At 55.4% G+C, this 57,671-nt stretch carries 51 protein-coding genes and 1 riboswitch (2 of these 52 cut by a window edge); of the genes, 32 read left to right on the plus strand and 19 right to left on the minus strand.

Translation table 11 applies throughout. The annotated features are described in order from the left end of the window. The 6 genes from fixX to folA form a co-directional block, all read left to right on the plus strand. A protein-coding gene (gene fixX, locus HMPREF0201_RS02355; RefSeq protein ID WP_016534850.1) for a ferredoxin-like protein FixX crosses the window boundary here: on the plus strand, positions 1-74 show its 3' portion. It extends 214 nt beyond the left edge of the window; the window shows 74 of its 288 coding nt (coding positions 215-288); its start codon lies off the left edge, out of view; the stop codon is at positions 72-74. Positions 75-146: 72 nt separating this feature from the next. Next, positions 147-1,478, plus strand: coding sequence for an MFS transporter (locus tag HMPREF0201_RS02360; protein ID WP_016534851.1), 1,332 nt, complete (start codon positions 147-149; stop codon positions 1,476-1,478). Positions 1,479-1,579: 101 nt separating this feature from the next. Beyond that, positions 1,580-1,813, plus strand: coding sequence for a YgdI/YgdR family lipoprotein (locus HMPREF0201_RS02365; protein ID WP_016534852.1), 234 nt, complete (start codon positions 1,580-1,582; stop codon positions 1,811-1,813). Positions 1,814-1,886: 73 nt separating this feature from the next. Beyond that, the gene (gene kefF, locus HMPREF0201_RS02370) at positions 1,887-2,447 is read left to right on the plus strand and encodes a glutathione-regulated potassium-efflux system oxidoreductase KefF (RefSeq protein ID WP_342341888.1); all 561 of its coding nucleotides are present in this window, start codon (positions 1,887-1,889) and stop codon (positions 2,445-2,447) included. After that, positions 2,440-4,302 (plus strand): glutathione-regulated potassium-efflux system protein KefC, encoded by a 1,863-nt coding sequence (kefC, locus tag HMPREF0201_RS02375; protein ID WP_039897897.1) that lies wholly within the window; start codon positions 2,440-2,442, stop codon positions 4,300-4,302. The genes kefF and kefC overlap by 8 nt, the downstream gene beginning before the upstream one ends. Positions 4,303-4,506: 204 nt before the next feature. Then, positions 4,507-4,986, plus strand: a complete 480-nt coding sequence (gene folA, locus HMPREF0201_RS02380; RefSeq protein ID WP_016534856.1) for a type 3 dihydrofolate reductase — start codon at positions 4,507-4,509, stop codon at positions 4,984-4,986. A gap of 35 nt (positions 4,987-5,021) precedes the next feature. On the opposite strand, the gene apaH is transcribed toward folA, so the two are convergent. Genes apaH through lptD form a run of 6 tightly spaced genes read right to left on the minus strand, consistent with a single transcriptional unit; the run spans position 5,022 to position 11,827 of the window. Beyond that, positions 5,022-5,873, minus strand: coding sequence for a bis(5'-nucleosyl)-tetraphosphatase (symmetrical) ApaH (apaH, locus tag HMPREF0201_RS02385; protein ID WP_016534857.1), 852 nt, complete (start codon positions 5,871-5,873; stop codon positions 5,022-5,024). Positions 5,874-5,877: 4 nt separating this feature from the next. Beyond that, a complete protein-coding gene (gene apaG / locus HMPREF0201_RS02390; protein ID WP_016534858.1) occupies positions 5,878-6,255 on the minus strand; it encodes a Co2+/Mg2+ efflux protein ApaG in 378 nt (125 codons plus the stop codon). Positions 6,256-6,258: 3 nt separating this feature from the next. After that, positions 6,259-7,083, minus strand: a complete 825-nt coding sequence (gene rsmA, locus HMPREF0201_RS02395; RefSeq protein ID WP_016534859.1) for a 16S rRNA (adenine(1518)-N(6)/adenine(1519)-N(6))-dimethyltransferase RsmA — start codon at positions 7,081-7,083, stop codon at positions 6,259-6,261. Then, positions 7,080-8,069, minus strand: a complete 990-nt coding sequence (gene pdxA, locus HMPREF0201_RS02400; RefSeq protein WP_016534860.1) for a 4-hydroxythreonine-4-phosphate dehydrogenase PdxA — start codon at positions 8,067-8,069, stop codon at positions 7,080-7,082. Before pdxA ends, rsmA begins: the two co-directional genes overlap by 4 nt. Then, entirely contained in the window at positions 8,062-9,354 is a 1,293-nt protein-coding gene (surA, locus tag HMPREF0201_RS02405; RefSeq protein WP_016534861.1) for a peptidylprolyl isomerase SurA, read from the minus strand. Before surA ends, pdxA begins: the two co-directional genes overlap by 8 nt. Positions 9,355-9,412: 58 nt before the next feature. Beyond that, on the minus strand, positions 9,413-11,827 hold the full coding sequence (lptD, locus tag HMPREF0201_RS02410) for an LPS assembly protein LptD (protein WP_039897899.1): 2,415 nt from the start codon (positions 11,825-11,827) through the stop codon (positions 9,413-9,415). 182 nt (positions 11,828-12,009) lie between these two features. Between lptD and djlA the strand changes: the two genes are divergently transcribed. Continuing rightward, positions 12,010-12,825 carry a co-chaperone DjlA gene (djlA, locus tag HMPREF0201_RS02415; RefSeq protein WP_016534863.1) on the plus strand — a complete coding sequence of 272 codons (816 nt, stop codon included), beginning with the start codon at positions 12,010-12,012 and terminating at the stop codon, positions 12,823-12,825. 28 nt (positions 12,826-12,853) lie between these two features. On the opposite strand, the gene rluA is transcribed toward djlA, so the two are convergent. The 3 genes from rluA to polB all read right to left on the minus strand — a co-directional run bounded on the left by rluA (position 12,854) and on the right by polB (position 19,079). Beyond that, the gene (rluA, locus tag HMPREF0201_RS02420; protein ID WP_016534864.1) at positions 12,854-13,513 is read right to left on the minus strand and encodes a bifunctional tRNA pseudouridine(32) synthase/23S rRNA pseudouridine(746) synthase RluA; all 660 of its coding nucleotides are present in this window, start codon (positions 13,511-13,513) and stop codon (positions 12,854-12,856) included. 136 nt (positions 13,514-13,649) lie between these two features. Next, positions 13,650-16,556, minus strand: coding sequence for an RNA polymerase-associated protein RapA (gene rapA / locus HMPREF0201_RS02425; RefSeq protein ID WP_016534866.1), 2,907 nt, complete (start codon positions 16,554-16,556; stop codon positions 13,650-13,652). Positions 16,557-16,718: 162 nt separating this feature from the next. Next, positions 16,719-19,079, minus strand: a complete 2,361-nt coding sequence (polB, locus tag HMPREF0201_RS02430; protein WP_039897900.1) for a DNA polymerase II — start codon at positions 19,077-19,079, stop codon at positions 16,719-16,721. 198 nt (positions 19,080-19,277) lie between these two features. Between polB and HMPREF0201_RS02435 the strand changes: the two genes are divergently transcribed. After that, a complete protein-coding gene (locus tag HMPREF0201_RS02435; protein WP_016534868.1) occupies positions 19,278-20,045 on the plus strand; it encodes a DedA family protein in 768 nt (255 codons plus the stop codon). Here the strand turns inward: HMPREF0201_RS02435 and thiQ are convergent. The 4 genes from thiQ to sgrR form a co-directional block, all read right to left on the minus strand. Continuing rightward, the gene (thiQ, locus tag HMPREF0201_RS02440; protein WP_016534869.1) at positions 20,042-20,740 is read right to left on the minus strand and encodes a thiamine ABC transporter ATP-binding protein ThiQ; all 699 of its coding nucleotides are present in this window, start codon (positions 20,738-20,740) and stop codon (positions 20,042-20,044) included. The genes HMPREF0201_RS02435 and thiQ overlap by 4 nt on opposite strands. After that, positions 20,724-22,334: a thiamine/thiamine pyrophosphate ABC transporter permease ThiP gene (thiP, locus tag HMPREF0201_RS02445; protein ID WP_016534870.1), complete on the minus strand. Its 1,611-nt coding sequence runs from the start codon at positions 22,332-22,334 to the stop codon at positions 20,724-20,726. Before thiP ends, thiQ begins: the two co-directional genes overlap by 17 nt. Further along, positions 22,310-23,293, minus strand: coding sequence for a thiamine ABC transporter substrate binding subunit (thiB, locus tag HMPREF0201_RS02450; RefSeq protein ID WP_016534871.1), 984 nt, complete (start codon positions 23,291-23,293; stop codon positions 22,310-22,312). The genes thiP and thiB overlap by 25 nt, the downstream gene beginning before the upstream one ends. Positions 23,294-23,325: 32 nt before the next feature. Further along, positions 23,326-23,427, minus strand: a riboswitch (TPP riboswitch). Positions 23,428-23,462: 35 nt separating this feature from the next. Beyond that, positions 23,463-25,121: an HTH-type transcriptional regulator SgrR gene (sgrR, locus tag HMPREF0201_RS02455; protein ID WP_039897902.1), complete on the minus strand. Its 1,659-nt coding sequence runs from the start codon at positions 25,119-25,121 to the stop codon at positions 23,463-23,465. Between the two features lie 90 nt (positions 25,122-25,211). On the opposite strand from sgrR, the gene sgrT reads away from it, so the two are divergent. After that, entirely contained in the window at positions 25,212-25,388 is a 177-nt protein-coding gene (sgrT, locus tag HMPREF0201_RS02460) for a glucose uptake inhibitor SgrT (RefSeq protein WP_392397294.1), read from the plus strand. A gap of 112 nt (positions 25,389-25,500) precedes the next feature. Beyond that, the gene (locus tag HMPREF0201_RS02465) at positions 25,501-26,679 is read left to right on the plus strand and encodes a sugar efflux transporter (RefSeq protein ID WP_016534873.1); all 1,179 of its coding nucleotides are present in this window, start codon (positions 25,501-25,503) and stop codon (positions 26,677-26,679) included. 39 nt (positions 26,680-26,718) lie between these two features. Here the strand turns inward: HMPREF0201_RS02465 and leuD are convergent, their stop codons facing one another. The 5 genes from leuD to leuL form a co-directional block, all read right to left on the minus strand. Then, positions 26,719-27,324: a 3-isopropylmalate dehydratase small subunit gene (gene leuD, locus HMPREF0201_RS02470; protein ID WP_016534874.1), complete on the minus strand. Its 606-nt coding sequence runs from the start codon at positions 27,322-27,324 to the stop codon at positions 26,719-26,721. Positions 27,325-27,335: 11 nt separating this feature from the next. After that, positions 27,336-28,736, minus strand: coding sequence for a 3-isopropylmalate dehydratase large subunit (gene leuC / locus HMPREF0201_RS02475; protein ID WP_016534875.1), 1,401 nt, complete (start codon positions 28,734-28,736; stop codon positions 27,336-27,338). 2 nt (positions 28,737-28,738) lie between these two features. After that, positions 28,739-29,830 carry a 3-isopropylmalate dehydrogenase gene (leuB, locus tag HMPREF0201_RS02480; RefSeq protein ID WP_016534876.1) on the minus strand — a complete coding sequence of 364 codons (1,092 nt, stop codon included), beginning with the start codon at positions 29,828-29,830 and terminating at the stop codon, positions 28,739-28,741. Next, positions 29,830-31,407, minus strand: a complete 1,578-nt coding sequence (leuA, locus tag HMPREF0201_RS02485) for a 2-isopropylmalate synthase (RefSeq protein WP_016534877.1) — start codon at positions 31,405-31,407, stop codon at positions 29,830-29,832. Before leuA ends, leuB begins: the two co-directional genes overlap by 1 nt. 91 nt (positions 31,408-31,498) lie before the next feature. Then, positions 31,499-31,582: a leu operon leader peptide gene (leuL, locus tag HMPREF0201_RS23500; protein WP_227318491.1), complete on the minus strand. Its 84-nt coding sequence runs from the start codon at positions 31,580-31,582 to the stop codon at positions 31,499-31,501. Between the two features lie 458 nt (positions 31,583-32,040). Here leuL and leuO point away from each other — a divergent pair, with 458 nt between their 5' ends. From leuO to lpxC, 20 genes are all read left to right on the plus strand, one after another. Continuing rightward, positions 32,041-32,985 carry a transcriptional regulator LeuO gene (gene leuO / locus HMPREF0201_RS02490; protein WP_016534879.1) on the plus strand — a complete coding sequence of 315 codons (945 nt, stop codon included), beginning with the start codon at positions 32,041-32,043 and terminating at the stop codon, positions 32,983-32,985. A 406-nt stretch (positions 32,986-33,391) separates the two neighbouring features. After that, the gene (gene ilvI, locus HMPREF0201_RS02495; protein WP_016534880.1) at positions 33,392-35,116 is read left to right on the plus strand and encodes an acetolactate synthase 3 large subunit; all 1,725 of its coding nucleotides are present in this window, start codon (positions 33,392-33,394) and stop codon (positions 35,114-35,116) included. A gap of 2 nt (positions 35,117-35,118) precedes the next feature. After that, positions 35,119-35,610, plus strand: a complete 492-nt coding sequence (gene ilvN / locus HMPREF0201_RS02500) for an acetolactate synthase small subunit (protein WP_016534881.1) — start codon at positions 35,119-35,121, stop codon at positions 35,608-35,610. Positions 35,611-35,786: 176 nt separating this feature from the next. Then, positions 35,787-36,791: a catabolite repressor/activator gene (cra, locus tag HMPREF0201_RS02505; protein WP_016534883.1), complete on the plus strand. Its 1,005-nt coding sequence runs from the start codon at positions 35,787-35,789 to the stop codon at positions 36,789-36,791. A 563-nt stretch (positions 36,792-37,354) separates the two neighbouring features. Further along, the gene (gene mraZ / locus HMPREF0201_RS02510; protein WP_016534886.1) at positions 37,355-37,813 is read left to right on the plus strand and encodes a division/cell wall cluster transcriptional repressor MraZ; all 459 of its coding nucleotides are present in this window, start codon (positions 37,355-37,357) and stop codon (positions 37,811-37,813) included. A gap of 3 nt (positions 37,814-37,816) precedes the next feature. Continuing rightward, positions 37,817-38,758 (plus strand): 16S rRNA (cytosine(1402)-N(4))-methyltransferase RsmH, encoded by a 942-nt coding sequence (gene rsmH / locus HMPREF0201_RS02515; RefSeq protein WP_016534887.1) that lies wholly within the window; start codon positions 37,817-37,819, stop codon positions 38,756-38,758. Then, complete coding sequence (ftsL, locus tag HMPREF0201_RS02520) at positions 38,755-39,117, plus strand: cell division protein FtsL (RefSeq protein WP_016534888.1); 363 nt, start codon at positions 38,755-38,757, stop codon at positions 39,115-39,117. Before rsmH ends, ftsL begins: the two co-directional genes overlap by 4 nt. A 15-nt stretch (positions 39,118-39,132) precedes the next feature. Next, positions 39,133-40,899: a peptidoglycan glycosyltransferase FtsI gene (locus HMPREF0201_RS02525; RefSeq protein WP_016534889.1), complete on the plus strand. Its 1,767-nt coding sequence runs from the start codon at positions 39,133-39,135 to the stop codon at positions 40,897-40,899. Then, positions 40,886-42,373, plus strand: a complete 1,488-nt coding sequence (gene murE, locus HMPREF0201_RS02530; protein ID WP_039897908.1) for a UDP-N-acetylmuramoyl-L-alanyl-D-glutamate--2,6-diaminopimelate ligase — start codon at positions 40,886-40,888, stop codon at positions 42,371-42,373. Before HMPREF0201_RS02525 ends, murE begins: the two co-directional genes overlap by 14 nt. Beyond that, entirely contained in the window at positions 42,370-43,728 is a 1,359-nt protein-coding gene (gene murF / locus HMPREF0201_RS02535; RefSeq protein ID WP_016534891.1) for a UDP-N-acetylmuramoyl-tripeptide--D-alanyl-D-alanine ligase, read from the plus strand. The genes murE and murF overlap by 4 nt, the downstream gene beginning before the upstream one ends. Then, positions 43,722-44,804, plus strand: a complete 1,083-nt coding sequence (gene mraY, locus HMPREF0201_RS02540; RefSeq protein WP_016534892.1) for a phospho-N-acetylmuramoyl-pentapeptide-transferase — start codon at positions 43,722-43,724, stop codon at positions 44,802-44,804. The genes murF and mraY overlap by 7 nt, the downstream gene beginning before the upstream one ends. A 2-nt stretch (positions 44,805-44,806) precedes the next feature. Beyond that, entirely contained in the window at positions 44,807-46,123 is a 1,317-nt protein-coding gene (murD, locus tag HMPREF0201_RS02545) for a UDP-N-acetylmuramoyl-L-alanine--D-glutamate ligase (protein WP_016534893.1), read from the plus strand. Continuing rightward, entirely contained in the window at positions 46,123-47,367 is a 1,245-nt protein-coding gene (ftsW, locus tag HMPREF0201_RS02550; RefSeq protein WP_016534894.1) for a cell division protein FtsW, read from the plus strand. Before murD ends, ftsW begins: the two co-directional genes overlap by 1 nt. After that, positions 47,364-48,431 carry an undecaprenyldiphospho-muramoylpentapeptide beta-N-acetylglucosaminyltransferase gene (murG, locus tag HMPREF0201_RS02555; protein ID WP_016534895.1) on the plus strand — a complete coding sequence of 356 codons (1,068 nt, stop codon included), beginning with the start codon at positions 47,364-47,366 and terminating at the stop codon, positions 48,429-48,431. Before ftsW ends, murG begins: the two co-directional genes overlap by 4 nt. 70 nt (positions 48,432-48,501) lie before the next feature. Further along, positions 48,502-49,977 carry a UDP-N-acetylmuramate--L-alanine ligase gene (gene murC / locus HMPREF0201_RS02560; RefSeq protein WP_016534896.1) on the plus strand — a complete coding sequence of 492 codons (1,476 nt, stop codon included), beginning with the start codon at positions 48,502-48,504 and terminating at the stop codon, positions 49,975-49,977. Then, a complete protein-coding gene (locus tag HMPREF0201_RS02565) occupies positions 49,970-50,890 on the plus strand; it encodes a D-alanine--D-alanine ligase (protein ID WP_016534897.1) in 921 nt (306 codons plus the stop codon). The genes murC and HMPREF0201_RS02565 overlap by 8 nt, the downstream gene beginning before the upstream one ends. Position 50,891: 1 nt before the next feature. After that, positions 50,892-51,728 (plus strand): cell division protein FtsQ, encoded by an 837-nt coding sequence (gene ftsQ, locus HMPREF0201_RS02570; RefSeq protein ID WP_016534898.1) that lies wholly within the window; start codon positions 50,892-50,894, stop codon positions 51,726-51,728. Beyond that, on the plus strand, positions 51,725-52,981 hold the full coding sequence (gene ftsA / locus HMPREF0201_RS02575; protein ID WP_016534899.1) for a cell division protein FtsA: 1,257 nt from the start codon (positions 51,725-51,727) through the stop codon (positions 52,979-52,981). The genes ftsQ and ftsA overlap by 4 nt, the downstream gene beginning before the upstream one ends. A gap of 63 nt (positions 52,982-53,044) precedes the next feature. Next, positions 53,045-54,196 carry a cell division protein FtsZ gene (gene ftsZ, locus HMPREF0201_RS02580; RefSeq protein ID WP_016534900.1) on the plus strand — a complete coding sequence of 384 codons (1,152 nt, stop codon included), beginning with the start codon at positions 53,045-53,047 and terminating at the stop codon, positions 54,194-54,196. A 101-nt stretch (positions 54,197-54,297) separates the two neighbouring features. Then, entirely contained in the window at positions 54,298-55,215 is a 918-nt protein-coding gene (lpxC, locus tag HMPREF0201_RS02585) for a UDP-3-O-acyl-N-acetylglucosamine deacetylase (protein WP_016534901.1), read from the plus strand. A gap of 8 nt (positions 55,216-55,223) precedes the next feature. On the opposite strand, the gene HMPREF0201_RS02590 is transcribed toward lpxC, so the two are convergent. Then, positions 55,224-55,739 (minus strand): DUF721 domain-containing protein, encoded by a 516-nt coding sequence (locus HMPREF0201_RS02590; protein ID WP_016534902.1) that lies wholly within the window; start codon positions 55,737-55,739, stop codon positions 55,224-55,226. A gap of 22 nt (positions 55,740-55,761) precedes the next feature. Here HMPREF0201_RS02590 and secM point away from each other — a divergent pair, with 22 nt between their 5' ends. Together secM and secA are read left to right on the plus strand one after the other, a co-directional pair. Further along, positions 55,762-56,268, plus strand: coding sequence for a secA translation cis-regulator SecM (gene secM, locus HMPREF0201_RS02595; protein ID WP_071704071.1), 507 nt, complete (start codon positions 55,762-55,764; stop codon positions 56,266-56,268). A 63-nt stretch (positions 56,269-56,331) separates the two neighbouring features. Next, positions 56,332-57,671 carry the beginning of a preprotein translocase subunit SecA gene (gene secA, locus HMPREF0201_RS02600; protein ID WP_016534904.1) on the plus strand. The gene runs 1,366 nt beyond the window's last position, so only the first 1,340 of its 2,706 coding nucleotides appear in the window; its start codon is at positions 56,332-56,334; the stop codon falls past the right edge of the window.

The raw sequence follows: 57,671 nt of genomic DNA on the forward strand, positions 1-57,671 counted from the left end.
TTGGGCTGGGCACGGTGCTGGATAAGTGGGAATACCCGCGCGGTACCTTTGGCGTGATGTTCCGTTATGGCTGACTATGCCGCGCTCTCACCGTTAGCTATCGAGAGTGCGGCACTCTGCCTTACCTGGGGAAACAGGAAACCGCCATGCAGCAGCCCAGAAACTTCGATGACATTAAATTTTCCTCCATCCACCGCCGCATTATGTTGTGGGGAAGCGGCGGGCCGTTTCTTGATGGCTATGTGCTGGTTATCATCGGCGTGGCGCTGCAGCAGTTGACGCCTTTGTTGCATCTTGATGCCGAATGGATTGGGCTGCTTGGCGCAGCAACCCTTGCCGGACTGTTTATTGGCACCACGCTGTTTGGCTATATTTCAGATAGGGTCGGGCGGCGCAAAATGTTCCTGATTGATATCGTCGCCATTGGGTTGATATCGATAGCAACAATGTTTGTCTCCACGCCGTTCGAGTTGTTAATTATGCGAGTACTTATTGGGATTGTTATTGGCGCGGATTACCCGATTGCGACCTCAATGATTGCCGAATTTTCCAACACTCGCCAGCGCGCGTTTTCGATCGGTTTCATCGCCGCCATGTGGTACGTAGGGGCAACCTGCGCCAATCTTGTGGGCTACTGCCTTTACGATATAGAGGGCGGCTGGCGCTGGATGCTCGGGAGCGCCTTCATTCCCTGCCTGATGATTTTGATAGGCCGTTTCGATCTGCCCGAGTCTCCGCGCTGGCTGCTGCGTAAAGGGCGAGTGGCAGAGTGCAACGAGATGATGATTAAACTGTTTGGTGAGCCGGTCTGCTTTGAGGCCGAGCCGCCGCAGCAGACTCGTTTTTTGCAGCTGTTTAATCGTCGCCACTTCCCTTTTGTGCTGTTTGTCGCGGCTATCTGGACCTGTCAGGTGATCCCAATGTTCGCTATTTATACTTTTGGCCCGCAAATTGTCGGGCTGCTCGGCTGGGAACAAGGGAGGAGTGCCGCACTCGGAAACGTGGCTATTAGCCTCTTTTTCATGCTGGGGTGTGTTCCGGCGATGTTCTGGCTAAACGGCATTGGCCGCCGCCCTTTGCTGATCGGCAGTTTTGCGATGATGACGATGGCGCTGGCGTTGCTCGGGCTGGCGCCAGGTTTGGGCATTGGCCTGGTGGTGGCGGCATTTGCTGTTTACGCTTTTTTCTCCGGCGGACCGGGGATATTGCAATGGCTTTACCCTAACGAACTGTTTCCCACCGATATTCGTGCTTCGGCGGTGGGGGTCATTATGTCGATTAGCCGCATCGGGACGATTGTCTCGACCTGGGCACTGCCGATTTTTATCATCCGCTATGGCATCAACAACGTCGTGTTAATGGGGGCCACTATTTCGTTTTTAGGACTGATGATCTCGATTGCGTTTGCCCCTGAAACCCGCGGCCTGACGCTGGTGCAGGCGGGTAAGATAACGATGAGACGTAAACCCGCTGAATGACCCCCGCTTCGGAGTGTTCTGTATTTGCTTTTAGAGTCAGCCAGTTAGTCTATAGTTAATTGGCACACAATTGAAAATGACTAACATGCTGGGAGAACACCATGCAAAAACATATGCTATTTGCCTCACTCTTTGCCGCCGCTACTCTGATGACCGTGGCCGGCTGTTCGTCCAATCAGTCGGTTAAAACCAGCGATGGCAAAACCATCGTTACCGACGGGAAACCGCAGGTAGATAAAGATACTGGCCTGGTCTCTTACAAAAACGCTGAAACCGGTAAAACCGAGCAGATCAACCGGGATCAGGTGAAAGAGATGAGCGAGCTGGACAATTAATTCAGAAATCTCCCGCTGAACGCTCAGCAATATTGACTGTTAGCCTGTCGATTATGTGACTAAACTCACTGTCATTAAATGCAGTAGTGAAGACAGGCTAACAATGATCCTTATTATTTATGCGCATCCCTATCCCCAGCATTCACACGCCAATCGGCAAATGATTGAGCGAGCGAAAACGCTGCCGGGGGTAGAGGTTCGCTCCCTCTACGACCTTTATCCCGATTTTAATATTGATATTGCCGCCGAACAGCAGGCGCTTAGCCGTGCCGAGTTGATTATCTGGCAGCATCCGATGCAGTGGTACAGCACGCCGCCGCTGATGAAATTGTGGATAGATAAAGTTCTGGCACATGGCTGGGCCTACGGCAAGGGTGGCAAAGCGCTACACGGTAAAGACGTGATGTGGGCCGTGACCACCGGCGGCAGCGAGAAGCATTTTGAGCTTGGGGATCACCCCGGTTTTGACGTGCTTGCTCAGCCACTACAGGCTACCGCGCTCTATTGCGGCATGAACTGGCTGCCAAATTTCGCTATTCACTTCACCTTTGTTTGCGATGAGTTCACCCTCGCTCGCCAGGCGGATGAATATAAGCAGCGCCTGATGGACTGGCAGGAGGCTCGCCGTGGATAGCCATAGCATGATTCAGGCGCTGATTTATCTGGGGTCAGCGGCGCTTATTGTTCCGATTGCGGTTCGCCTCGGTCTTGGCTCCGTGCTCGGGTATCTGATCGCCGGTTGTATTATCGGCCCCTGGGGATTACGGCTGGTAACGGATGCGGAAAGCATTCTGCATTTTGCCGAAATTGGCGTCGTGCTGATGCTGTTTGTCATTGGCCTGGAGCTGGATCCTCAACGATTGTGGACGCTACGTGCTTCGGTGTTTGGCGGCGGCTTTTTACAAATGGCGGCCTGCGGTCTGGCACTTGGCGCATTCTGTATAGTGATGGGGCTGGACTGGAAGATTGCGGTATTGATAGGCCTGACGCTTGCGCTCTCTTCCACCGCTATTGCCATGCAGGCGATGAACGAACGTAACCTGACCGTTACGCCGATGGGGCGTAGCGCGTTTGCGGTGCTGTTGTTCCAGGATATCGCCGCGATCCCGCTGGTAGCGATGATCCCGCTGCTGGCCAGCAGCGGCGGCACGATGACCTTCGCCGCTTTTTCTATTTCTGCCCTTAAGGTTGTGGCCGCGCTGGCGCTGGTGGTGCTTTTGGGCCGCTACGTCACTCGTCCGGCGCTGCGTTTTGTCGCTCGATCCGGGCTACGTGAAGTGTTCAGTGCCGTTGCGCTATTCCTGGTCTTCGGCTTCGGCCTGCTGCTTGAAGAAGCCGGGTTGTCGATGGCGATGGGGGCGTTTCTTGCGGGTGTCCTGCTGGCCAGCTCCGAATATCGTCACGCGCTTGAAAGCGATATCGAACCGTTTAAGGGTCTGCTGCTTGGGCTGTTCTTTATCGGCGTAGGGATGTCTATCGACTTCGGCACTTTGCTGGAAGATCCGTTGCGCATTCTGGCTCTGCTGGTCGGTTTCCTGGCGATTAAAATGCTGATGCTTTGGCTGGTGGCTAAGCCGCTGAAGGTTCCACGCAGGCAGCGCCGCTGGTTTGCCGTACTGCTCGGGCAGGGAAGTGAGTTCGCCTTTGTTATCTTCGGTGCGGCGCATATGGCGCAGGTGCTGGACGACAGCTGGGCGAAGTCGCTCACTCTTGCGGTTGCCCTGTCGATGGCGGCAACGCCTCTGCTGCTGGTTTTGCTGAACCGGCTTGAGAAGACGGGAAGCGAGCAGGCGGGAGAGGCCGACGAAATTGATGAAGAGCAGCCGAGGGTGATTATTGCCGGTTTCGGCCGCTTCGGGCAGATAGCCGGCCGTTTATTACTGACCAGTGGGGTTAATGTCGTCATCCTGGATCACGATCCCGACCACATTGAAACGCTGCGTAAATTTGGCACTAAAGTGTTTTATGGCGATGCCACTCGTGTTGATTTACTGGAGTCTGCCGGAGCGGCTGGAGCCGAGGTGCTGATTAACGCCATCGACGATCCTGAGGCGAATATGCAGCTTACCGAGTTGGCGAAGGAACATTTTCCACACCTGCAAATCCTTGCTCGTGCTCGCGACATTAATCACTACATCCGCCTGCGTCAGGCTGGCGTTGAGCAGCCGGAACGTGAAACGTTTGAAAGCTCTCTGAAGATTGGGCGACGCGCACTGGAAGGTTTAGGCGTAGGAAAGTACGAGGCAAGAGAAAGGGCCGATCACTTCCGTCGCTTCAACCTGCAAATGCTGGAAGAAATGGTGCCGACTGACGATATGTCGGCCGACAGGGCCGACGTGTTCAAACGCAATAGCGCCATGCTTACCGAGGTCATCAACGAAGATCGGGCGCATTTGAATGTGATCCAGCGCCACGGCTGGCAGGGGACGGAAGAGGGGCTGCATAGCGGCAAACTGGCGGATGAACCCCCGGCCAAACCGGCAGAGTAATATTGCTGAAAAATATTTACTTTCCCTGTAAAGAAAGGGGGTTCATGCTAACCCCTTGTTCCATATCCTGCTGTTGAAAACGACGGCGTGTCTGGCCCAGCAGAATAAAAAAAATTCTCGTTACCGGCCACGCCCCCTGTCGACGAAAGATTGCGCTTTCCGTATAGTGGCGGCAATTTTTTTGCTTACCCTTAGGTTATATAAATGATCAGTCTGATTGCTGCTTTAGCGGTAGATCGTGTTATCGGCATGGAAAACGCCATGCCCTGGGATTTACCTGCCGACCTGGCCTGGTTTAAACGCAATACGTTAAACAAGCCGGTTGTTATGGGGCGCCTGACCTGGGAGTCTATCGGTCGTCCACTTCCTGGCCGTAAAAACATTGTTATCAGCAGCAAGCCGGGTAACGATGAGCGCGTTGAGTGGGTGACTTCGATAGAAGAGGCGATTAAAGCCTGCGGTGACGCTGAAGAGATTATGGTGATTGGCGGCGGGCGCGTTTACGAACAATTCCTGCCAAAAGCACAGCGCCTGTATCTGACCCATATTGATGCAGAAGTTGAAGGCGATACTCACTTCCCGGACTACAGCCCGGACGAGTGGCAGTCTACCTTTAGCGAGTTCAACGATGCCGATGAAAATAACTCGCACGGCTACTGCTTCGAAATTCTGGAACGCCGCTAGAACTTAGCCCTCTCCCACTGGGGGAGGGCTGATTATTAAGAGGCGACGGCCGCCTGGCCTTCATCCCCTTCCTGCTGGCGGTTTGAAGGCTGCACGAACCAGGCTTTATCTTCCCAGCGCAGGCAGGTGAGATCCCCTCCCCAGCAGCAGCCCGTATCCAGGGCATAAATCCCTTCCGGTGTGCCTTTACCTTCCAGCGATGCCCAGTGGCCAAACGCAACGGAATATTCAGCCGTAACAGGACCCGGGATAGCAAACCAGGGTTTCAGCGGAGAAGGTGCTTTCTCCGGCGTATCTTTGCAGTACATATCCAACTGCCCGTTCGGGAAGCAGTAGCGCATGCGGGTGAGCGAGTTGGTGATAAAACGCAGACGAGCGAGACCGGTAAGTGAGTCGGACCAGTTATTTGGCATATCGCCATACATGGCGTCGAGGAACAGCGGATAGCTGTCGCTCGAGAGCACGGCCTCCACGTCGCGAGCACAGGCCAAAGCGGTGCTGATGTCCCATTGCGGCGTAATACCCGCGTGGGCCATCACCAGCTTTTTGTCTTCATCCACCTGGATTAGCGGCTGGCGACGCAGCCAGTTGAGCAGCTCGTCCGCATCCGGCGCTTCCAGTAACGGAGTCACGCGATCTTTGGGTTTATTACGGCTGATGCCGGCAAAAACCGCCAGCAGATGGAGATCGTGATTGCCCAGCACCAGGCGCACGCTGTCGCCGAGGCTGCGGACATAGCGCAGGACTTCCAGCGAGGCAGGGCCACGTGCGACCAGGTCCCCGGTCAGCCATAACGTATCTTCTTCAGGTTTGAAATTAACCTGCTGTAGCAATGCGACCAGTTCATCGTAGCAGCCGTGAACGTCGCCTATCAGATATGTAGACATTGTATCAGTGAATGAATGTTGGGATGGCTAAACGGAAAACGGGAATTTCGACCCGGAAGGCCTCACCCTGAGCATCAACCATTTCATAATGGCCCTGCATGGTGCCGAGCGGCGTTTCGATAACCGCTCCGCTGGTGTACTGGTAGTCATTGCCCGGCTCAATCAGCGGTTGCTCGCCGACCACGCCTTCGCCCTGTACTTCGGTTTCCCGACCGTTACCGTTGGTGATAAGCCAGTAACGGCCGAGTAGCTGAACCGGCGTTCGCCCCACATTACGAATAGTGACGGTATAGGCAAACACGAAACGCTCGTCTTCCGGAGAAGACTGCGACTCAATATAAATGCTTTGTACCTGAACACATACGCGGGGCGAATCAAGCATGGTTTAGCTCTCCGACGGCTGCTGAGGGTTGTCAGCCAGATAGTTTGCAAGCTTGCAATATTGAGCAACGGAAATATTTTCCGCACGCAGCGTCGCATCAATTCCCAACTCCGCCATGACCTCCGGGCTAAACAGATGGCCCAGGCTGTTGCGAATGGTTTTACGACGCTTGTTAAACGCCTCTGTCGTGATGCGGCTCAGAACACGCAGCTCTTTTACCGGGTGCGGTAAAGTTGCATGAGGGACCAGGCGCACTACGGCTGAGTCTACTTTTGGCGCCGGGGTGAACGCCGTAGGCGGCACTTCCAGCACCGGGATAACGTTGCAGTAATACTGCGCCATCACCGACAGGCGGCCATACGCTTTGCTGTTTGGCCCGGCGACCAGGCGGTTAACCACCTCTTTTTGCAGCATGAAGTGCATGTCTGCAATAGCATCAGTATAGGTAAAGAGATGGAACATCAGCGGCGTAGAGATGTTATACGGCAGGTTGCCGAAGACGCGCAACGGCTGGCCGATTTCCTGCGAAAGCGCACCGAAGTCCATTGTCATCGCATCCTGCTGATAAATCGTCAGCTTAGGGGCAAGGAACGGATGCGTCTGCAAACGGGCGGCGAGATCGCGGTCCAGTTCGATAACGGTCATTTTATCCATGCGCTCACCCACCGGCTCGGTTAATGCACCGAGGCCTGGCCCGATTTCGACCATTGCCTGGCCGGGCTGTGGGTTGATAGCGGAGACAATACTGTCGATAACGAACTGATCATTAAGGAAGTTTTGTCCAAAACGTTTGCGGGCAAGGTGGCCCTGGTGGACTCGAGTATTCATTGACTATTAGTAATCATTTTGATGGCGAGATTAAGCGCCGTAATAAAACTGCCGACTTCGGCTTTACCCTGGCCTGCAAGTTCAAGCGCAGTGCCGTGGTCAACCGAAGTGCGGATAAAAGGTAATCCCAGCGTGATATTTACCGCTCGGCCGAAGCCCTGGTATTTCAACACCGGCAGCCCCTGATCGTGGTACATCGCCAGCACAGCATCGGCGTGGTCGAGGTATTTGGGCTGGAATAGCGTATCTGCCGGTAACGGGCCAGAAAGGTGCATTCCCAAAGCTCGCATCTCATTTAACACCGGAATAATGGTGTCTATCTCTTCGGTGCCCATATGGCCACCTTCCCCGGCGTGCGGGTTGAGACCACAGACCAGAACGTGCGGCTGCGGGATACCAAATTTGGTTTGCAGGTCATGATACAGGATGGTGACTATCTGGCGTAGTAAATCTGGCGTAATGGCGTCAGAAATCGCTTTCAGCGGCAGGTGGGTGGTGGCCAGCGCAACGCGCAGCTCCTCCGTTGCCAGCATCATCACGACTTTTTCGCTATGGGAGCGTTCTTCAAAGAATTCGGTATGGCCGATAAAAGGAATACCGGCATCGTTGATTATACCTTTGTGTACCGGGCCGGTTATCAGCGCGGCAAACTCCCCGCTCATACAGCCGTCGCAGGCGCGAGCCAGCGTCTCGACCACATAGGCGCTGTTACGCACGTCGAGCTGCCCTGGAACCACCGGCGCACGGAGTTCAACGGGTAACACGGTGAGCGTACCGGCAGCCTGGGGTATAGCGGGTGCACCGGCTTGCACAGGCATTAAGGTAAGGGGAAGGCCGAGCAGAGCGGCGCGATCGAGTAAAAGATCCGGGGAAGCGCAGACGACCAGTTCAACGGGCCAGTCGCGTTGCGCCAACGCGACGACCAGGTCGGGACCAATCCCGGCGGGTTCGCCGGGAGTGATGGTCACACGAGAAATGTTAGCCATTGCTGCCTATGATTTTCACGTAAGCGCTGGCACGCTGTTCCTGCATCCAGGTTTGCGCTTCTTCAGAGAACTTGCGGTTGAACAGCATGCGGTAAGCACGGTCTTTCTGTGCGGCATCGGTTCTGTCCACTTTGCGGGTATCCAGCAGTTCAATCAGGTGCCAGCCAAAGGAAGAGTGCACCGGAGCGCTCATCTGGCCTTTATTCAGCTTCTGCAGGGCATCGCGGAAGGCAGGATCGTAGATATCCGTTGCCGCCCAGCCCAGGTCACCGCCCTGGTTCGCAGAGCCAGGATCGTCGGAGAACTCTTTTGCCGCAGCGGCAAAAGTGGTTTTTCCGCTCTTAATATCGGCGGCAATCTGCTCCAGCTTCTGACGCGCCTGGGCATCGTTCATGATAGGCGAGGTTTTCAGCAGGATATGGCGAGCATGAACTTCCGTAACCGAAATATTCTGGCTCTGGCCGCGCAGATCGTTAACTTTCAGGATGTGGAAGCCAACGCCGGAACGAATTGGGCCGATGATATCGCCTTTTTTCGCGGTGCTTAATGCCTGCGCGAAGATAGAAGGCAGCTCCTGGATACGGCCCCAGCCCATCTGGCCGCCTTTCAGCGCCTGCTGATCGGCAGAATAGCTGATGGCAAGCTTGCCGAAGTCGGCGCCGCCGCGAGCCTGTTCAACTACGTTACGCGCCTGTTTTTCCGCATCGTCAACCTGAGCAGAGCTTGGGTTTTCCGGCAGAGCAATCAGGATGTGGCTGAGGTTCAGCTCGGTGCTGCTGTCGTTCTGGTTGCCAACCTGCTGGGAAAGAGAGTCCACTTCCTGAGGCAGGATAGTTACGCGGCGGCGAACTTCGTTATTACGCACTTCCGAAATCGTCATCTCTTTACGAATCTGGCTGCGATAAGTGTTGTAGTTCACGCCGTCATAGGCCAGACGACTGCGCATCTGATCCATGGTCATATTGTTCTGTTTGGCGATGTTGGCGATAGCCTGATCGAGCTCATCGTCGGTAATCTTGACGCCCATTTTCTGGCCCATCTGCAGGATGATTTGGTCCATAATCAGGCGTTCAAGAATTTGGTGACGCAGGGTAGCATCGTCAGGAAGCTGCTGGCCCGCATCCCGTGAATTCATTTTCACCGACTGCATTAAGCCATCAACATCACTTTCAAGGACTACGCCGTTATTGACTACGGCGGCTACTTTGTCGACAACCTGTGGGGCAGCAAAAGCCGTGTTTGCCACCAGTGCGACACCAAGAAGCAGCGTTCTCCAGTTCTTCATACTTTTTCCATTTTACTTAGCCGCAAAGCGGATTATTTAGAGTATTCGTCAAAGTGAATTACATCGAGCTTTGGTACGGCAGAATGTTAGAACGCAGCATCTGCGGGATACCCAGGCCATAGTTGGAGCTAAGGCCGCGTAGCTCGATGTTAAAGCCGATTACGTTATCGTATTTGCTTTGGTTATTTTCCCAGCCGTTGATTTTACGTTCGACACCAACACGAATTGCATAGCAACAAGAGCTGTATTGGACGGCAAACATAGAGTCAGCGGACTGTCTGGCATTGGTATCATAGTAGTAAGCCCCGACTACCGACCAGCGATCGACTATCGGCCAGCTGGCTACCATACCTACCTGCGAGATCCCTTCTTTATATTGCTCATAAGAAGAGTAAGTAGGCAATGTTGCCTGAATATACTCCGGACTGGCATAACGGTAGGTTAACTGCGCTATACGATCCGTGTCTCGGCGGTACTCAATGGCACCACTGCCATTTGCAACATTGCCCAGGCGCGCGTCATACTGCACGCCGCCGCGCAGACCCCAGCGATCGGTCATACGCCAGTAAGTATCACCGGCCCAGAGCATAGAGCCCGTTTTCTTATCTTTCTCCCAGTTGATGTTGTCATCTCCGGTACGGGACTGGGTGAAATAGTAGATTTGACCAGCGGAGATATTAAAACGTTCAACCGAAGCATCATCATAAACGCGAGAAGTGACGCCGGTAGTCATTTGGTTGGCGGAAGCAATGCGGTCCAGGCCGCCGTAGGTACGGTCCCTGAACAGCCCGCTGTAGTCCGACTGTAAGAGCGAGGAGTCGTAGTTATTGATGTTGCTCTGGTTGCGGTAAGGCACGTACAGATACTGGGCGCGCGGCTCCAGGGTCTGAGTCCAGCCGGCTACGGAGTCCATATCGCGGTCGAAGATCAGCTTGCCGTCCATTTTAAACTGCGGCAGCGTGCGGTTGACCGTTGATTCTAAGCTGTTTGCAGAGTCTCGAGCCTGTTGATAAGGCCCGTAGGTTGGGACTGAATTATATTGAGCAGTGGTATAGGTTTTATATTTCTCGATATTGTCCTGCTGATAATGGGTCATCATCAGCTTAGCTTCGGTATTCAGGCTGGCCCAGCCGTTCGACAGCGGCAGGTTGATAACCGGTTCCAGGTGCAGACGTGTGGCTTCCGGCATATTGTCATTCACGTTGGTGAATTTAACCGCCTGGCCATAAATACGGGTATCAAATGGGCCAACATCGTTCTGGTAGAAGTTAACGTCCAGCTGCGGCTCTGCACGGTAAGAGCTGGTGCTTCCGCCAAGCTGATTAGCAAAGACCTGGAACTGTTTAGCGGACAATGTCGCGTCGAAGTTCTGGTTAGCGTAACCGACGCTGAATTTTTGCGTCGCGTAGCCGTCGGTGCTGGATCCGTACTTAGAGGTAAAGTCGTTAAAGTAGCGGGAGTCGCTAACCTTGGTGTAATCGACGTTAAAGCGCCATACCTGATCCATCACCCCGCTGTGGTTCCAGTAGAACAGCCAGCGGCGGTCTTTTGCTCCTGAATCGACGCCAGGTTCGTTCTTGTACTCATCGTCTGACGGCAGGTAATCAAACTCCATCAAGCCTGTACCCGCCTGGGTCAGATAGCGGAACTCGTTCTGCCATTGAATGCCGCCGCGCTTGCCTATGTAGTGCGGCGTAATGGTGGCATCGAAGTTCGGCGCAATGTTCCAGTAGTACGGCAGCGTGAACTCAAGGCCGTTGTTGGTGCTGTATTTAGCGCTTGGGATCAGGAAGCCTGAGCGACGTTTGTCACCAATCGGCAACTGCAGATAAGGGCTATAAAAGACCGGCACCGGGCCGAGCTTAAAGCGGGCGTTCCAGATCTCGGCGACTTCTTCCTGACGGTCCTGAATAACTTCGCTTCCTACCACGCTCCAGGTATTGGAGCCGGGCAGGCAGGAGGTAAACGTCCCGTTCTCGAGGATGGTGTAGCGGTTATCGCCGCGCTGCTTCATCAGGTCCGCAGTTCCGCGACCCTGGCGGCCTACCATCTGGTAATCACCGCTCCAGACGTTAGTATCTTTGGTATTTAAATTCGACCACGCTTTCGGACCTTTCAGGATGACCTGATTATCGTCGTAATGCACATTACCTAAGGCATCGACGGTGCGTACCGGTTCCGGCTGGCCTTCAACCTGCTTCTGATGCAGTTGGACTTCGTCAGACTGCAGACGGCTATTCCCCTGCTGAATGTCAACATTGCCGGTAAATACGGCATTATCCGGGTAATTTCCTTTGGCATGATCGGCCTGGATAGTTACCGGAAGGCTGTTGCCATCGTCCTGAACCAAAGGACGGTTGTAGCTTGGGATACCCAGCATACATTGCGAGGCAAGGTCGGCAGCCATACCTTGTTGGCTATAAAGCGCTGAGCCAATCAGGGTGGCCAGCAAGGTGGGAATACGTTTTTTCATACGTGTTATTTGTTGTTCCGTCATCAGGGTATAGCGAAGGCAAACGGTCAGAGACTAACGTACTCATCACCACAGCGCTAGTGTTAATCCAGCCCGTTCAGCAGGATGCCGTTAGGCACCGCTATCAATGGCGGGTATGATAAAGCAAATTCTAGACGACGGCATGACGATTTGGGGAGTATATGCGGTATTGGGGAAAAGTAGTGGGTGTTGCTTTGGGGTTAATCTCGGGCGGCGGCTTCTGGGGTGTGGTGATTGGTTTTCTTATCGGCCATATGTTCGATAAGGCGCGCAGCCGCCGTGGCGCCTGGTTTGCCAACCAGCAGCAGCGTCAGGCGCTGTTTTTTTCTACCACTTTTGAAGTGATGGGGCATCTCACCAAATCGAAAGGCAGAGTAACCGAGGCGGATATCCAAATCGCTTCTTTACTTATGGACCGCATGCAGCTCCACGGTGAAGCGCGCGCTGCGGCGCAAAGAGCCTTCCGGGACGGTAAAGAGAATGGCTACCCGCTGCGTGAAAAAATGCGTCAGATGCGCACCGTGTGCTTTGGCCGCTCCGATCTTATTCGGATGTTTCTGGAAATCCAAATCCAGGCGGCGTTCGCCGACGGTTCATTGCATCCGAATGAGCGGCAGGTGCTGTATGTCATTGCCGAAGAGTTGGGGATTTCTCGCGGCCAGTTTGACCAGTTCCTGCGCATGATGGAGGGCGGCCAGCAGTTTGGCGGCGGGCAGTATCAGCAGCAGTCACAGGGCGGCTTCTCTCAGCAGCAGCGGGGGCCAACGCTTGAGGACGCCTGCAATGTACTAGGGGTGAAAAGCTCCGATGAGCCGACGGTTATCAAGCGTGCCTACCGTAAGCTGATGAGCGAGCATCATCCGGATAAATTGGTGGCAAAAGGGTTACCGCCGGAAATGATGCAGATGGCGAAGCAGAAAGCGCAGGAAATTCAGGGTGCTTACGATCTGATTAAAACGACGAAAGGGTTCAAGTAGAAAAAAGCCTCCATTCGGAGGCTTTTAGTCAAAAGTCAGCAGGTGTTTTAAACGTCATTGGCGTACCGAAGCTTGGGTGGCTTATGGTAAGCATTTCGGCATGCAGTTGCAGACGAGGTGCCATTGCCAGCGCCTCAGGCGTGGCGTAGAAGCGGTCACCAAGGATCGGGTGCCCGAGCGCCTGCATATGGACACGCAGCTGGTGCGAGCGCCCGGTAATCGGCTTTAGCTGTACGCGGGCGGAATTATCCGCCGCGTATTCCAGCACCTGATATTCCGTCTGAGCCGCTTTCCCTGTTTCGTAGCACACCTTCTGCTTAGGCCTATTTGGCCAATCGCAAATCAGCGGCAAATCCACCATGCCTTTCTCCGGCTGCGGATGGCCCCAAACGCGAGCCACGTACTGCTTCTTCGGCTCGCGCTCGCGAAACTGGCGTTTGAGTTCACGCTCGGCCGCTTTGGTCAACGCCACTACAATAACGCCGCTGGTCGCCATATCAAGCCGATGGACCGATTCTGCCAGCGGATAGTCGCGCTGGACGCGCGTCATTACGCTGTCTTTATGCTCTTCAAGACGCCCGGGAACCGACAACAGGCCGCTGGGCTTGTTGACCACCATGATGTGCTCATCCTGGTAAAGGATGTGCAGCCACGGTTCAGTTGGCGGGTTGTACGGTTCCATCAACATTTACTCTGCATCCTTCAAGTCACAGCTGCGTTTGCTGCTCTTGTTTATCCCGGTCACTGGCTCAAGTCAGCGACCGGGAATGCTTTCTTTTGCCGCTTTGCTACAACTCGAATGGTTTGAGTAAAGCGACGTCTATTTACTGATGGGTAACGACAATCAGGCGAAGCGCATCCAGGCGCCAGTTAGCCTGGCTCAGGGCTTCCATCACCTGCTGACGGTTGCTTTCAATTGCCGCAAGTTCGTCATCACGGATGTTAGGGTTGACCGCCTTCAGCGCTTCCAGACGTGACAGTTCCGCACTCAGTTTCTCATCGGCTTCTTCGCGAGCAGAGTCGATCAGCTCCCGTGCAGCGCTGGCGACTTTCTCTTCGGCCAGTTGCAGAATCGCGTGAACGTCGGGCTGTACCGCATTGACCAGTTTGCTGCCGGTGTGGCGGTTAACCGCACTCAACTGGCGGTTGAAGCTTTCAAACTCCACCTGTGCCGCAAGGTTGGTGCCATTTTTATCAACCAGCATACGCACCGGCGTTGGCGGCAGGAAGCGGTTAAGCTGTAGCTGTTTAGGCGCTTTCGCTTCAACAACGTAGACCAGCTCAAGCAGCAGCGTGCCTACCGGCAGCGCCTTGTTCTTCAGCAGAGACAGGGCACAGCTCCCGGTATCGCCGGAAAGGATCAGATCCAGGCCGTTACGGATGATCGGGTGTTCCCAGGTAACAAACTGCGCGTCTTCGCGCGAAAGCGCCACATCACGTTCGAAGGTAATGGTGCAGCCATCTTCCGGCAGGCCCGGGAAGTCCGGCACCAGCATATGGTCGGACGGCGTCAGTACAACCATGTTGTCGCCACGATCGTCCTGGTTGATACCGACGATGTCGAACAGGTTCATCGCAAAGCTTACGAGGTTGGTATCGTTATCCTGCTCGGAAATTGCCTGCGCCAGCGCCTGGGCTTTTTCGCCGCCGTTGGAGTGGATCTCCAGCAGGCGGTCACGGCCCTGTTCAAGCTGAGTTTTCAGCGCATCGTGCTGCTCGCGGCACTGTTTAATCAGGCCATCAAAGCCTTCGGTGTTTTCCGGGGCGGCAAGGTACTCGATAAGCTGCGGGTAGACGCTATCGTAAATGGTGCGGCCGGTCGGGCAGGTATGCTCGAAGGCATCCAGGCCCGCGTGATACCAGTCTACCAGTACCGACTGCGCGGTTTTTTCCAGATAAGGAACGTGGATCTGGATATCGTGCGCCTGGCCGATACGGTCGAGGCGGCCAATACGTTGTTCCAGCAGATCCGGGTTAAACGGCAGGTCAAACATCACCAGCTGGCTGGCAAACTGGAAGTTACGCCCTTCAGAGCCGATTTCGGAGCACAGCAGGACCTGAGCGCCGGTGTCTTCTTCCGCAAACCAGGCGGCTGCGCGGTCGCGTTCGATAATTGACATGCCTTCATGGAACACGGCGGCACGAATGCCTTCGCGCTCGCGCAGAACCTGCTCAAGCTGTAGCGCGGTGGCGGCTTTGGCACAGATAACCAGCACTTTTTGCGAGCGGTGGCTGGTCAGGTAGCCCATCAGCCATTCGACGCGCGGATCGAAGTTCCACCAGGTGCCGGTATCGCCTTCGAATTCCTGATAAATCTGCTCCGGATAAAGCATATCGCGGGCGCGTTCCTCAACGGACTTGCGCGCCGCCATGATGCCGGAAACTTTAATCGCCGTTTGATACTGCGTTGGCAGCGGCAGGCGAATGGTATGAAGTTCGCGTTTCGGGAAGCCTTTCACGCCGTTACGGGTATTACGGAACAGCACGCGGCTGGTGCCGTGGCGGTCCATCAGCATAGAGATCAGCTCCTGACGAGCGGCCTCGCTGCCTTCGCGATCGCTATTGGCGGTTTGCAGCAGCGGCTCGATATCCTGCTCGCCGATAAGCTCGCCCATGGTGTTGAGCTGCTCGTCAGTCAGGCGATCGCCCGCCAGCAGCAGAGCAACGGCGTCCGCAACCGGACGGTAATGCTGCTGCTCTTCAACGAACATCTCGAAGTCATGGAAGCGGTTAGGATCAAGCAGGCGCAGACGCGCAAAGTGGCTTTCCATTCCCAGCTGTTCCGGCGTTGCCGTCAGCAGCAGCACGCCGGGTACGTGTTCGGCCAGTTGTTCGATGGCCTGGTATTCGCGGCTCGGTGCGTCTTCGCTCCACACCAGATGGTGGGCTTCATCGACAACCAGCAGATCCCATTCCGCTTCGCACAGGTTTTCAAGGCGCTGTTTGCTGCGGCGCACAAAGTCGAGCGAACAGATGACCAGCTGTTCGGTGTCAAACGGGTTGCTGCTGTCGTGCTGGGCTTCGGCATAGCGTTCGTCATCAAACAGGGCGAAACGCAGGTTGAAGCGGCGCAGCATTTCAACCAGCCACTGGTGTTGCAGGGTTTCCGGCACCACAATAATTACGCGCTCGGCGCTGCCTGCCAGAAGCTGCTGGTGGATTATCATCCCGGCTTCGATGGTTTTGCCCAGGCCAACTTCATCGGCGAGCAGGACGCGCGGCGCATGGCGGCGGCCTACATCATGGGCAATATTCAGCTGATGCGGGATAAGACTGGTGCGCATGCCGCGCAGTCCGCTCCAGATCTGGCGAGATTGTTCGCTCTGATATTTGCGCGCGCGAAAACGTAGCGCAAAACGGTCCATGCGGTCGATTTGCCCGGCAAACAGGCGATCCTGAGGCTTGCTGAACACCAGCTTGCTGTCGAGAAACACTTCGCGCAGCAGAACGCTTTGTTCTTCGGTGTCGAGGCGGGTACCAAGGTAGGCGAGTAAACCCTTTTCTTCCTTAACTTCATCAACTTTTAGCTGCCAGCCTTCATGGCTGGTAATGATGTCGCCCGGGTTAAACATCACGCGGGTGATAGGCGAGTCATTTCTGGCATACAGACGATTTTCACCCGTTGCCGGGAATAGCAGAGTAACCATGCGCGTATCGAGCGCCACAACGGTTCCCAGTCCCAGTTCGCTTTCGGTATCGCTGATCCAACGTTGACCAAGTATAAAAGGCATAAGTTTTCGGCTCTATTTCAGTGACTTAAATTTGCAGGCAATAGCATGACTACCGCGCACAAGGGGCGCAGTCGTTTAAAATTGGGTCTATGGATTCGGAGAAGGGCGCTATGGTACTGGATGGCAACGGATTCGTCACCTGCTTGTCACACCCCGAGTCTATTAAAATAGCCCCATTTGCCCCGTCATCAGTGTAGCAAAGTCATCCTCAAGGAAGGGCAAAATCCCTTCGGCCACCGGCTGTAGCTGGCGCGTCAGGTAATGATCGTAATCCAGAGGGGCCTGCTGGTAATCCACAGGTTCGGGGCCGTTTAGCGTCATCACATATTTTATTGTACCGCGGTTTTGGTACTGCGTCGGGCGCCCAAGCCGCTGGTTATGCTCGTCGGCAAGTCGGGCGGCGCGGACGTGAGGCGGGACATTTTTCTGGTATTCACTTAGCGGGCGGCGCAGCCTTTTGCGATAAATCAGCTGGGTGTCCAGCTCGCCCGCCATCAGGCTGGCAATCGTCTCACGAATATAATCCTGATAGGGCTCGTTGCGGAAAATCCGCAGGTACAGCGTTTGCTGGAACTGTTGGGCGAGGGGCGTCCAGTCCGTGCGCACCGTTTCCAGCCCCTTGAACACCATGCGCTGAGCGTCGCCCTCCTGAATCATCCCGGCATAGCGTTTTTTACTGCCTTGATCCGTTCCTCTGATGGTCGGCATCAGGAAACGGCTGAAATGGGTTTCGTACTCCAGCTCCAGCGCACAGCTGAGGTTTTGTGTGTTCTTCAGGTGCTCGCGCCACCAGTTATTAACGTGCTCAACCAGTTGGTTACCGATGCGCGCGGCATCCTGCTCGGTGTGTGCCTTTTTAAGCCAGATAAAGGTTGAATCCGTATCGCCATAAATCACGTCATACCCGCAGGCTTCTATTAATTCCCTGGTCTGGCGCATGATCTCATGTCCACGCATGGTGATCGATGAGGCAAGACGGGGATCGAAAAAGCGGCAGGCGCTGGTGCCCAGCACGCCATAAAAGGCGTTCATGATTATTTTCAACGCCTGGGACAGAGGTTTATTGCCCCGGCGTTTTGCTTCGTCTCGGCCGTGCCATATTTGGCCGACTATTTCCGGCAGGCAGTGTTTTTCGCGGGAGAACCACCCGCCAATAAAACCTTCAACAGCGTGCGCGGAGTCCGGCTGCGCTGTGCCTTCGACCAGCCCGACAGGATCGATTAAAAAGGTGCGAATGATAGATGGGTACAGGCTTTTATAATCCAGCACCAGCACCGAGTCGTACAGCCCGGGGCGGGAATCCATAACGTAGCCGCCGGGGCTTGCCTGCGGCGGCACTTCACCAAGGTTAGGTGCGACATAACCGGCGCGGTGCATACGCGGGAAATAGAGATGACTGAATGCCGCTACCGAGCCGCCGTGTTTGTCCAGCGGCAGTCCGTTCACCGAAGCGCGCTCCAGCAGGAACGGCATCAGCTCGGTTTTATGGAAAATCCGCGTAACCAGCTCGCAGTCTTTGAGGTTATAGGTTGCCAGGGCGGGCTTATCTTCGGCAAAGCGGCGATCGATCTCATCCATTCGATCCCATGGGTTATCGATAGATTTGCCTTCTCCCAGCAGCTCGCGTGAGACGGTTTCCAGAGAAAAAGAGGAAAAATTCCAGAATGCGGATTTCAGGGCTTCAATACCGTCGATGATCACTCGCCCGGCAATCTGGGCGAAGAATACGCCCTGCTTGAAACCGTGCTCGCGCCACTCCAGCAGGCTGTTGCCACGGCCCAGCCGCAGCGGTACCTGATAGCGTTCTGCCATTTTTTGCAGCACCCGCAGGTCGAACTGCACCACGTTCCAGCCTATCAGGACGTCGGGATCGTGTTCGGCAAACCAGGCGTTGAGCTTTTCAAGCAGCAGAGGGCGGCTGGCAACATATTCCAGCGTGAAATCCAAACTGGAGGCCTCGCCGTTCTCCGGCCCCAGCATGTAGACGTGGCGCTGGCCGCAGCCCTCAAGGCCGATGCAGTAAAGCTCGCCGTGGCGGTTGGTTTCGATATCCAGCGATACCCATTTCAGCGGCGGGCGATATTCCGGGGCCGGCTTCAGGCGCGTGTCGAGCAGCACTTCGCCCTGAGGCTGGCCGCTGAACCAGACCGGGGCGGTGATAAAGCGCTCCATCAGGAAACGCTCCGGCGGGCGGATGTCCGCTTCGTAAACCGTTACGCCGCCGTCCCGCAGCAGTTTCTCAAGCCTGATGAGCTGGCGGTGCTGGTGGCAATAAAGACCGGCCACCGGCTGACGGTGGAAATCTTTTAGCTCAAGCGGAGTGAGGCGGAACTGGCTTTCGCCTGCCAGCAAACGCTGCGCCTGCGCCAGCTGTGCCTGCGGAATAAAAGCCACGGACTCCTGCGGCGGCAGGCGCACTTTTTGCGGGCCAGCATCGGTGGCCAGCCAGAAATCAACTTCGGTTCCGCGTGGAGTATCCCGCCAGTGTCTGGTCAGCAGAAACCCCTGACGAGCTTGAGACACGCTGCATTCTCTCTCAGGAAAAGTGATTCGATTATAGTCCATTTTGCGGCTGATTACTGCATTTATATACAGTGTTGTCGAGCGGTGCCGCAAACCATCCGGAACTTTCCCGGCTATTATTTATTCATATAAATGATACCTTGACGGCCATCACGTTAATTCTGGAGAATCCCCCGCTCGTTTATCGACGGAAAGCCTATGGAAGCCTTACTGGAACACTTTATTACGCAGTCAGTAGCATATTCGCTTTTCGCGGTGATGCTGGTGGCCTTCTTTGAGTCGCTGGCGCTGGTGGGGCTTATCCTGCCGGGCACGGTGATGATGGCGGGGCTTGGCGCGCTTATCGGCAGCGGGCAGGTCAATTTTTACTATGCATGGGGCGCCGGAATTGTAGGCTGCCTGCTGGGCGACTGGATTTCATTCTGGCTGGGGCAGCGTTTTAAAGGGCCGCTGCACCGCTGGTCGTTTATGAAGAAGAACAAGGCGCTGCTGGATAAAACCGAGCACGCCCTGCATCAGCACAGCATGTTTACCATTCTGGTTGGGCGGTTTGTTGGCCCGACGCGGCCGCTGGTGCCGATGGTTGCCGGAATGCTGGACTTGCCGCTGGCTAAGTTTCTGCCGCCGAATATCATTGGCTGCCTGCTCTGGCCTCCGCTCTATTTTATGCCCGGTATTTTGGCCGGCGCGGCGATAGACATTCCGGCAGATATGAAGAGCGCCAGCTTTAAGTGGCTGCTGCTGGCGGTGGCGCTGCTGTTATGGCTGGCCGCCTGGCTGTGCTGGCGTTGGTATCGTAGCGATAAGAGCGGCTCAGACAGGCTTACCCGCTTTCTGCCTCGATCGCGTTTACACTGGCTGGCGCCGTTGATGCTGGTGGCCGGAATCGGCAGCCTGGTGGCGCTGCTTCAGCATCCGCTGATGCCGGTTTACTGGGATATTTTGTGGAAGGTTTTATCCCACTAGCGGCCGATACCCAACAGCGTCGAGGCGCTTGCCTCGCCGCTTAGCAGCGTTTTTGTTTCCCCATCCCAGGCTATACGTCCGTCCATAACGACAAGGCTGCGTTCGGCAATGCGCGCCGCATCTTCAGTGCTATGAGAGACCATCAGCAGCGTCAGCCGCTGCTCCCGACACAGTTCATCAAGCAGCTGTAGCATCTCCTGGCGCAGCGCCGGGTCGAGCGCCGAAAAGGGTTCATCCAGCAATAAAATAGGCTGCTGACGCACCAGACAACGGGCCAGCGCCACACGCTGGCGCTGGCCGCCGGAAAGCTGGGACGGCAGACGATCGAGCATCTTCTGCAACCCCATGCGCTCTGCCATTGCCACCAGCCTGCTCTGCTGCTGCGCATTTAGCTTCATACCGGGGTGCATACCGAGGGCGATGTTCTGCCGGACGTTAAGGTGGCTGAACAGGTTGTTTTCCTGAAATAGCATGGACACAGGGCGAGCCGAAGGCGGCGTTCGGGTATGTTCTTTTCCGTCCAGCTTGATGCTGCCGCTGGCCGGTTCAAGGAAACCGGCAACCAGGCTCAGCAGCGTGCTTTTCCCCGCGCCGCTTGGCCCAAGGATTGCCACGCGTTCACCGGCGGTAACGCGGAGAGAAAAGCGCATGGGTAAATGCTGATACAGCCAGGTTACATCAGTCAGAGTTAGCATCGCGTCCCGGTAATTTTTCAATCAAAGTGAACAGCATAAAGCACAGAAGTAATAGCAACAGCGCCGTCACCGCGCCATCCTGGCTGCGGTAAGAGCCGATTTGCTGGTACAGCCAAAACGGCAGCGTGCGGAAATCTTCATTGCCAAACAACGCAACCACGCCAAAATCGCCGATAGAGAGCACGCAGGCAAACGCCAGCGCCTGAGAAATTGGGATTTTGAGCGCCCTGAGTTCAATAAACCGCAGGCGATTCAAACCGCTAATATTCAGCGACTGGCAGAGCTGCGTATAGCGTTCCGCTACGTCACGCATGGGGTTTTCCAGCACTTTCAGCGCATAGGGAATGGCCATCAGCGCATTGGTAAAAATGACAATTGCATCGGCAGACTGGGGCAGGCCGACGGTATTATTGAGCAGCAGGAAGAAGCCGGTAGCCAGTACGATACCCGGCATTGCCAGAATCAACATACCGCTTAGTTCTATAGCCTGCCCGGCAAACACTCGCTTGCGCAGCCGCAGTTCACGCGAGCTCCACAGCAGCATCATGGTTAACACAACGCAGATAATTCCGGCGGCAACCGCAATGCGCAGCGAAGTCCAGAGCGCCTGCCAGAGCGCGGCCTGCCGGAGCACGCTGCTCATGCTGCTATTGATTCCGTCGAACATCACCGCCAGCAAAGGCGGGAGCAATAGCAGCAATGCTAGCCCGATGAGCAGGCCATCGCACAGTTTACGGCGCAGAGAATCCTGCGGATCTCGCCAGCCTTGTAGCTGGCTTGAACCCACGGGGATAGCCTTGCTTAGTCTTTGGCTGAGCAGCACCAGCCCAAGGCAGCAAGCCATTTGCAGCAGCGCAAGCAGCGCGGCTCTGGCAGGATCGTAGTCGTAGCTCAGGGCCTGGAAGATAGCCAGTTCGATGGTTGTTGCCTGAGGTCCTCCGCCCAGCGAGAGCACGGTCGCGAAACTGGCAAAGCAGAGCATAAAGATAAGCGCCCCGGCCGGCAGAATTTGCCGCCGCAGCCACGGCCATTCGACGAAGTGAAAGAAATTCCAGCCCTGCATACCCAGCTGCGCGGCCAGCTGGCGCTGCTCTGATGGAATATTATTCAGCGCCTGGAGCAGCAGGCGGGTGGCCATCGGCATGTTGAAAAAAACATGCGCCAGAAGGATGCCCTGTAAGCCGTAAGGCGAGAAATGCCACTCGAGGCCAAGCCAGCCGCAAAGCGTTGCCAGCCAGCCTTCGCGCCCGTAAACCGAGAGAATGCCGAATACCGCGACAAGCACCGGCAGCACCAGCGTCATGGCGCACAGCCGCAACAGCGCCATACGGCCTGGAAAACGCCGTCGATAAAGCGCCCGAGCTAAAAAGATAGCCGGGAAAACGGAGAGTGCGGCGGAAAGAAAGGCCTGCCAGAAAGAGAAGCGCAGAACATGCCAGATATAGCTGTCCTGCAGCAGCGCGGAGACGTCCGTTTGCGGAGCGTTAAACCACAGCGCAAGGAAAGCCGCCAGGGCTACCGCCACCACCAGCGTGGCGGCAAATAGCCCTGGATAGAGCCAGCCGGGGATCAGCGGCTGACGGCGCGTTGCCATTCACTAATCCAGGTAGTCCGCTGGGCCGCGACCTGCTGAGGCGTAAACTCCAGCGTGGTTTGCGGTTTCACCAGCCCGTCAAAACCGGCGGGTAATTTCACGTCGGTTACCGGGTACATCCAGTTGCCGGTAGCGATAGTGTTCTGGAACCCAGGGGTGGTAATGAATTTGATAAATTTCTCCGCCAGCTCGGGCTGTTTGCTGCTGGCAAGACGCCCGGCAACTTCAACCTGCAGGTAGTGGCCTTCACTGAAGTCCGCTGCTGCGTAGTTGTCTTTCTTCTCTTCAATGATGTGGTAAGCCGGGGAGGTGGTGTAGCTCATGACCAGGTCGGCTTCACCTTTGAGGAACAGGCCATAAGCTTCGCTCCAGCCTTTGGTAACGGTGACGGTTTTTTTCGCCAGCTTCTGCCAGGCTTCTGGCGCTTCGTCGCCATACACTTTCTGCATCCAGAGCAGCAAACCCAGCCCCGGCGTGCTGGTACGTGGGTCCTGATAAATCACTTTCCATTTCTGGTCGCTTTCGACCAGCTCTTTCAGGCTTTTCGGCGGGTTTTTCAGCTTGTTTTTGTCATAAACAAAAGCGAAGTAGCCGTAATCATAAGGAACAAACGTGCTGTTTTTCCAGCCGCCGGGCACTTTCAGGCTAGCGGTATCGATATTGGATGGCGCAAACAGTTTAGTTTGTGAAGCCGCGTCCAGCAGGTTGTTGTCCAGCCCCAGCACCACGTCAGCCTTGCTGTTTTTACCTTCCATGCGCACGCGGTTGAGCAGCGACACGCCGTCTTCCAGCGCGACAAATTTCAGTTCGCAGTTACACTCGGCCTCAAACGCTTTTTTAACCGCCGGGCCAGGGCCCCAGTCGGCGGAAAATGAGTCGTAGGTGTAAACGGTTAATACGGGCTTAGCAAAAACGGGAGCGGCGACCAGCGCCAGCAGCGGCAGTAATTTTTTGAACACTTCGCACCTCTTATAAAAGGGGGCAAAGGAATTGAGCGGACTGTCTCAAATCCCTTCGCCGGCGTTATCCGGATCAGGTTCGACGGGTATTATCTCAGCGCGGACAATTTGTCCTGGCACCCCGTTGAGCAGGGAGGATTCTACTGATTTCCTCTGTGTTACGAAAGCGTTATGGGCCGGGTGGCGCAAACCAGGCTGATTTAAAATCAAACCAGCCGAGGGTGTTCATTCTTACCCCGCGCATACTGCGCTGACCTTCGATGCGCAACCAGTGGTGAATCAAGGGCATAACGTCGTTTCGCTCCAGCATTTGCTTGCACCATTCCGGCAGAGGAAGGGTTTTTCCGTGCCAGCGGCGTGCGTCGCCCTGCCAGTCCAGCGGCATGCATTTTTGGATAAGCGGCACTTCATACAGCTGGGCGAACAGGGAATATTCCAGCGGCATCGTAAAGTTAACGCTGTTCAGCCAGATATCGCTTTGTGCATCGCCCTGGTGCCACTCGGCGTAATCGACTTCCTGGATAATCAGCTTCACGCCCTGCTCGGCCAGCAGTTCGGTCATGATATTGCTGATAACGCGGTGTTCTACATGGTCGCGGTAGTAGGTGAGGGTAATGCTTTCGAGGCCAGCAGGCCTGGCGGGCAGCGGGCCGGGGCGCGAATGATGCCAGCGCGGCAGCAGGCCGTAGGCAGGGAACCAGTATTGCTGATACTGCTCGGCCGCACGGTAAATGAGATTGACCGGCGAAAGGATGTGGCCAATCCACTGGCGTACGCCTTCGTGAACGCCGAGCGTGGAGCGGCTGTCGAACAGCAGGTAGTAGCAGCCTTCTTCGGGGCGGCTTTCAACGGCTTTTTCGCTGTCCGGCATGCCCTGGAGCTGCACGCCGCAGCTCGACTCTTCCCCCACTTCCGGCAGTACCCAGAAGTTAACTTCATCAATCAGCGCCCGGAAGCCGAAGTAATCATCAAATGCATGGATCTTCAGCTGGTTGCGATTATTACGGGCGACGGAATAAGGCCCTGTGCCAACGGGTTGGCTGGCAAAATCCGGCATCGTCGTCCATTCGCGCGGCAGGATCATGGCGTTAACGCTGCCCAGCAGCCACGGCAGCCAGTCATCCGGCTGGCTGAGATGAATATCCAGTGTCCAGGTGGTCGGGGAGGTTATCTGCGTGATGTGGGCAAACAGCGGCAGGGTATTGATGCGCTGTAGCGAGGTAATGATATCCAGCATGTCCAACTCCCGGCCATGATGGAAATGAATGCCGGGGCGGAGAAAGAAGCGCCAGCGTAAAGGGGATATTTGCTGCCAGTGATGGGCAATATCCGCTTCCAGTTCCCCATTTTCCTCATTTATACGCGTCAGGCCGCTAAAAATTTGCCTTGCGATATGGGTTTCGGAGCGCCGCAGCGCCGAGCCGGGCAGCAGGTTAAGCAGCGGGCGGTAGTAAAGCACACGCAAAATATGGCGCCCCTGGCGGAAGCTGCGTCCCAAATGGGAAATAAGCATCTGGCGCACAGCCGCCTTATCGCCAACGATTTGCACCAGCTGATCGATGCGATCCTGCTCGAGCAAATCTTCGGCTCGCTGTTGCTGAAGCGCCAGCCCGGTATAGAGAAAGGTGAGCTGCGAGCGTTTGCCGCGGCCCGCTTCGGCCTGCCAGCTTAGCCAGCCTTTTTCCTGCATGGCGTTCAGCAATGTGCGCATATGGCGACGTGAACAGCTCAGCAGCTCGGCCAGATCATTAAGCGTAGTTTCCTGTGGTTTGCCCTCGCAGCACTGCCACAGGCGGATGAATTGTTGTTGCAGACGTGACGAAGACATAAAAGAGGAACTCCCGCTGGAAACTCATCAATTTAACTATCCCTATATTACGTCAATAATCATCGGCGATGAAGCGAGGAGGTGTTTATGATGCGGTCATCACCTGTGAAGTTTTTCCAACAGTACTTTGCTGCGACACAATCTGTTCGTTCTGGATGGCTGGCTCGCCTGACGGTAGAGCAAAGACTAAGGATGCTCGAAGACTTGATGCAGTGGGAGGTTACAACCCCGATGCCCGAAAATACCCCCGCGCCGACTCATGTGTGACTGAGTATTGGTGCTTTTCACCGGCCAGCAGCTGTTTACTGCTGGCTTTTTTCGTTTAAAATTTACGCGCTTAGCCTCTGCCTTCGACTCCCTGGCCTTTTAAGGACTTTCCATGCTCTGGTTTTTGACCCGCGCACGTCGTTTTAACCCGGTATATGCCGCTTTTATGGCTGTCGCTTTTATGATGGGGATAGCGGGTGCGCTACAGGCCCCAACGCTTAGCCTCTTTTTAACACGAGAAGTTGAGGTGCGCCCGTTCTGGGTCGGGCTGTTCTACACCGTCAACGCCATCGCCGGGATAGGCGTCAGCCTGCTGCTCGCAAAGAGATCGGACAGCCAGGGCGACAGGCGCAAGCTGATTATGGTGTGCTGTGTGATGGCGGTTGCGAACTGCATTTTGTTTGCTTTTAACCGCCACTATCTGACGTTGATTACCGTTGGTGTGATGTTCGCCTCCATTGCTAACACCGCTATGCCGCAAATCTTTGCCCTGGCGCGCGAATATGCCGACCGCTCCGCGCGGGAAGTGGTGATGTTCAGCTCGGTGATGCGCGCCCAGCTCTCGCTTGCCTGGGTGATTGGCCCGCCGCTCTCTTTTATGCTGGCGCTGAAATACGGCTTTACCACCATGTTTCTTATTGCCGCCGGGATTTTTGTTATCTCGCTGGCGCTGATTGTTTTTGCTTTGCCTTCGGTTGCCAGGGTGGAGCAACCCGCCGAAGTCGCCATAACCCAGGTCAGCGGCTGGAAGGACAGCAATGTCCGCATGCTGTTTATTGCCTCAATGCTGATGTGGACCTGCAACACCATGTACATCATCGATATGCCGCTGTGGATAAGCCAGGATCTCGGCCTGCCGGACGAGCTGGCGGGCCTATTAATGGGCACCGCCGCCGGGCTGGAAATCCCGGCGATGATTCTGGCGGGCTACTACGTGAAGCGCTTCGGTAAGCGAAACATGATGGTGGTCGCGGTGGCGGCCGGCGTGCTGTTTTACCTCGGGCTGATTTTCTTTCACGGTAAGGCGGCGCTGCTGGCCTTGCAGCTGTTTAACGCAGTGTTTATCGGCATTATTGCCGGGATCGGGATGTTGTGGTTCCAGGACTTAATGCCCGGCAGGCCGGGGTCTGCTACTACGTTATTTACCAACAGTATTTCAACGGGCGTCATTCTGGCGGGGATTTTACAGGGCGCGCTGGCGGAGAGTTTTGGTCACTATTCGGTGTACTGGCTGATGGCGGGGCTGGCTGTTGTTGCGCTTTACCTCACCAGCCGGGTTAAGAATGTTTGATAATTTTAGCCCTCTCCCGGAAAAGGAGAGGGCTAAGCGTTACTGCATAAAGGCCGGTAATTTTTGCTCGTAGCCGGAAATCGCGGCTTCGTGCTGCAATGTCAGGCCGATGCTGTCCAGACCGTTTAACATGCAGTGACGGCGGAAGCTGTCGAGCTCGAACGAGTAGCTTTTCTCGCCTGCCTGAACGGTTTTCGCCTCCAGATCTACCACAAACTTAATCCCCGGCTGGGCGGCGACAAGCTTAAACAGCTCGTCCACCTGCTCGTCGCTTAACGTTACCGGCAGCAGCTGATTGTTAAACGAGTTGCCGTAGAAGATATCGGCAAAGCTCGGGGCGATAACCACTTTAAAACCGTAGTCGGTCAACGCCCAGGGCGCATGCTCGCGGGAAGAGCCGCAGCCAAAGTTTTCACGCGCCAGAAGAATAGAAGCGCCTTTAAACTCAGGGTAGTTCAGCACGAACTCTGGGTTCGGCTGCTGGCCCGCATCATCCAGAAAACGCCAGTCGTTAAACAGGTGAGCGCCAAAACCGGTGCGGGTAACCTTCTGCAAAAACTGCTTCGGTATAATGGCATCGGTATCGACGTTCGCCGCGTCCAGCGGAACGACCAGGCCGGTATGTTGGATAAATTTCTCTGCCATGGTAGTTCCTCTTATTTCAATGTACGAATATCAGCAAAATGACCGGCAACCGCGGCGGCGGCGGCCATTGCAGGGCTGACCAGATGAGTACGCCCACCGCGGCCCTGGCGACCTTCAAAGTTACGGTTGCTGGTGGAGGCGCAGCGCTCGCCTGGGTTCAGGCGGTCGTTGTTCATAGCCAGGCACATGGAGCAGCCCGGCAGGCGCCATTCAAAACCGGCTTCAATGAAAATTTTGTCCAGACCTTCGGCTTCGGCCTGAGCTTTAACCGGGCCGGAGCCTGGAACGACCATCGCCAGTACGCCGGGAGCAACTTTGCGCCCTTTTGCGATTTCGGCCGCCGCACGCAGGTCTTCGATACGCGAGTTGGTACAGGAGCCGATAAACACTTTATCGATAGCCACTTCGGTCAGCGGGATACCCGGCTTCAGGCCCATATAGGCCAACGCTTTCTCGGCAGAGGCGCGCTCGACCGGATCGCTGAACGAGTCAGGGTTAGGGATATTGTCGGTCACCGAGATGACCTGGCCTGGGTTGGTTCCCCAGGTTACCTGCGGTGCGATTTCAGCGGCATCTAACGTTACGGTGGTGTCGAAGTTAGCGCCTTCATCGGTGCTGAAGGTTTTCCAGTAAGCAACCGCATCGTCCCAGTCAGCGCCTTTTGGTGCGTGCAGGCGGCCATTAACATAGTTGAAGGTGGTTTCGTCCGGCGCGACCAGACCCGCCTTAGCACCCATTTCAATCGCCATGTTGCACAGCGTCATGCGGCCTTCCATGCTCAGGGCACGGATAGCTTCCCCGCAGAACTCAACGACGTGGCCGGTACCGCCCGCGCTGCCGGTTTTACCGATGATCGCCAGCACGATATCTTTGGCCGTGATGCCGGGTGCTGCGGTGCCTTTGACCTCGATCTTCATAGTCTTAGCGCGTCCCTGTTTCAGGGTCTGTGTTGCCAGCACGTGTTCAACTTCGGAAGTACCGATGCCGAACGCCAGCGCGCCAAACGCGCCGTGGGTGGCGGTGTGGGAGTCGCCGCAGACGATGGTCATACCCGGCAGAGTAATGCCCTGTTCCGGCCCCATCACGTGGACGATGCCCTGGTAAGGGTGGTTCAAATCGTAGAGTTCAACGCCAAACTCTTTGCAGTTCTTCATCAACTCTTGCATCTGAATGCGGGCCATCTCGCCGGAAGCGTTGATGTCTTTGGTCTGGGTTGAAACGTTGTGATCCATGGTGGCGAAAGTCTTCCCCGGCTGGCGCACAGGGCGGCCGTGGGCGCGCAGGCCGTCGAATGCCTGTGGAGAGGTCACTTCATGCACCAGATGGCGGTCGATGTACAGCAGCGGCGTCTCTTCCGGGGCTTCAAAGACCACATGGGCGTCGTACAATTTCTGATATAAGGTCTTAGCCATGATTACTTCCCCTGAGCCACGTAGCGGGCAATGATATCGCCCATTTCGTCGGTGCTGATTGCTTTACCATCACGGGCTAAGTCGCCGGTGCGGTGGCCTTCTTCTAACGCGCGGTTAATTGCGCCTTCGATAGCCTGAGCGGCCTGTTCCGCATCCAGGCTGTAGCGCAGCAGCAGCGCCAGAGACAGGATTTGCGCGATAGGGTTGGCGATGTTCTTGCCTGCGATGTCCGGCGCGGAACCGCCCGCAGGTTCGTACAGGCCAAAGCCCAGCTCGTTCAGGCTGGCGGACGGCAGCATCCCCATGGAACCGGTTATCATCGCGCACTCGTCGGACAAAATATCGCCAAACAGGTTGGAGCACAGCAGCACGTCAAACTGAGAAGGATCTTTAATTAACTGCATGGTGGCGTTGTCGATATACATATGGGACAGCGACACGTCAGGGTATTCTTTGCCGATTTCGTTGACGATTTCCCGCCACAACAGCGAAGTTTGCAGCACGTTCGCTTTATCGATAGAGGTCACTTTACCGCGGCGTTTACGAGCGGATTCAAAAGCGATACGGGCGATTCGCTCGATCTCAAAGCGGTGGTAAACCTCAGTATCGTAGGCTTTTTCGTGCATGCCGCTGCCTTCGCGGCCCTTAGGCTGGCCGAAGTAAATCCCGCCGGTCAGTTCGCGAACGCACAGAATGTCGAAGCCGTTTGCCGCGATATCGGCGCGCAGCGGGCAAAACTCTTCCAGCCCCTGATACAGACGCGCCGGACGCAGGTTGCTGAACAGTTTGAAATGTTTGCGCAGCGGCAGCAGGGCACCGCGCTCGGGCTGCTCTGCCGGCGGTAAATGTTCCCATTTAGGGCCGCCCACGGAGCCGAATAAAATCGCATCGGCCTGCTCGCAGCCTTCAACCGTTGCCTGCGGCAGAGGGCTGCCGTGACGATCGATAGCCGCACCGCCTACGTCATGCGTGCTGGTGGTGATGCGGATATCAAAGCGGTTACGAACTGCATCCAGTACTTTCAGGGCCTGAGCCATCACTTCCGGGCCAATACCGTCGCCCGGCAAAACTGCAATATGATAATTTTTCGACATTACACGGTTTCCTGATTTTGTTCTTTATTCTGATGTTGAGCTTTGCGTTGCAATTCTTTTTCGACTTCACCGGCGCGCCAGATGTTGTTCAGCACATGCACCATCGCTTTGGCGGATGACTCGACGATGTCGGTAGTCAGGCCGACGCCGTGGAAGCGGCGGCCGTTGTAGTTGGCGACGATATCAACCTGGCCCAGCGCGTCTTTACCCTGGCCTTTGGCGCTCAAGCTGTATTTCACCAGCTCAATATCGTATTCGGTGATGCGGTTAATAGCCTGGTACACGGCATCTACAGGGCCGTTGCCGTTTGCCGCTTCGGCCTTAATTTCTTCCCCACAGGCCAGCTTCACGGAGGCGGTGGCGATGCCGTTGGAGCCTGACTGCACGCTGAAGTAGTCCAGGCGGAAGTGTTCGGGCTCTTCCTGCTGTTTGTTGATGAAGGCCAATGCTTCCAGATCGTAGTCAAAGACCTGGCCTTTTTTATCTGCCAGTTTCAGGAAGGCGTCGTACAGATTATCCAGGCTGTAGTCGTTTTCTTTGTAACCCATTTCATCCATGCGGTGCTTCACGGCCGCACGACCGGAGCGAGAGGTCAGGTTTAACTGCACCTGGTTCAGGCCAATGGATTCCGGGGTCATGATTTCGTAGTTTTCGCGGTTCTTCAGCACGCCGTCCTGGTGAATGCCGGAGGAGTGGGCGAAAGCGCCGGTGCCGACGATGGCTTTGTTAGCCGGGACCGGCATATTGCAGATTTGGCTGACCATCTGGCTGGTGCGCCAGATTTCCTGATGATTGATGCGGGTGTGCAGGTTCATGATGTCCTTGCGCACCTTGATAGCCATGATGACTTCCTCCAGCGAGCAGTTACCCGCGCGCTCGCCGATGCCGTTCATCGCGCCTTCAACCTGGCGAGCACCCGCGTGCACCGCAGCGATGGCGTTGCCGACGGCCAGGCCCAGGTCGTCATGGGTGTGAACGGAGATAATCGCTTTGTCGATATTTGGCACACGCTCATACAGGCCGGTGATGATGTTGGAGAACTCAAACGGCATGGTATAGCCGACGGTGTCCGGGATGTTGATGGTGGTAGCGCCGGCGTTAATCGCGGCTTCTACTACGCGAGCCAGATCGGCGATTGGCGTACGGCCAGCATCTTCACAGGAAAACTCAACATCATCGGTGTAGTTGCGGGCGCGTTTTACCATGTAAACGGCACGCTCGATAACTTCGTCCAGCGTACTGCGCAGCTTGGTGGCAATATGCATCGGCGAAGTGGCGATAAAGGTATGAATTCGGAAAGCTTCGGCAACTTTCAGCGACTCGGCGGCGACATCAATATCTTTCTCTACGCAGCGGGCCAAAGCACAAACACGGCTGTTTTTGATATTACGGGCGATGGTCTGAACGGACTCGAAATCACCCGGAGAGGAGACCGGGAAGCCGACTTCCATTACATCTACGCCCATACGTTCCAGCGCCATGGCTATCTGCAGTTTCTCTTTCACGCTCAGGCTGGCCTGTAATGCCTGCTCACCGTCACGCAATGTAGTATCAAAAATAATAACTTGCTGGCTCATGGTTAGGTCCTTTATCTGTCCTGGGCGCCTTCGCTACGAGCATAAAAAAACCCGCGCATTGGCGCGGGTTTTATTTGTCTGAAGGCTTGAATCAACGCTGATTGTCGCCCACCAGTCTACCGCGCAAATAAGATGCGTTTAGTAGTAGACCAAGTAGGCGGATGCTGTGATTCATGTTCAAGCCCTGAGTAATTTCGTGATGTATTAATTGGTACTTGATCTGCTGGCGGCTGTCAACACTTATCCAGACAGGCGCAGCGGGTATGTCGCTTTTCACGGTTTCTCATTCAGAGGAAAACACCACTAAAGAATTTTTTACGAATATATATGAAAGCATCACAGTTAAATTAATCAATTTTCGATTATGGTCGTTTTTTGATAGTACCTTGTATGAATATTATAAAAATCATGTATTGTTTTCCCGCTGGCAAAAACGATATTAAATACGGGTAAGTTTTAATGCTTCTTGTTAATTGTTAATGGTTGCTTATAAATGGGGTGAGCTTAATATTTAAAGGTGCATGCTTTCGAAAGGACCATCAGCCCAGTTTGCCAGTCGAGTAAATATTGATGACGGAGTTTTCAGGTTCTTGAACCGTGGAAGGGAACCCAATTTGCTGCTGGAGTAATAAAATGACTGATGAACTCATTGAATGTCCGAATGTTCAGGAAATAATAAAATCACAATTGCGAGAAGTTGACCTGAATTTGCTCACGGTTTTTGACGCCGTGATGCAGGCTGAAAGTATTACCGGGGCCGCCAGACTGCTGGGGATGTCTCAGCCAGCGGTCAGCAATGCGGTTTCCCGGCTGAAGATAATGTTTAACGATGAGCTTTTCGTCCGCTATGGGCGAGGTATACAGCCAACCGGAAGGGCGTTTCAGCTGTTCAGTATTGTGCGCCACGTCCTGCAACTGGTTCAGAATGAGCTACCGGGTGCCGGGTTTGATCCTCTTGGAAGTGAGCGAGTTTTTAATATTTGCATTTCCAGCCCGCTGGATAACCGAATAATACCGATTTTTTATGATGCGGTTAAATATTCCGCACCCTATATTAAGTTGGGTTTTAAATCATGTTTTGGCCCTGATATTGAGCATCAGATGCGGCATCAGAAAGTCGACTTTGTGATTAGTTACGAAGAATTTGTTCGGCCCGAATTTAAGCGCATGGCGCTGTTTAAGGACGAAATGGTATTAGTTACCGGGCCGCAACATCCAGGCTTTTGTGACTCGTTCAGCATCACCGATTTTTATAATGAGCGCCATGCTACCGCTTCTCTGGATAACTACGGCTCATTCAGTTTTCTTTGGTATGATACGGCTGAAAAACAAAATTCTATTGCCTGGCAGGGCGTAGCGATTACCAGCGTTTTGAATGTGGTTTCGCAGACGAAACTGGTCGGCGTAGCGCCGCGTTGGCTGGCTGAGAAGTTCGCTAATGAACTGAAAATAAATATTTTTCCGCTTCCTTTTGCGCAAAAAACTCGAACCTGTTATCTGTCGTGGCATGAATCAGCCGGGCAGGACAGAGGGCATTTGTGGATGCAGACTCTAATAAAGACAATTTGCTGTCAGTGAAAAAGGTAAATTGGCCAGCAATCGCGGAAGGTCACCGTTCTTTTTTCTCCCTTTTGTTTAAAATGCAGCATTTTATACTTTAGCACTTTCTGACTGCCGCTCTGCGGCGGTTATGAATCTCTAAATTAATGTATAACGCACTGCATTTACCTCCATCTCTGACATATTCGTTAACAAGCCTCCCCGCTGTTCAGTTGATAGCTCCGCTATGTTCAGGTTTTGTAGCGATGAGGCCAAATTCGCTGCCCCGGATTGCGTAGGTGGATAATTGCCTGAGCGATTTTGAGCGGTTATGTTAATAAGCTAAACCTATAAAAACAAAACAGGCAGAGACACAACCTGTCGCAACGACGGCGCGGAAATGAGTTCTGCGTGCGGTCAAAAACGTGAGCCTGGAGGCAAAACCATGGAGATGTTGTCAGGAGCCGAGATGGTCGTCCGGTCGTTAATCGATCAGGGCGTTAAGCAGGTATTCGGCTACCCGGGAGGCGCGGTCCTCGATATTTACGACGCGCTTCATACTATGGGCGGAATCGATCATGTGCTGGTGCGCCATGAACAGGCGGCGGTGCATATGGCCGACGGCCTGGCGCGTGCGACCGGCGAAACGGGCGTGGTGCTGGTGACTTCTGGTCCCGGTGCAACCAATGCCATCACCGGTATCGCAACCGCCTATATGGATTCTATTCCAATGGTGGTGCTGTCAGGGCAGGTTGCAACTTCTCTGATTGGTTATGACGCTTTTCAGGAGTGCGATATGGTCGGCATTTCCCGGCCGGTGGTAAAGCACAGCTTCCTGGTAAAACAGGTCGAAGACATTCCCGCCACCATCAAAAAAGCATTCTGGCTGGCTTCGAGCGGCCGGCCTGGCCCGGTTGTAGTCGACCTGCCAAAAGATATTATGAGTCCGGCGAATAAGCTGCCGTACGCCTGGCCCGAATCCGTCAGTATGCGCTCCTATAACCCGACGACGCAGGGACATAAAGGGCAGATTAAACGTGCTCTGCAAACCCTGATTGCGGCTAAAAAGCCGGTTATGTACGTCGGCGGGGGCGCTATTAATTCGGCATGTCATGAACAACTGCTGACGCTCGCTGAAAAGCTAAATATTCCGGTGGTTTCTTCTTTGATGGGGCTGGGAGCCTTCCCGGCAACGCACCGTCAGGCACTGGGCATGCTCGGTATGCACGGCACTTATGAAGCCAACATGACGATGCACCATTCCGATGTTATTTTTGCGGTTGGCGTGCGCTTTGACGATCGCACCACCAATAATCTCGCAAAATATTGCCCGAATGCCACCGTACTGCATATCGACATCGATCCGACTTCTATTTCCAAAACCGTGGCTGCGGATGTGCCAATCGTGGGCGACGCTCATCAGGTTCTGACCCAGATGCTGGACCTGTTGGCTCATGAAGAGACGCAGCAGTCCGGCGATGAGATTCGTGACTGGTGGCAGCACATTGAACAATGGCGCGCTCGACACTGCCTCGAATTCGACCGTAGCAGCGCAGCGATTAAGCCACAGGCGGTGATAGAGACGGCATACCGTCTGACGAAAGGAGAGGCATATGTCACTTCCGACGTGGGCCAGCATCAGATGTTTGCCGCGCTTTATTATCCGTTCGATAAGCCTCGCCGTTGGATTAACTCGGGCGGGCTTGGCACTATGGGCTTTGGCCTGCCTGCCGCGCTTGGCGTGAAAATGGCATTGCCGGATGAAACCGTCATCTGTGTGACCGGTGATGGCAGTATCCAGATGAATATTCAGGAGCTTTCTACTGCCCTGCAGTATGGCCTGTCGGTGCTGGTACTGAACCTGAACAACCGCTATCTAGGGATGGTAAAACAGTGGCAGGACATGATCTATTCGGGCCGCCATTCTCAGTCTTATATGGAGTCGCTGCCTGACTTTGCGAAGCTGGCGGAGGCTTACGGCCACGTTGGCATCACCATTACTAAGCCCGAAGAGCTTGAAAGCCAGCTGGCACAAGCCCTGGAAACCGTACGCGGCGGGCGCCTGGTATTTGTGGATGTCATGGTCGATGGAACAGAACACGTTTATCCGATGCAGATCCGCGGCGGCGGAATGGATGAAATGTGGTTAAGCAAAACGGAGAGAACCTGATTATGCGCCGGATATTATCTGTATTACTGGAGAATGAATCAGGAGCGTTATCTCGCGTTATTGGCCTGTTCTCCCAGCGTGGCTACAACATTGAAAGCCTGACCGTGGCACCCACCGACGATCCTACGCTCTCCCGGATGACTATTCAGACGGTGGGCGATGAAAAAGTGCTGGAGCAGATCGAAAAGCAGCTGCACAAGCTGGTGGATGTGCTGCGGGTAAGCGAACTGGGGCAGGGCGCGTATGTTGAGCGCGAAATCATGCTGGTTAAAGTTCAGGCCAGCGGGTACGGGCGCGAAGAGGTGAAACGCAGCGCGGAGATTTTCCGCGGGCAAATCATCGACGTGACGCCGACGCTCTATACGGTACAGCTTGCCGGCACCAGCGATAAGCTGAATGCTTTTCTCGATGCGATTCGCGATGTGGCGAAAATCGTTGAGATTGCCCGCTCGGGCGTCGTCGGCGTTTCGCGCGGCGATAAGATTATGCGCTAGTCACTAATGTGATCTAACTCACAGGCCCGGTAATCACTGCCGGGCTTTTTTTTGCAAACCAGAAAACAACACCCTGCAAAAGCGGTTGCCGGAGTTATTATTCTGCGCTTAGATGTAAATGTTGTTAACCATAGCCAGGGTATGGTTATGGGTCACCTGGAGAGTAAGGGGCTACAGTGAAATTGGATGAAATCGCGCGCCTGGCAGGAGTGTCACGCACTACGGCGAGCTACGTCATCAACGGGAAGGCGAAGCAGTATCGCGTTAGCGATAAAACCGTTGAGAAAGTTATGGCGGTGGTACGGGAGCATAACTACCACCCGAATGCGGTGGCCGCAGGTTTGCGCGCCGGGCGCACGCGTTCTATCGGTTTGGTTATCCCTGACCTGGAGAACACCAGCTACACCCGTATTGCTAACTATCTTGAGCGCCAGGCTCGCCAGCGCGGCTATCAGTTGCTGATCGCCTGTTCGGAAGATCAGCCGGACAACGAAATGCGCTGCATCGAGCATCTTTTACAGCGCCAGGTTGATGCGATCATTGTTTCGACATCGCTGCCTCCGGAGCACCCTTTCTATCAGCGCTGGGCGAACGATTCGTTTCCTATTATCGCGCTTGACAGGGCATTAGATCGCGAGCATTTCACCAGCGTCGTCGGTGCCGATCAGGACGATGCGGAAATGCTGGCCGAAGAGCTGCGCAAATTCCCCGGCGATAATATTCTTTACCTCGGTGCGCTGCCCGAGCTTTCGGTCAGTTTCCTGCGTGAACAGGGTTTCCGTACCGCCTGGAAAGACGACCCGCGTACCGTCAACTACCTCTATGCCAACAGCTATGAGCGCGAGGCAGCGGCCCAGCTTTTTGAAAAATGGCTGGAAACCCACGAAATGCCGGACGCGCTTTATACCACCTCGTTTGCGCTGCTGCAGGGCGTAATGGACGTCACGCTGCGCCGCCAGGGCCGCCTTCCTTCTGAGCTGGCGATCGCTACATTTGGCGACAACGAGCTGCTGGACTTCCTGCAATGCCCGGTGCTTGCGGTTGCTCAACGCCATCGAGATGTTGCCGAAAGGGTGCTTGAATTGGTGCTGGCAAGCCTCGACGAACCGCGTAAGCCGAAGCCTGGGTTAACCCGAATTCGCAGAAATCTTTATCGTCGCGGTAGCCTGAGTCGCTACTAATCTTGAGGGCAGTTTCGGCTGCCCTAAAGTTAATTAAGAACTTTCCGGTATATTTACCCTTATTTTTTAAGGCAATTAATTAGCCGGGAAAAATGTGATAAAAAATCCCCATCGGCTAAATAAATCTCTTCTTTGTATTATTTTGTTACACACCCACAGATAAGAAATGTTGGATTATTAATCATTAGCCGCCTCGCTTTCTTTACTCTTTACGCTCAGCCTGCGCCGGGCGGGCATCTGGCGCTGTTATCCAGCCCCGAAATACCTTAAAATGCCGACCGCGTCGCAAACTGCGCACTTAATATTTCCCAAAACAAGTATTTAGTCGTTTTAACGCTGTTGATGTTTATTGGTCTTTTTCTTTCAAATATTCATGACGTTAATTTTGCCTCGCTAATGCGGCCCTTTTCACGCCAGCCATTTATCAATCGCTTAGGCGCGGGAATTTATTCCCGTAAGCGGCCTGGCTGGCTTGACAAGGTTTTCCTCCGCTCCGTAAACTCCTTTATGTGGGAATTTGTGGGGTAAAGTGGTGGAATGGGTCATTATAGGGTGAGGCTGGCATGTTCCGTGGAGCAACGTTAGTCAATCTCGACAGCAAGGGGCGGCTTGCCGTACCTACCCGTTATCGGGAAAAGCTAGTCGAAATCTCTGAAGGTCAGATGGTTTGCACCATCGACATCCATCACCCCTGCCTGCTGCTTTATACCGTTCCTGAATGGGAAATTATTGAACAAAAGCTTGCCCGTCTGTCGAGCATGAACCCCGCAGAACGCCGCGTACAGCGGTTGTTACTGGGTCATGCCAGTGAATGTCAGATGGATAGCGCCGGGCGATTGCTGCTGGCGCCAGTTTTACGCCAGCACGCCGGGCTTACCAAAGAAGTAATGCTGGTCGGGCAGTTCAATAAGTTTGAGCTGTGGGATGAAACGACCTGGCATCAACAGGTCAGGGAAGATATCGACGCTGAGCAGGCTTCGACCAATACCTTGTCGGAACGTCTGCAGGACTTGTCACTTTAAGAAATGATGGAAAATTTTAAACATACTACGGTGCTGCTGGACGAGGCCGTGAACGGCCTTAATATTCGTCCTGAAGGCATCTACATTGATGGCACTTTTGGTCGCGGTGGCCACTCACGCCTGATCCTGTCCCAGCTTGGTGAACAGGGTCGTCTGCTGGCGATTGACCGCGATCCGCAGGCGATCGCCGCGGCAGCCGCTATTGATGACCCACGCTTCTCCATCATTCATGGCCCATTCTCTGCGCTGGCAGATTACGCCCGCGAGCGCGAACTGGAAGGCAAGATCGACGGCATTTTGCTGGATCTTGGCGTTTCGTCCCCTCAACTGGATGACGCTGAACGTGGTTTCTCCTTTATGCGAGATGGCCCGCTGGATATGCGTATGGATCCAACACGTGGCCAGTCTGCCGCCCAGTGGCTGATGACAGCAGAAGAAGCTGATATTGCCTGGGTTATTAAAACTTTCGGTGAAGAACGCTTTGGTAAGCGTATCGCGCGCGCCATTGTGGAGCGCAATCGTGAAGAGCCGATGACGCGTACCAAAGAGCTGGCGGCCGTTGTAGCCGCCGCGATGCCGGTAAAAGACAAGTTCAAACATCCGGCCACCCGCACTTTCCAGGCTATTCGTATCTGGATCAACAGCGAGCTGGACGAAATTGAAAAGGCGCTAAACGGATCGCTGGCCGCGCTGGCAACCGGAGGGCGTCTGTCGATTATCAGTTTTCACTCTCTGGAAGACCGTATCGTCAAACGCTTTATGCGTGAAAACAGCCGTGGTCCGCAGGTTCCGGCGGGTCTGCCGATGACGGAGGCACAGCTGAATAAACTGGGCGGCCGCTATCTGAAGGCGCTCGGCAAAATGATGCCGGGCGAGGAAGAAGTTGCGGAGAATCCGCGCGCGCGCAGTTCCGTTTTGCGTATCGCCGAGAGGACTAACGCATGATCAACCGAGTGACAGAAACCCTCAGCAAGGTCACGCAGCTCGGCAGCAATGAGCGCCACGCCTTGCCGACGGTGATCGGCGGCGATCTGCTGCGACACGGGAAACTGCCACTCTGTTTGTTCATCGCCAGCATTATCACCGCCGTTTCAGTGGTGACCACGGCGCACCATACCCGCCTGCTGACAGCACAGCGTGAGCAGATGGTTTTGGAGCGCGACGCGCTGGATATTGAGTGGCGCAACCTGATTCTTGAAGAAAATGCGCTCGGCGATCATAGCCGGGTGGAGCGGATCGCGACGGAAAAGCTGCAATTGCAGCATGTCGATCCTTCGCAGGAAAACATCGTAGTTCAGCAATAAGGAATAGCGCGACAGATGAGAGCAGCGGCAAAAACGCTTAAACCAAAACGCCAGGAAGAACAGGCCAACTTTATCGGTTGGCGTTTTGCGTTGCTTTGCGGTTGCATTCTGCTCGCACTGACTTTCCTGCTCGGTCGCGTGGCGTGGCTGCAAATCATCAGTCCGGATATGCTGGTGCGCCAGGGTGATATGCGCTCTCTTCGCGTGCAGGAAGTTTCAACTTCACGCGGCATGATTAGCGACCGCGCGGGGCGTCCGCTGGCGGTGAGCGTGCCGGTTAATGCGATTTGGGCCGACCCTAAAGAGCTGCACGAGGCGGGCGGCGTAACGCTGGATAACCGCTGGAAAGCGCTGGCCGATGCGCTAAAAATCCCGCTCGACCAGCTGGCTACCCGGGTTAACAGCAATCCAAGTGGCCGCTTTATCTATCTTGCCCGTCAGGTCAACCCGGACATCGGCGACTACATCAAGAAGCTTAAGCTCCCCGGTATTCATCTGCGGCAGGAATCTCGCCGCTACTATCCTTCAGGCGAAGTGACTGCTCACCTCATCGGCTTTACCAACGTCGATAGCGAAGGGATCGAGGGGGTGGAAAAAAGCTTTGATAAATGGCTCACCGGTCAGCCCGGCGAGCGCGTTGTGCGTAAAGACCGCTACGGGCGCGTTATCGAAGACATTTCCTCAACCGACAGCCAGGCCGCCCATAACCTGGCTTTGAGCATTGATGAACGCCTGCAGGCCCTGGTCTACCGCGAGCTGAATAACGCCGTCGCCTTTAACAAGGCCGAGTCCGGCACCGCCGTACTGGTGGATGTGAATACCGGCGAAGTGCTGGCGATGGCCAATAGCCCGTCCTACAACCCGAATAACCTGACCGGTACCGCAAAAGATGTGATGCGTAACCGCTCTATTACCGACATCTTTGAACCGGGTTCCACCGTTAAGCCAATGGTGGTGATGACCGCGCTGCAGCGTGGCGTGGTACAGGAAAATACCGTGCTGAATACGGTGCCGTTCCGCATCAATGGTCATGAGATCAAAGATGTTGGGCGCTACAACGAATTGACTCTTACCGGAGTCCTACAGAAGTCGAGTAACGTCGGGGTTTCAAAACTGGCGTTAGCGATGCCCTCCTCAGCGTTAGTAGATACTTACTCTCGTTTTGGACTGGGAAAAGCGACCAATTTGGGGTTGGTCGGGGAACGCAGTGGCTTATATCCTCAAAAACAACGGTGGTCTGACATAGAGAGGGCCACCTTCTCTTTCGGCTATGGGCTAATGGTAACGCCGTTACAGTTAGCGCGAGTCTACGCAACAATCGGCAGCTACGGAATTTACCGTCCGCTGTCTATCACCAAAGTTGACCCGCCGGTTCCCGGCGAACGTGTCTTTCCAGAATCCACAGTTCGCACAGTGCTACACATGATGGAAAGCGTGGCACTGCCCGGCGGCGGCGGGGTTAAGGCAGCGATTAAAGGTTATCGTATTGCCATTAAAACCGGTACCGCGAAGAAAGTTGGGCCGGACGGAAAATATATCAATAAATACATTGCCTATACCGCAGGTGTAGCGCCAGCCAGCAATCCGCGCTTCGCGCTGGTGGTAGTGATTAACGATCCGCAGGCCGGTAAATATTACGGCGGTGCCATCTCTGCACCCGTGTTCGGTGCAATTATGGGTGGCGTGCTGCGCACCATGAACATTGAACCGGATGCCCTGGCAGTCGGTGAGAAAAGCGAATTTGTAATTAATCAGAAAGAGGCATCAGGTGGCAGATCGTAATTTGAGTGACCTTCTTGCTCCGTGGGTAGCCGGACTGCCTGCGAGAGCGCTGCGAGAGATGACACTCGATAGTCGCGTGGCGGCTGCGGGCGATCTTTTTGTGGCCGTGGTCGGTCATCAGGCGGACGGGCGTCGTTATATCCCGCAGGCGATAGCACAGGGTGTAGCTGCCGTGATCGCAGAGGCGGACGGCGAAGCTGCGGATGGCGAAGTGCGTGAAATGCACGGCGTGCCTGTCATCTATCTTAGCCAGCTGCATCAGCGCCTCTCTGCGCTGGCCGGGCGCTTCTATCATCAGCCTTCCGGGGCGTTACGCCTGGTCGGCGTGACCGGTACCAACGGTAAGACCACAACGACCCAGTTGCTTGCGCAATGGGCCCAGCTACTGGGCGAAACCAGCGCCGTAATGGGCACCGTAGGCAATGGGCTGCTCGGGCAGGTGGTTCCGACCGAGAACACCACGGGCTCTGCGGTTGATGTTCAGCATGTATTAGCGAGCCTGAGCGCGCAGGGCGCAACCTTTGGCGCGATGGAAGTCTCTTCCCATGGCCTGGTTCAGCACCGCGTAGCGGCATTGAAATTTGCCGCCTCTGTCTTTACCAATTTAAGCCGCGATCATCTTGATTATCATGGTGATATGGCAAATTACGAAGCCGCAAAATGGCTGCTGTTCTCCGAACATGACTGCGGTCAGGCGATCATCAATGCCGACGATGAAGTCGGCCGCCGCTGGCTGGCTCGCCTGCCGGATGCCGTTGCGGTCAGCATGGAAAACAATTTACAGCCGGGCGGCCACGGTCGCTGGCTGAAAACCAATGAAGTGGTTTATCACGACAGCGGGGCAACGATTCGCTTTAGCTCCTCCTGGGGCGACGGTGAAATTGAAAGCCGCCTGATGGGGGCGTTTAACGTCAGTAACCTGCTGCTGGCTCTGGCAACGCTGCTGGCGCTCGGCTATCCGCTTAACGAATTGGTTGAGTCAGGGTCTCGCCTGCAGCCGGTTTGCGGGCGTATGGAAGTCTTCAGCGCGGCGGGTAAACCTACCGTAGTCGTTGATTACGCTCACACCCCGGACGCGCTGGAAAAAGCATTACAGGCGGCTCGCCTGCACTGCGCCGGCAAACTGTGGTGCGTGTTTGGCTGCGGTGGCGATCGTGACAAGGGCAAACGCCCTCTTATGGGCGGTATCGCCGAGCAATACGCCGATGTGGTTGTGGTGACTGACGACAACCCGCGTACCGAGGAGCCAAAGGCTATCGTCGACGATATCCTGACCGGCATGCTTGATGCGGGCCGCGCTCACGTCGTATTAGGGCGTGCGGAAGCGGTGACCAATGCCATTATGCAGGCTAAAGAAAACGACGTCGTGCTGCTGGCCGGTAAAGGCCACGAAGATTATCAAATTGTTGGCAACCGCCGTCTGGATTACTCCGACCGCGTAACTGCCGCTCGTCTGCTGGGAGTTGTGGCATGATTCGCGTCTCCCTGAAGCAACTTGAAACCATCCTGAAGGGTGAGCTGTTCGGCGCTGACGCGGACATTATCGATGTCACTACCGACACCCGTAAGCTCACCGATGGCTGCCTGTTTGTGGCGCTAAAAGGCGAACGTTTTGATGCTCACGACTTTGCCGCAGATGCGGTGAAAGGTGGAGCAGGAGCGCTGCTGGTAAGCCGCAAGCTGGATATAGATGTACCGCAGCTGGTTGTCGCGGATACTCGCCTCGCTTTTGGCGAGCTGGGCGCGTGGGTTCGCCAGCAGGTTCCGACGCGCGTTGTGGCGCTCACCGGCTCCTCCGGCAAAACCTCGGTAAAAGAGATGGCGGCTTCAATCCTGCGCCAGTGTGGCAATACGCTTTACACCGCAGGCAACCTGAATAACGACATCGGCGTACCGATGACGCTGCTGCGCCTGACCCCGGAATATGACTTTGCCGTTATCGAACTGGGTGCTAATCACCAGGGCGAAATTGCCTGGACCGTGGGGCTGACCCGCCCGGAAGCCGCGCTGGTTAATAACCTGGCCGCCGCGCACCTTGAGGGCTTTGGCTCTCTGGCTGGCGTTGCAAAAGCGAAGGGTGAGATCTTTACCGGCCTGCCTGCCAACGGCACCGCAATCCTGAACGCCGATAATAACGACTGGCTGAACTGGCAGGCGATCATCGGCGATCGCAAAACCTGGCGTTTTTCCCCTAACGCGGAAGGGAGCGATTTTACCGCGACCAACATCCATATCACTTCGCACGGCACCGAGTTCACTCTGCGCACCCCGCAGGGTGATATTAACGTCGTGCTGCCGCTGCCTGGCCGCCACAATATTGCTAACTCGCTGGCCGCTACGGCGCTGGCGATGGCCGTTGGCGCTCCTCTGGAAGCGGTAAAAGCTGGCCTGGCCGGGCTGAAAGCCGTTCCGGGCCGCCTGTTCCCCATTCAGCTTGCTGAAAATCAGCTGCTATTGGATGACAGCTACAACGCCAACGTGGGTTCTATGACCGCCGCAGCGCAGGTGCTGTCGGAAATGCCCGGCTACCGCGTGATGGTTGTGGGCGATATGGCCGAACTGGGTGATGAAGCTGAAGCCTGCCATCGTCAGGTAGGCGAGGCGGCAAAATCCGCAGGCATCGACCGGGTATTAAGCGTGGGCGTGTTAAGTAAAACGCTGAGCGCTGCATCAGAAGTTGGTGAGCATTTTACCGATAAGCAGGCCGTGATTGAGCGTTTAAAAGCGCTGATTGCGGAACATTCAATTTTAACCATTTTGGTGAAAGGTTCACGTAGTGCGGCCATGGAAGAGGTGGTTCGCGCATTACAGGAGAAACAAGCATGCTAGTTTGGCTGGCCGAACATTTGGTCAAATATTATTCCGGCTTTAACGTCTTTTCCTACCTGACGTTTCGCGCCATTGTCAGCCTGCTGACCGCTCTGTTTATCTCCCTGTGGATGGGGCCGCGGATGATCGCGCGTTTACAACAACTCTCCTTCGGGCAGGTTGTGCGCAACGACGGCCCTGAGTCGCATTTCAGCAAACGTGGTACGCCGACGATGGGCGGCCTGATGATCCTGACCGCTATTGTGGTCTCGGTTCTGATGTGGGCTTACCCGTCTAACCCTTACGTCTGGTGCGTGCTGTTCGTGCTGGTCGGCTTCGGTATTGTCGGCTTTGTTGATGACTACCGCAAAGTGGTTCGCAAAGATACCAGGGGGCTGATTGCTCGCTGGAAATACTTCTGGATGTCGGCCATTGCTCTGGTGGTTGCCTTCACGATGTATGCCGTGGGCAAAGGGACTCCGGCCACCGAACTGGTGGTGCCGTTCTTTAAAGACGTGATGCCGCAGCTGGGCCTGTTCTATGTCCTGCTGGCGTACTTCGTCATCGTTGGCACCGGCAATGCGGTAAACCTGACGGACGGCCTGGACGGCCTGGCGATTATGCCAACCGTGTTTGTCGCCGCGGGCTTTGCGCTGGTGGCATGGGCAACGGGCAACATGAACTTCGCCGGTTATCTGCATATCCCTTACCTGCGTCACGCGGGCGAGCTGGTTATCGTTTGTACCGCCATCGTTGGGGCGGGGCTGGGTTTCCTGTGGTTCAACACTTATCCGGCCCAGGTCTTTATGGGCGATGTAGGCTCTCTGGCTCTGGGCGGCGCGCTCGGGACGATTGCCGTGCTGCTGCGCCAGGAGTTCCTGCTGGTGATTATGGGCGGCGTGTTTGTGGTTGAAACCCTGTCGGTTATCTTGCAGGTCGGCTCGTTCAAGCTGCGCGGACAGCGCATCTTCCGTATGGCGCCGATTCACCACCACTATGAATTAAAAGGCTGGCCGGAGCCGCGCGTTATTGTGCGCTTCTGGATTATCTCGCTGATGCTGGTGCTGATTGGCCTGGCAACGCTGAAGGTTCGCTAAACATGGCAGATTACCAGGGTAAAAAAGTCGTTATCATCGGGTTGGGCCTTACCGGCCTGTCATGCGTGGATTTCTTCCTGGCACGCGGCGTTACACCGCGCGTAATCGACACCCGCATTTCCCCTCCTGGTCTTGATAAGCTGCCTGAAACCGTCGAGCGCCATACCGGATCGATGAACGAAGACTGGCTGCTGGCGGCGGATCTGATTGTCGCGAGCCCTGGCATCGCGCTGGCAACACCCGCGCTTAGCGCCGCAGCGGATGCTGGTGTTGAAATTGTTGGCGATATCGAACTCTTTTGCCGTGAAGCTCAGGCGCCGATAATCGCTATCACCGGTTCTAACGGGAAAAGCACCGTCACCACCCTGGTGGGCGAGATGGCGAAGGCGGCGGGCGTTAACGTCGGCGTAGGCGGCAATATCGGCCTGCCTGCTTTGATGCTGCTGGGCAAAGATTGCGAGCTGTATGTGCTTGAGCTTTCCAGCTTCCAGCTGGAAACGACGTACAGCCTGAAAGCCGCCGCGGCTACCGTGCTGAACGTGACTGAAGATCATATGGATCGCTATCCGTTTGGCATGCAGCAGTACCGTGCGGCCAAGCTGCGCGTCTACGAAAACGCAAAAGTCTGCGTGGTGAACGCCGACGACGCGCTGACCATGCCGGTGCGCGGCGCGGATGAACGCTGTGTCAGCTTTGGCGTTGATGTGGGGGATTATCATCTTAACCGCCAGCAGGGCGATACCTGGCTGCGGGTGAAGGGTGAGAAGATCCTCAATACCAAAGAGATGAGCCTGGTTGGGCAGCATAACTATACCAACGCCCTGGCGGCGCTGGCGCTGGCCGATGCGGTGAAATTGCCCCGGGCAACCAGCCTGAAAGCGCTGACCACCTTTACCGGCCTGGCGCACCGTTTCCAGATGGCGTGGGAGCGTAACGGCGTTCGCTGGATCAATGATTCCAAAGCGACCAACGTCGGCAGCACCGAAGCGGCGCTGAACGGGCTGCATCTTGAAGGGACTTTGCATCTGCTGCTGGGTGGCGACGGTAAATCTGCGGATTTCTCGTCCCTGACTCGTTACCTGCAGGGCGACCGCGTTCGCCTCTATTGCTTTGGCCGCGATGGCGCTGAACTCGCCGGACTGCGTCCGGAAGTCGCCGAGCAAACCGAAACGATGGAGCAGGCGATGAAACTGGCCGCCGCACGCGTTCAGCCGGGCGATATGGTACTGCTTTCGCCGGCCTGCGCCAGCTTGGACCAGTTTAAAAACTTTGAACAGCGCGGCGACGTGTTTACTCAATTTGCGAAGGAGCTGGGCTGATGCGTTTATCTCTCCCTCGCCTGCGCGTGCCTCGTGTTCCGGGATTCGGTGTCCTGGCGTGGCTCGCTTCGGCCGTAAAAGGGTGGGTAATGGGCTCCCGCGAAGCCGACGCCAACAGCATGGTGCTGTACGACCGCACGCTGCTGTGGCTGACGTTCGGCCTGGCCGCGATCGGTTTTATTATGGTGACTTCGGCCTCAATGCCGGTAGGGCAGCGCCTGGCGGACGATCCGTTCCTGTTTGCCAAACGTGACGGTCTTTACATCCTCGTGGCGTTTGCCATGGCGATGGTCACCCTGCGCCTGCCGATGGACTTCTGGCAGCGCCACAGTACCGCGATGCTGCTGGCTTCGATTGTCATGCTGCTGATTGTGCTGGTGGTGGGGAGTTCCGTTAACGGTGCATCACGCTGGATTGCCTTCGGCCCGCTGCGTATTCAGCCCGCCGAGTTTTCAAAGCTGTCGCTGTTCTGCTACCTGGCAAACTACCTGGTGCGCAAAGTTGACGAGGTGCGTAATAACCTGCGCGGCTTCCTTAAACCAATGGGCGTTATCCTGGTGATGGCGGTTCTGCTGCTGGCGCAGCCGGACCTGGGGACGGTGGTTGTGCTGTTTGTGACAACCCTGGCAATGTTGTTCCTGGCCGGTGCAAAACTGTGGCAGTTCATCGCCATTATCGGCATGGGGATCTCGGCGGTTATCCTGCTTATCCTTGCCGAGCCTTACCGTATTCGCCGCGTAACCTCTTTCTGGAACCCGTGGGAAGATCCGTTCGGCAGCGGCTACCAGCTGACCCAATCTCTGATGGCTTTTGGACGCGGAGAATTGTGGGGGCAGGGGCTGGGGAATTCGGTTCAAAAACTGGAATATTTGCCCGAAGCACATACCGACTTTATCTTCTCGATTATCGGCGAGGAGCTGGGATATATCGGTGTGGTACTGGCTCTTTTGATGGTATTCTTCGTCGCTTTTCGCGCGATGTCCATCGGCAAACGCGCGCTGGAATTAGATCAGCGTTTTTCCGGTTTTCTGGCCTGCTCCATCGGTATTTGGTTTAGCTTCCAGGCGCTGGTTAACGTTGGTGCGGCTGCGGGTATGCTGCCGACCAAAGGTCTGACGCTGCCGCTTATCAGTTACGGTGGTTCCAGCCTGATAATTATGTCTACGGCAATCATGTTGTTGCTGCGAATAGATTATGAAACTCGCCTGGCCAAGGCTCAGGCGTTTACACGGAGTGCCAAATGACAGGCAAAGCGAAGCGGTTGATGGTGATGGCGGGCGGGACCGGCGGACATGTGTTCCCGGGGCTGGCGGTTGCTCATCATCTTCAGGCCGAAGGATGGGAAATTCGCTGGCTCGGCACCGCGGACCGTATGGAAGCCGACTTAGTGCCGAAACACGGTATTGGCATCGACTTCATTCGTATCTCCGGCCTGCGCGGAAAAGGGTTAAAAGCCCTGGCGCTGGCTCCGCTGCGTATCTTTAACGCCTGGCGTCAGGCGCGGGCGATTATGAAAGCCTGGCAGCCGGACGTGGTTCTGGGGATGGGCGGCTATGTTTCCGGCCCGGGTGGCCTGGCGGCCTGGTCGCTCGGTATTCCCGTGGTACTGCACGAGCAGAACGGCATCGCCGGGCTGACGAATAAGTGGCTGGCAAAGATTGCCACCAAAGTGATGCAGGCTTTCCCGGGTGCTTTCCCCAAAGCTGACGTGGTCGGCAACCCGGTGCGTACCGACGTGCTGGCGCTCCCGCTGCCGCAGGTTCGCTTTGCCGGACGTGAAGGGCCGATTCGTGTGCTGGTCGTTGGGGGGTCACAGGGCGCTCGCGTTCTGAACCAAACCCTGCCGCAGGTGGCCGCTCGTCTGGCCGATGCGGTGACCATCTGGCACCAAACCGGCAAAGGTGGCCAGGCCGTGGTGCAGCAGGCATATGCCGAAGCCGGGCAGCCGCAGCATAAAGTGACCGAATTTATTGACGATATGGCAGCCGCCTATGAATGGGCTGACGTAGTGGTTTGCCGCTCAGGTGCATTAACCGTGAGCGAAATCGCAGCGGCGGGTTTGCCCGCGCTGTTTGTTCCGTTCCAGCATAAAGACCGGCAGCAATACTGGAATGCGCTGCCGCTGGAAAAGGCAGGAGCCGCAACAATACTGGAGCAGCCGCAGTTTACCGTGGATGCCGTTACCCGCACCCTGGCCGGATGGGACAGAGCAACGCTGCTGGCAATGGCCGAGCGTGCGCGAGCTGCCTCCATTCCTGATGCGACAGAGCGGGTAGCAAATGAAGTCAGCGCCGCAGCGCGTGCGTAACTCTTGTGGGTGGCGAGTTGCCGCCCGTAAATTTGATGTAATGGCGGCATGCCGCCTGCAGGTTTAGAGAATGAATACACAACAACTGGCGAAACTGCGTTCAATCGTGCCCGAGATGCGTCGCGTCCGGCACATTCACTTTGTTGGCATCGGCGGCGCCGGTATGGGCGGTATTGCCGAAGTTTTGGCTAACGAAGGCTACCAGATCAGCGGTTCCGATCTGGCTCCGAACCCGGTCACGCAGCAGTTGTCGGCCCTGGGCGCCACTATTTATTTCAACCATCGCCCGGAGAACGTGCGTGATGCCAGCGTTGTAGTTGTGTCCACGGCTATTTCTGCGGATAACCCGGAAATTGTTGCCGCCCACGAAGCGCGTATCCCGGTTATCCGCCGCGCGGAGATGCTGGCCGAACTGATGCGCTTCCGCCACGGTATTGCCGTTGCCGGGACGCACGGTAAAACAACCACCACGGCGATGGTCTCCAGCATTTACGCAGAAGCGGGGCTGGACCCGACTTTCGTTAACGGCGGTTTGGTGAAGGCCGCGGGCGTTCATGCTCGTTTGGGGCACAGCCGCTACCTGATTGCAGAAGCCGATGAAAGTGACGCATCGTTCCTGCATTTGCAGCCAATGGTGTCGATTGTCACCAATATTGAAGCCGACCACATGGATACCTACCAGGGCGACTTCGAAAATTTAAAACAGACATTTATTAATTTCCTGCACAATTTGCCGTTTTATGGTCGTGCAGTGATGTGCGTGGACGATCCGGTGATTCGCGAGCTGCTGCCGCGAGTGGGCCGCCAAACCACCACCTATGGTTTCAGTGAAGACGCGGATGTTCGCGTTGAAAACTATCAGCAGAAAGGCGCTCAGGGGTTTTTCACTATTGTGCGTCAGGACAAGCCTGAGCTTCACGTAGTGCTGAATGCGCCGGGCCGTCATAACGCGCTGAACGCCGCGGCGGCTGTTGCCGTTGCGACGGAGGAAGGCATCGAGGACGAGGCGATTTTACGCGCGCTGGAAAGCTTCCAGGGAACCGGGCGTCGCTTCGATTTCCTGGGTGAGTATCCCCTGGCACCGGTTAACGGCAAGACGGGAACGGCGATGCTGGTAGACGATTATGGTCACCACCCAACGGAAGTGGATGCCACGATTAAGGCGGCTCGTGCGGGCTGGCCGGATAAAAATCTGGTGATGATTTTCCAGCCGCACCGCTACACCCGCACCCGTGACCTGTACGACGATTTCGCAGGCGTGCTGTCGCAGGTGGACTCTCTGGTGATGCTGGAGGTTTACCCAGCCGGTGAAGCCCCGATCCCGGGGGCCGACAGCCGTTCTCTATGCCGTACCATTCGAGGTCGCGGTAAGGTTGACCCGATCCTGGTTTCCGATCACGGTGAAGTGGCGGACATTCTGGCCCCTGTTCTGACGGGAAATGATCTGATCCTCGTCCAGGGTGCCGGGAACATCGGCAAAATTGCGAGAAACCTGGCTGAAATCAAGTTACAGCCTCAAACTAAAGAGGAAGGGCACCATGGCTGATAAAGTAGCCGTCCTGCTGGGGGGCACTTCCGCTGAACGTGAGGTTTCGCTGCAATCCGGTAGTGCGGTTCTGGCGGGATTAAGAGAGGGTGGCGTTGATGCCCATCCTTTCGATCCACAAAGCCAGTCGGTGCTGGAGCTGAAGTCGCAGGGGTTCGATAAAGTCTTTATCGCGCTGCACGGCCGCGGCGGCGAAGACGGCACTCTGCAAGGTTTGCTGGAGTTCCTTGAACTGCCGTATACCGGCAGCGGCGTAATGGCATCGGCAATAACCATGGATAAGCTGCGCAGCAAATTGCTGTGGCAGGGCGCGGGTTTACCGGTCGCCCCTTGGGTATACCTCAACCGTCGCGACGTAGAAGCAGGTATAACGGGAGCGCTGGAAGAGCGCATTTCCGCGCTGGGAATGCCGGTTATCGTTAAGCCGAGCCGTGAAGGCTCAAGCGTTGGTATGTCAAAGGTTGATAGCGTGGATGCGCTGCCTGCGGCTCTGGCGCTGGCGTTCGAACATGATGAAGATGTGCTGATTGAGAAATGGTTAAGCGGCCCGGAGTACACGGTGGCGATTTTAGGCGACGAAATTTTACCGTCTATCCGCATCCAACCCGCCGGAACCTTCTATGATTATGAGGCGAAGTATCTCTCTGATGAAACTCAATATTTCTGCCCGGCTGGATTAATTGAGCAAAGAGAGCAGGAATTGCAGGCATTAGTTCTACAGGCGTGGCAGGCTCTGGGCTGTAGCGGCTGGGGACGAGTGGATGTTATGCAGGATAACGACGGGCAGTTTTATCTGCTGGAAGTGAACACGTCGCCGGGCATGACAAGCCATAGCCTGGTGCCGATGGCGGCTCGCCAGGCGGGGATGAGCTTCTCGCAGCTGGTAGTACGAATTCTGGAACTGGCGGACTGATATGTCGCAGGCTGCACTGAATGCGCGTAACCGGGCAGAGGAAAATACCAGCTCGCGACGCAGTAACGGGTCCCGTCTGGCAGGAGTTATCTTCCTGTGCGTGGTCTTGTTTAGCGTGTTTATCGGCGGCTGGATAGTCGTTGGCTGGATGGAAGATGCCCAGCGCCTGCCGCTTTCGAAGCTGGTGGTTACCGGCGAGCGGCACTACACGCGCAATGATGATATTCGTCAGTCTATTTTGGCTCTGGGCGCGCCCGGAACCTTTATGACTCAGGATGTGAATATCATCCAACAACAGATAGAGCGTTTGCCGTGGATCAAGCAAGCAAGCGTTAGAAAGCAGTGGCCGGACGAATTGAAGATTCATCTGGTTGAATATGTGCCGATAGCACGCTGGAATGACCAGCATATGGTTGACGCGGAGGGGAACTCCTTCAGCGTACCGGCAGAGCGCACCAGCAAGCAGACGTTACCGATGCTCTCCGGCCCGGAAGGCAGCGAAAACGAAGTGCTGCAAGGTTACCGTGACATGGGTGTGGTGCTGGCAAAGGATAAGTTTACCTTGAAAGAGGCGGCGATGACCGCCCGCCGCTCCTGGCAGTTGACGCTGAATAACGGCATTAAGCTCAACCTTGGCCGGGGCGATACGATGAAACGTCTGGATCGTTTTGTAGAACTGTATCCGGTTCTGCAACAGCAGGCGCAGGCCGATAACAAACGGATCGGTTATGTCGACCTGCGATACGACTCAGGCGCCGCGGTAGGCTGGGAGGCACTTCCTCCTCCTGCACCTAATCCGAATCAGCAACAGAATCAGGCACAGGCAGAACAACAATGATCAAGGCGACGGACAGAAAACTGGTAGTTGGACTGGAGATTGGCACCGCTAAGGTCGCCGCTTTAGTAGGGGAAGTTCTGCCCGACGGTATGGTCAATATTATTGGCGTGGGCAGTTGCCCTTCGCGTGGTATGGACAAAGGTGGGGTAAACGACCTCGAGTCAGTAGTTAAGTGCGTTCAGCGGGCGATTGACCAGGCTGAACTGATGGCAGATTGCCAGATTTCTTCCGTCTACCTGGCGCTGTCCGGGAAGCACATTAGCTGCCAGAACGAAATTGGCATGGTGCCTATTTCGGAAGAGGAAGTGACTCAGGAAGATGTGGAAAATGTGGTGCATACGGCAAAATCTGTGCGCGTTCGTGATGAACACCGGGTTCTGCATGTGATTCCACAGGAATACGCTATTGATTACCAGGAAGGGATCAAAAATCCGGTTGGCCTGTCCGGCGTCCGTATGCAGGCCAAGGTGCACTTGATCACCTGTCACAACGACATGGCGAAAAACATTGTTAAAGCCGTTGAACGTTGTGGCCTGAAAGTTGACCAATTAATTTTTGCCGGTCTGGCCGCAAGCTATGCGGTATTGACCGAAGACGAACGTGAACTTGGCGTCTGTGTCGTGGATATCGGCGGTGGTACTATGGATATGGCGGTTTATACCGGCGGTGCGCTGCGCCATACCAAAGTTATCCCTTATGCTGGAAACGTGGTGACCAGCGATATCGCCTACGCGTTCGGTACGCCGCCGAGCGACGCCGAAGCGATTAAAGTGCGTCATGGCTGCGCGCTTGGCTCCATCGTCGGGAAAGACGAAAACGTTGAAGTCCCGAGCGTAGGCGGGCGTCCACCGCGCAGCCTGCAGCGCCAGACGCTGGCGGAAGTGATTGAACCTCGTTATACCGAGTTGCTTAACCTGGTAAACGAAGAGATTCTGCAGTTACAGGAACAGCTTCGCCAGCAGGGCGTGAAACATCACCTCGCGGCGGGGATTGTGTTAACCGGCGGCGCAGCACAAATTGAAGGCCTGGCAGCCTGTGCTCAGCGCGTGTTCCATACGCAGGTGCGTATCGGTCAGCCGTTGAATATTACTGGCCTTACTGACTATGCCCAGGAGTCTTATTACTCCACCGCAGTAGGGTTGCTGCACTATGGGAAGGAATCGCATCTCAGTGGTGAAGCGGAAGTGGAAAAAAGGACCTCGGTCGGCTCGTGGTTTAAGCGACTCAACGGCTGGCTGAGAAAAGAATTTTAAATTTTATAAGAGACCGGAGACAATTAGCGGTCTCAGGCGACAGGCACAAAACGGAGAGAAACTATGTTTGAACCTATGGAACTGACCAACGACGCGGTGATTAAAGTCATCGGCGTCGGTGGCGGCGGCGGTAATGCCGTTGAACACATGGTGCGCGAGCGCATCGAAGGCGTTGAATTCTTCGCGGTGAACACCGACGCTCAGGCGTTGCGTAAAACTGCGGTAGGCCAGACGATTCAGATTGGTAACGGTATTACCAAAGGTCTGGGCGCTGGAGCAAATCCTGAAGTGGGCCGTAACGCCGCGGAAGAAGACCGCGAAGCTTTACGCGCAGCGCTGGATGGCGCAGACATGGTGTTTATCGCAGCAGGCATGGGCGGCGGCACCGGTACCGGTGCGGCTCCGGTCGTGGCTGAAGTTGCCAAAGATTTGGGTATTCTGACGGTTGCCGTCGTGACCAAGCCTTTCAACTTCGAAGGCAAGAAGCGTATGGCATTTGCCGAGCAGGGTATCGCCGAGCTGTCCAAACACGTTGACTCTCTGATTACTATTCCGAACGACAAGCTGCTGAAAGTGCTGGGTCGCGGTATCTCTCTGCTGGACGCTTTCGGCGCGGCAAACGACGTGCTGAAAGGCGCGGTACAGGGTATCGCAGAGCTTATCACTCGCCCTGGCCTGATGAACGTTGACTTTGCAGACGTTCGCACCGTGATGTCCGAAATGGGCTACGCGATGATGGGCTCTGGCGTTGCCAGCGGTGAAGACCGTGCAGAAGAAGCCGCAGAAATGGCTATCTCCAGCCCGCTGCTGGAAGATATCGACCTGTCAGGCGCTCGCGGCGTGCTGGTTAACATCACCGCCGGCTTCGACCTGCGTCTGGACGAGTTTGAAACCGTGGGTAACACTATCCGCGCCTTCGCCTCCGACAACGCTACCGTGGTTATCGGTACTTCTCTGGATCCAGAGATGAACGACGAACTGCGCGTAACCGTGGTTGCTACCGGTATCGGCATGGACAAACGTCCGGAAATCACGCTGGTGACCAACAAACAGCAACAGCAGCCGGTTATGGATCGCTACCAGCAGCACGGTATGGCTCCGCTGACTCAAGAGCAGAAGCCTGCGGCTAAAGTGGCTAACGACAATACTCCACAGACGGCGAAAGAGCCTGACTATCTGGATATTCCAGCGTTCCTGCGTAAGCAAGCTGATTAAGAATAAACCGGAAGTTGGGAATATCCGCTCTTTGTGCTAAACTGGCCTGCCGAACGTGATATACACTTTCGGCTGGATCAGCAATTTGGCGAGATTATACGATGATCAAACAAAGGACACTTAAACGTATCGTTCAGGCGACTGGCGTCGGTTTACATACCGGCAAAAAGGTCACACTGACGCTGCGCCCTGCGCCGGCCAATACCGGGGTCATCTATCGTCGCACCGACTTGAATCCTCCGGTAGATTTCCCGGCAGATGCCAAATCCGTGCGTGATACCATGCTCTGTACTTGTCTGGTGAACGAGCATGATGTGCGGATTTCTACCGTAGAGCACCTCAACGCTGCCCTGGCAGGGCTGGGTATCGACAACATCGTTATTGAAGTCGATGCGCCAGAAATCCCTATCATGGACGGCAGTGCGGCGCCGTTCGTTTACCTGCTGCTTGATGCAGGTATCGACGAGCTGAACTCGGCCAAGAAATTTGTACGTCTGAAAGAGACGGTTCGTGTAGAAGACGGCGATAAATGGGCTGAACTCTCACCGTTCAATGGTTTCTCGTTGGATTTCACCATCGACTTTAACCATCCGGCGATTGACGCAAGCACCCAGCGCTACACCATGAACTTCTCTGCTGAAGCCTTTATGCGCCAGATCAGTCGCGCCCGTACCTTCGGCTTTATGCGTGATATCGAATATCTGCAGTCCCGCGGTTTGTGCCTGGGCGGCAGCTTCGATTGTGCCATCGTTGTTGACGATTATCGCGTATTAAACGAAGACGGCCTGCGTTTTGAAGATGAATTCGTTCGTCACAAAATGCTGGATGCCATTGGCGACCTGTTCATGTGCGGCCACAATGTTATCGGCGCGTTTACCGCCTTTAAATCTGGCCATGCGCTGAACAACAAGCTGCTGCAGGCCGTGTTGGCTAAGCAAGAAGCCTGGGAATGGGCGACCTTCGAAGACGAAGCCGAACTTCCACTGGCCTTCAAAGCACCTAACCTGGTGCTGGCGTAACGCTTAAGCTATCTATTACGACTGGTTTTGCTGGTAACCTCTCCGGCCAGTGAAGCCAGTCGTTCTATTGTTGCTCTCAATTTCTCCGGGCTACGTTTAGCCACCTCCCTTAACGCTTCCGCACTCTGCTCGCTGAGCTGACGATTAACTTCGTATTTCTCCGCACCCGTCTGAGTGGTGTTTTGTTGTACGATTTCCTGCCCTTTTACCGCCAGCAATGGATTAATCCTGATGTCGATTGATGTCAATGATGGTAAGATTTGGGCGCGTAATGCACTCAGCAGCGTGGCTTGTTCATAGCGTAAGCGCATCAGCCAGCTGGCATTTGCGGTTTCAAGTACGAGGATACCCTGACGAAAGTTGGCAACCCGACACCAGGGATGCAGTGGCGCAGGCAAAATGCCTTTCACTGCCCGGTTCAGTCGCAGCAGAGCAACAGCACGTTGTTGAACGTTTTGCAGCATGCTTTCCTGACCGGCATCGTCAAACAGATTCTCTAAAGATTGCGGGCGACTGTCGCGCATAGATTAAGCTCCGGCGGAAAAAGTGATTGGTATTCTAAATCGTTGGCGACAATTTGGCAGACGTTATTTCTGGCCGCATCTCCTGTTGGGGATGGTCGCGGCGAGTTTTGGCATGCCCGCGCTCAACGGTAACACAGAAACCGGCATTCCCGCAGAAGCCTCGGCCAGCCGCCATGACCCGGCTCGTCAGCTACGGTTTGATAGCCTCGTTCAGCTCCAGGAAAGCACGCGCCGTCCCTCTTTTAGTGTGGACTATTGGCACCAGCATGCAATCCGCACCGTTATTCGTCATCTTTCCTTTGCCATGGCGCCTCAGGCTTTGCCGGTGGCCCAGGAAAGCGTGCCGCTTCAGGCACAGCACCTTGCTTTACTGGATACGCTCAGCGCTCTGCTGACTCAGGAAAGTAAACCTCCCGTTATTGTACGCGGCAGTGCCTTCCAGGCGTCTCCCCCGGCTGAAGTTTTTAATGCCGTTGCGTGGATCCGTCAGGCACAGGGCATCCGCGCCGGTCCGCTTCGCCTCAGCTAATTAATCTTCCTGACTAACAACAATTTATTGACCGCACTGACGGCAGGCGTTTGAGAATTTATTATGCTAATCAAATTATTAACCAAAGTTTTCGGTAGTCGTAACGATCGTACCCTGCGCCGTATGCGCAAAGTGGTGACCATGATTAACGCCATGGAACCGCAGATGGAGAAGCTCACGGATGATGAGCTGAAGGCTAAAACCGACGAGTTCCGCGCACGTCTGAAAAAAGGCGAAGTGCTTGAAAACCTGATCCCTGAAGCCTTTGCCGTGGTTCGCGAGGCGAGTAAACGCGTATTCGGCATGCGTCACTTCGACGTGCAGCTGCTGGGCGGTATGGTGTTGAACGACCGCTGCATCGCAGAAATGCGTACCGGTGAAGGTAAAACCCTGACAGCGACCCTGCCAGCGTACCTGAACGCGCTGAGCGGCAAAGGCGTTCACGTTGTAACCGTGAACGACTACCTGGCCCAGCGTGACGCCGAAAACAACCGTCCGCTGTTTGAATACCTTGGCCTGAGCGTGGGTATCAACCTGCCGGGCATGCCGGCTCCCGCTAAGCGTGAAGCTTATGCCGCGGATATTACCTACGGCACCAACAACGAATACGGCTTTGACTACCTGCGTGATAACATGGCTTTCAGCCCGGAAGAACGCGTGCAGCGTAAACTTCATTACGCGCTGGTGGATGAGGTTGACTCAATCCTTATCGATGAAGCCCGTACCCCGCTGATAATCTCAGGCCCTGCCGAAGACAGTTCTGAGCTGTACAAGCGCGTGAACAAAATCATTCCTCGCCTGCTGCGTCAGGAAAAAGAAGACTCCGACACCTTCCAGGGTGAAGGCCACTTCTCCGTGGATGAGAAATCTCGCCAGGTTAACCTGACCGAACGCGGTCTGGTGCTGATTGAAGAGCTGCTGGTAGAAGAAGGCATGATGGACGAAGGCGAGTCTCTGTACTCCCCGGCCAACATTATGCTGATGCACCACGTTACCGCCGCGCTGCGTGCTCACGCGCTGTTCACCCGCGACGTTGACTACATTGTTAAAGACGGTGAAGTTATCATCGTTGACGAACATACCGGCCGTACCATGCAGGGCCGCCGCTGGTCAGACGGCCTGCATCAGGCAGTGGAAGCAAAAGAAGGCGTTGATATCCAGAACGAGAACCAGACTCTGGCTTCCATCACCTTCCAGAACTACTTCCGCCTGTATGAAAAGCTGGCCGGGATGACCGGTACCGCGGACACTGAAGCGTTTGAGTTCAGCTCCATTTATAAGCTCGACACCATTGTGGTGCCAACCAACCGTCCGATGATCCGTAAAGATATGCCGGATCTGGTCTATATGACCGAGTTAGACAAAATTGGCGCCATCATCGAAGACATTAAAGAGCGCACCGC

This window comes from Cedecea davisae DSM 4568 (genome assembly GCF_000412335.2).
GTDB lineage: Bacteria > Pseudomonadota > Gammaproteobacteria > Enterobacterales > Enterobacteriaceae > Cedecea > Cedecea davisae.

Excerpts from the sequence above, each read along its gene's own strand:
- apaG (WP_016534858.1), bottom strand. The coding sequence starts at position 6,255 with ATGCTTGATTCGCCCCGCGTATGTGTTCAGGTACAAAGCATTTATATT.
- apaH (WP_016534857.1), bottom strand. The coding sequence starts at position 5,873 with ATGTCTACATATCTGATAGGCGACGTTCACGGCTGCTACGATGAACTG.
- sgrT (WP_392397294.1), top strand. The coding sequence starts at position 25,212 with ATGCGGTCATCACCTGTGAAGTTTTTCCAACAGTACTTTGCTGCGACA.
- HMPREF0201_RS02590 (WP_016534902.1), bottom strand. The coding sequence starts at position 55,739 with ATGCGCGACAGTCGCCCGCAATCTTTAGAGAATCTGTTTGACGATGCC.
- leuC (WP_016534875.1), bottom strand. The coding sequence starts at position 28,736 with ATGGCTAAGACCTTATATCAGAAATTGTACGACGCCCATGTGGTCTTT.
- folA (WP_016534856.1), top strand. The coding sequence starts at position 4,507 with ATGATCAGTCTGATTGCTGCTTTAGCGGTAGATCGTGTTATCGGCATG.
- ilvI (WP_016534880.1), top strand. The coding sequence starts at position 33,392 with ATGGAGATGTTGTCAGGAGCCGAGATGGTCGTCCGGTCGTTAATCGAT.
- surA (WP_016534861.1), bottom strand. The coding sequence starts at position 9,354 with ATGAAGAACTGGAGAACGCTGCTTCTTGGTGTCGCACTGGTGGCAAAC.
- ftsA (WP_016534899.1), top strand. The coding sequence starts at position 51,725 with ATGATCAAGGCGACGGACAGAAAACTGGTAGTTGGACTGGAGATTGGC.
- rapA (WP_016534866.1), bottom strand. The coding sequence starts at position 16,556 with ATGCCTTTTATACTTGGTCAACGTTGGATCAGCGATACCGAAAGCGAA.
- thiP (WP_016534870.1), bottom strand. The coding sequence starts at position 22,334 with ATGGCAACGCGCCGTCAGCCGCTGATCCCCGGCTGGCTCTATCCAGGG.
- mraY (WP_016534892.1), top strand. The coding sequence starts at position 43,722 with ATGCTAGTTTGGCTGGCCGAACATTTGGTCAAATATTATTCCGGCTTT.
- djlA (WP_016534863.1), top strand. The coding sequence starts at position 12,010 with ATGCGGTATTGGGGAAAAGTAGTGGGTGTTGCTTTGGGGTTAATCTCG.
- leuO (WP_016534879.1), top strand. The coding sequence starts at position 32,041 with ATGACTGATGAACTCATTGAATGTCCGAATGTTCAGGAAATAATAAAA.
- rluA (WP_016534864.1), bottom strand. The coding sequence starts at position 13,513 with ATGTTGATGGAACCGTACAACCCGCCAACTGAACCGTGGCTGCACATC.
- leuL (WP_227318491.1), bottom strand. The coding sequence starts at position 31,582 with ATGAATCACAGCATCCGCCTACTTGGTCTACTACTAAACGCATCTTAT.
- ftsZ (WP_016534900.1), top strand. The coding sequence starts at position 53,045 with ATGTTTGAACCTATGGAACTGACCAACGACGCGGTGATTAAAGTCATC.
- lpxC (WP_016534901.1), top strand. The coding sequence starts at position 54,298 with ATGATCAAACAAAGGACACTTAAACGTATCGTTCAGGCGACTGGCGTC.
- lptD (WP_039897899.1), bottom strand. The coding sequence starts at position 11,827 with ATGAAAAAACGTATTCCCACCTTGCTGGCCACCCTGATTGGCTCAGCG.
- thiQ (WP_016534869.1), bottom strand. The coding sequence starts at position 20,740 with ATGCTAACTCTGACTGATGTAACCTGGCTGTATCAGCATTTACCCATG.
- leuD (WP_016534874.1), bottom strand. The coding sequence starts at position 27,324 with ATGGCAGAGAAATTTATCCAACATACCGGCCTGGTCGTTCCGCTGGAC.
- ftsL (WP_016534888.1), top strand. The coding sequence starts at position 38,755 with ATGATCAACCGAGTGACAGAAACCCTCAGCAAGGTCACGCAGCTCGGC.
- HMPREF0201_RS02435 (WP_016534868.1), top strand. The coding sequence starts at position 19,278 with ATGGAAGCCTTACTGGAACACTTTATTACGCAGTCAGTAGCATATTCG.
- HMPREF0201_RS02360 (WP_016534851.1), top strand. The coding sequence starts at position 147 with ATGCAGCAGCCCAGAAACTTCGATGACATTAAATTTTCCTCCATCCAC.
- pdxA (WP_016534860.1), bottom strand. The coding sequence starts at position 8,069 with ATGGCTAACATTTCTCGTGTGACCATCACTCCCGGCGAACCCGCCGGG.
- sgrR (WP_039897902.1), bottom strand. The coding sequence starts at position 25,121 with ATGTCTTCGTCACGTCTGCAACAACAATTCATCCGCCTGTGGCAGTGC.
- ftsQ (WP_016534898.1), top strand. The coding sequence starts at position 50,892 with ATGTCGCAGGCTGCACTGAATGCGCGTAACCGGGCAGAGGAAAATACC.
- HMPREF0201_RS02365 (WP_016534852.1), top strand. The coding sequence starts at position 1,580 with ATGCAAAAACATATGCTATTTGCCTCACTCTTTGCCGCCGCTACTCTG.
- rsmH (WP_016534887.1), top strand. The coding sequence starts at position 37,817 with ATGATGGAAAATTTTAAACATACTACGGTGCTGCTGGACGAGGCCGTG.
- ilvN (WP_016534881.1), top strand. The coding sequence starts at position 35,119 with ATGCGCCGGATATTATCTGTATTACTGGAGAATGAATCAGGAGCGTTA.
- murC (WP_016534896.1), top strand. The coding sequence starts at position 48,502 with ATGAATACACAACAACTGGCGAAACTGCGTTCAATCGTGCCCGAGATG.
- HMPREF0201_RS02525 (WP_016534889.1), top strand. The coding sequence starts at position 39,133 with ATGAGAGCAGCGGCAAAAACGCTTAAACCAAAACGCCAGGAAGAACAG.
- HMPREF0201_RS02465 (WP_016534873.1), top strand. The coding sequence starts at position 25,501 with ATGCTCTGGTTTTTGACCCGCGCACGTCGTTTTAACCCGGTATATGCC.
- ftsW (WP_016534894.1), top strand. The coding sequence starts at position 46,123 with ATGCGTTTATCTCTCCCTCGCCTGCGCGTGCCTCGTGTTCCGGGATTC.
- murG (WP_016534895.1), top strand. The coding sequence starts at position 47,364 with ATGACAGGCAAAGCGAAGCGGTTGATGGTGATGGCGGGCGGGACCGGC.
- leuB (WP_016534876.1), bottom strand. The coding sequence starts at position 29,830 with ATGTCGAAAAATTATCATATTGCAGTTTTGCCGGGCGACGGTATTGGC.
- HMPREF0201_RS02565 (WP_016534897.1), top strand. The coding sequence starts at position 49,970 with ATGGCTGATAAAGTAGCCGTCCTGCTGGGGGGCACTTCCGCTGAACGT.
- murF (WP_016534891.1), top strand. The coding sequence starts at position 42,370 with ATGATTCGCGTCTCCCTGAAGCAACTTGAAACCATCCTGAAGGGTGAG.
- leuA (WP_016534877.1), bottom strand. The coding sequence starts at position 31,407 with ATGAGCCAGCAAGTTATTATTTTTGATACTACATTGCGTGACGGTGAG.
- murD (WP_016534893.1), top strand. The coding sequence starts at position 44,807 with ATGGCAGATTACCAGGGTAAAAAAGTCGTTATCATCGGGTTGGGCCTT.
- mraZ (WP_016534886.1), top strand. The coding sequence starts at position 37,355 with ATGTTCCGTGGAGCAACGTTAGTCAATCTCGACAGCAAGGGGCGGCTT.
- rsmA (WP_016534859.1), bottom strand. The coding sequence starts at position 7,083 with ATGAATACTCGAGTCCACCAGGGCCACCTTGCCCGCAAACGTTTTGGA.